The organism is Taibaiella soli (assembly GCF_003236175.1).
Classification (GTDB): Bacteria; Bacteroidota; Bacteroidia; order Chitinophagales; family Chitinophagaceae; genus QKTW01.
Window position 1 is genome coordinate 1 of record NZ_QKTW01000026.1, and the last position, 57,671, is coordinate 57,671.

The window sequence follows — 57,671 nt, forward strand, 5'->3', positions numbered from 1 at the left end:
ATATAGTACACAGACTGGCACGGAGCAAAACAGGTTGGCAAATACCGCCAGGGACAACCAGTTTTTACCAAATAGAGCAAAGCGTCAATGATGGATCTTAAACAATATTTGCCTTTGGTTTTGGCTGGTAAAAAACTTGATATAACTTGCCATTCGGAATCAGTTAAACTAGAAGGAAAACACATTTGCAAGATGGTGTTTGATTAAACCTCTTAGTTACAACACTGATTCCTTTTTTTATGCTTTTCTTTTTAAACACCCTCTCAGCGGAGGCGAAATGGTACTGCTCGCCTTCTTAGGCTCATTCCTGAGTTTTAGGCGTTGAGCTTTCCATGGTTAATTAACAACACAGTTTTAAGCTTTCAGCTTTTTTTGACTTTTGACTTTTGACCTTTTAATTTTGCAAGACCACACACAAGACCACACGTATGAATTTGACCCTGCTATTGTTTATTGCCTTCGTGGCACTGAGATTTTATTCCCTGTATATTTCAATCAGCAATGAGAAAAAGCTGAAAGCACTCGGCGCCGTTGAATATGGACGAAACAACTCAGCAATACTTACCATAGCGCATATCTTTTATTATGCATTAGGATTGTATGAAGGCATGAATGCAGATCTCGATTATTCCGACAAGCTATCCATTTCCGGGCTGATTGTTTATGCGTTCGGCATCTGCATGCTGTATTATGTGATCAATGCGATTCGCCATGTGTGGACCGTAAAGCTGTACGTAGCCGACATTCAATACCACGCCATCAATAAATCATTACTGTTCCGCTTTGTAAGACATCCCAATTATATCCTGAATATTCTGCCCGAACTAGTTGGCTACGCGTTGTTTTTCCATGCATGGACTACACTTTGTGTTGGTTTGCCTTTATACCTCATTCCGCTGATCATTCGCATTGTGCAGGAAGAACGGGTAATGAAAAAGCATTTTGTGGACTATTCCCGTTAGTTTTGCCGCATGTTTGTAAAAAAGACAATGGATGAGCTGGAGCGGAAGAGCGTAGCGGAAATGAAAGCAGGCGAAAAACATCCTGTAATACTGATCCTCGATGATGTGCGCAGTATGCATAATGTTGGTTCAACGTTCCGCACAGGCGATGCATTTGCAGTAGAAAGCATTTTCCTCTGCGGGTACACGCCACAGCCGCCACACCGCGATATTCATAAAACTGCATTAGGCGCAACAGAAACAGTCCATTGGCAACATTTTACCAATACTATTGATGCGGTGAACGAAGCACGGAGTAAAGGTTACAAAGTATATGCCATCGAACAGGCGCACAACAGTATTGCACTACAGGATTTTTCGTGGAATACCGCAGAACCGGTAGCTTTTGTATTTGGCAACGAAGTAAGCGGTGTACAAGAAGCAGTGATGGAACTTGCTGACGGTTGTATAGAAATTCCACAATGGGGCGCTAAACATTCCCTGAATATTTCAGTGACCGTAGGCGTAGTACTTTGGGAACTGATGCGACGCCATTGATGATTTGATATTTGCGATTTCTGATTGACAGACACCCACACGATACAATTATCAGTCACATTAATCAGAAATTACAAATAATAATGAGTAAATCCATCACAAATCAGAAATCAAAAATCAGAAATAATGAAAAGTTTTGCGAGTGATAATTATGCCGGCGTTCTGCCTGAAGTAATGCAAGCATTACAGACTGCGAACAATGGCCATGCGCGTTCTTATGGTGCCGATGAAATCACAGAACGCGTTACGGCGCAATTACGTGAACTACTCGGGACTGATGTTGAAGTATTGTTTGTATTTAACGGTACCGGTGCCAACGTTTTAAGTCTGAGTGCCGCTACACAATCATTCAATGCTGTGCTTTGCGGCGATATCTCCCATATTTACAACGACGAATCTTCCGCACCGGAGACCTTTACTGGATGCCGGTTCTTCGCTTTACCCACGAATAAAGAAGGGAAACTCGAACCGCAAACCGTAGCAAACAAAGTGCAACGCAAAGGCGATGTGCATTATGCGCAGATCAAAATGCTTTCAGTAACGCAGTCCACCGAATATGGCACTGTATATTCTATTGACGAATTGAAAGCGTTATCTGCTGTCTGTAAAGAGAAAGACCTTTATTTCCATATTGACGGATCCCGTTTTTTCAATGCAGCAGCCAGTTTAAATTGTTCACTGAAAGAACTGACGACTGATGTTGGTGTTGATATTCTTTCTTTAGGGGGAACAAAACTGGGTATGATGTTTGGCGAAGCTGTAATTGTTTTCAATAAAAAACTGGCAGAAAATATTCGTTTCCAACAAAAACAAGTGATGCAACTCGCTTCTAAAACACGCTTCATTGCTGCGCAATTTGAAGCATTGTTGCACAACGAACTTTGGAGAAAGACGGCTACTCATGCAAATGAAATGGCGCAACTGCTCTATCGTTCACTGCAAGAAATTCCGGATGTAAAGGTTACGATGCCGGTACATGCCAATGTTGTTTTCGCAGAATTGCCAATCAGTTGGAACGAACCACTTCAAGAAAGATTCCCCTTCTACATCTGGCTAGAAGCCACAAACGAAGCTCGTCTCATGTGCGCCTGGGACACAACGAAAGAAGACATTGAGGAATTTGTGGAAGCAATGCAGGAAATGGGACGGGAGTTTTAACCTCACTCGCGTCGCTGCGAGGCACGAAGCAGTCTGCACTGTGTTATAGCCAAACAATACGTGCAGGTTGCTTTGTCACTCCTAACGTCGCTCCGCGCAATGACGCGATAATTAGCACTCATTACGCGGGATCCTTCCTGCCGTCGCGATGACCATATTATTTTATAAACCGGGGGCAAGTAATGAGCGTTACGTTTGTTTGTCATGTCGACGCAAGGAGACATCCCGCGAAATTTGGACGTACGTTAAATAGGTTTCACAGTACAATTAGCCTCTGCCAGCACTCTCGCCGCCAACTCATTCCCCTGCGTCATAAACACCGCTTCAGTAAAACGTACCATATCGTTGCACAGCGACACATAACCACCTACGTCTTGTTGCGTATCTATTACAGTCAATAGCCAGTCTTGCAACAACATCCGTACCTCAGCCAATGTATACTGATGAAAGAAACGATCAATAACCGTCTGCGGATCGGCGATCTCCTGTACCGTGAGCTGTAGCGGCCAGCCTACCCAATGCGGCGCGTTCGTACTGTCTTTGGCAAGCGGTAGTTGTTGCTCTTGTTTCATACTATAAGATTGATCACACAAAACAAGTCTTCACCGTCCGCCTAATCTATACAGTCAACGCATCTTTTATGCTGCTGCGTTGGCTAAGTCTTTGGTATATTATGCATAGCACTGTATAATACATACTAATAGGTATAGGCCACCTAACTGAAAAAAACTACATTTGGAACAATGTGGGCAATGGTGAATGGTCAATCTCGTGTGATTGTACAAATAAATGAGTACCCTCTGCGGGTCATTGCGAGGAATGCCCTAACAGCAAAGCTGTGGGAATGACGTGGCAACCTGATTTCGCGGCGGGAAAACAACACAAATAACTAAAACACTTCCTCCCGCTTTGTCATGCTGAGCGGAGACGAAGCATAAACACAACTATATTATGAAACATATTCACGAAGGCCGCAACATAAAACGCTTCCGCGAAATGCTGGGCATAAAACAGGAAGCACTCGCTTTTGAGCTCGGCGACGACTGGACACAAAAGAAAGTATCACTGCTGGAACAAAAGGAAACCGTAGAACCTGCCGTGCTGCAACAAGTGTCTGCAGTATTAAAGATTCCAGTGGAGGCTTTTAAGAATTTTGATGAGGAGCAGGCGGTTACTTTTATATCCAGTACACTTAATGATACACAGGGCATCATAAATTATTCTCCAACTTTTAATAACGATCCGATTGAAAAGATCATGCAATTGCACGAAGAGAAGATTGCGCTGTATGAAAGAATGCTGAAGGAGAAGGATGAAATGATGGCGAGATTGGAGAAGATGATTGCGCATTAAATCGTAATTATGGAAAAAGAACTTTATTCATGGAGAAACCTCGCAAATTCCAATACTCATAGAGGTATAATAAAAGATTGGAAGGGACTACTTGACAATACGAAACTAAAAGAAAAAGATTACCATTCTTTCCTATCAGCGGCTCCGTATTTTTTCTTCTGTCCTCTAGAAGCTCACCTCGTAATTTCCAAACTAAAGTTAGGTTCGGAATATGAAACAGACTTTATTGTTGTCAAGGAGGGCTACAGTAGCGGAACAATTTATGAATTCGTCGAAATAGAAAGTCCCCATACGAAACTTTTTGACTCAAAAGGAAAGCCTTCTTCTAAACTTAACGCAGCATTGCAACAAATCATGGATTGGAAGCGATTTCTAAAAAGCGATAAGACTTTTTTTAAGAAATTCTTGCCAACAGTAAATACAAGAATTGACAGCAATAGCAAAATTGAATTTAAAATTGTCATTGGTCGCAGAAGTGACAATCAAGAGGAAATGGAAAAACGCGAACAATACTGTGATGAGAACAACATAGAAATAATGTCTTTTGACAGACTATCCGATATTGCAAACCGGAATTTATTTCCCGATGAACCAACTATTTATTCTGGGCAAATGCACTTCTTAGAAGACCTCCAAAAAAAGAATGAGTTAGCTAATCCATTTTTTGAGTGCGTCTCCGATTCGACTTGGAAATCTATTTGTAAGAAAGGACACGCACGTCATTTCTATACAAACTTTCTCGATGACATTTTAGCACATAGAACCTACAATAAATATTTTGATCAATTTAAAAAGGAGTTTATCCGCACGTAAGTCAGGAAAAAATTACTGACTCATGCATTCAATCTCTCAACTAATACTCCTTTTTCTCTTAATTCGTCTTCCGCGAAATCAGATTACCACTTCGTCGTTCCTCCTCATCGCAATGACCCGCAAGGTTGTCTGCACACGTTGTTTGCGATGACCGTAGGGTTGTACACTCGCGCTGAGTAACACATCTTGTAGGTCATCACGAGGAGCCACCTTACAGTGAAACTGTGGGGGCGACGTGGTGATCTGATTTCGCTAAGAGAAAATTATTACATCGTGCGATCTTCATTATTCATTTATCTCTTCCCACAAATCTTGCCAATTCGGATTTCGTTTCTTTATTAAATCAATTTTAAACGCACGATGTCGGTCCTTCAAACGCTTTTCCCCTGCAATCGCATCGCCAATTGAATCGAAACGGTAGTAATAGACAAGCTTTACACAATTGTATTTTGCAGTGAAGCAATTAGGATAATACTTAGTACGGTGCTGCCACACTCGTTGAGAAAGGTTTGACGTAACACCGATGTATAATACACTATTGGCAAGTGTGGTCATAACGTAGACAAAGCCTGCTTTTTGCATAAATCCTAAATGACAAACCGCGTGCCAATTTAATTCAGCGCGAAATCAGATCGCCACATCCTCGTACCTCGTCATCGCGATGACCCGCGGGAATAATACACATGTTGTAGTAAGTTCAAAACTAACGTTACGTCACAATACAGATAAATAACAAAACCCGCGATCACGTCGCGGGTTTCCCTTTTAACCAATTAACCTAATTAACCAATTAACTCACTTAACCTTCCTATACTCCACTCCATCCAATTTCTTTGCAATCTCTTTGCCGGGACGGAAATGAAGTTTGTTGCCTTTGATGGCGGTTGCAATTACTTCCTCTTCGGTAGCCATACCTTCACTTTGGAGCGTGAGCGAAAAGCTGCCGAAATCGCCGAGGCGTACAATGTTGCCTTTGCCTAACTCTTCAGGAATAATGTGCAAGAGGTTTTCTAATACTGCCAATACATCGGCGCTGCTTACGGTGCTACGGGCGGCAATTTCTGTAGACAATTCACGCAGACTGATATCACCGGAGCTTTGAACGCTGACATACCATTTCTTCGGGTCGTTTGGCTTTTGCGGATTGGGGCGTTGCACCACTGAAAATTTTACGGACATAATTTATCTGTTTTATTGCAGGATGTAATGCAATTTTCAGGCCAGTTTTCGCCGCAGATGCCGGTTTTATGAAGAAAGGAACTAACGATACGCCAATCAGCCACTTTATGTCTTTACGTATAATTGGCGCAGTCGTCTTAAGGAGTGCTCCAACTAGTACGTACTAGTTGATAAAATAGTACGTACTAGTTGCGTAAATAGTGCGTATTAGTTGGGTAAATAGTACGCACTATTTTCGCGGGTATTCAGAAGCAGCCACCGAGGCTGATTGCAAAGCGCATTGTTTTGAATAAAATATAGTGATGATTACACTCATTAATCGGGGTCTCTCCTATCGTGCCAATGGCACATTTAAAATTGAGTTCAATTTCAAGGCTCTTAGTTTGGCAGCACAGTAGCAATGAAGCTCAATCGGGCGACCGTCTAAGCCATGGAGTGATCTGGCTTAGACTGCCCTTTTTTGCCTACTTTTTTTGGCATAAAAAAAGTAGGAGAAGAATGATTCGAAGCTTGCTAGAACTACTATCATCTAATCAAGGAGTATTGTCTTTTGATTATGGGCACCATATAATTAGTCGAGATGACCATGTTATTATAATCTTGTGAGGCATGATGACCTACTGTTATACAACCTCGTTTTCGGGTCATCACGAGGAGCCATCTAACAGTGAAACTGCGGGGGCGACGTGGTGATCTGATTTCGCGCTGAGATATCCATTATATTGTTCTGCACATTAAACGCAACACTACGCGAAATCAGATTGCCACTTCGTCGTGCCTCCTCATCGCAATGACACGCGCCGGATATCTGCACGTGGGGCTGTGATGAACATACCTTAAATACACTCACATTAAACAACACAATTTTCGGGTCATCACGAGGAACCACCTAACAGTGAAACTGTGGGGGTGACGTGGTGATCTGATTTCGCGCATAACCAATTAACTTAATTAACCCTTCCCCCGTACTTATGCTTATAGTGCGCCAGCAACATGAGTATCTCTACATTGGAATGTGTGAGATGATAAGGATACAATATCAGCGCCTTTCGGCCTGGTTCTACAAATTGAACCATAATACTCCGGCCTTTACCAGCCTTCGCGCCGGCAGTCCAATCGTATACCGATTGCCAGGCTATTATTCCTTGTTCAGTAATAATGCCTTCCGGCGTAAACGTATATAGCGGCAATCCTTTCCCGCGCTTGGGAATAAAGTACCTAACCAGCGCAACTAGCGCAAAAAAGAGAACAGGCAATAACCAACGATTGATATGTGGCCTGATAAGCAGCAATGCTACCATAAATATTGCAGTACTTATCGCGAGCGCGCTGCTCTGCGTTGATCCCGCGTTTCTGATCTCGGCGGTCAGACCATTATCCGCCAGAAACTGATCGGTATCGTACTGAGGATAATACAAATCATCCAACACTTTATCCGATTCATCTACCGATAAATTATCGATGAAACGCAAGCGTTCACAGAGGTCAAAAAAGACGCCAGGATAATCGACCCTTGCTAATACAAATTGAATGATCTTCCTCTTGAATAAAATGGTTCCGGCAAGAATAGCCATCCCTGCAATTGCAAAAATCAAATAGGTAAAGTCTCCGAAACTGAAGAAATAGTAATAGGCACTTACCAGAAGAATGATGACCCCTATAATCTGGAATGTCTCTATAAAGCGGAGGGCTGGCTTGATGCGCATAAACTAACAACAACTTGGCCCGAAGATAAACGGTTTTTGAAGCGCCGCATCCAGATGGCACATTTTTTATTGCAGTATCCTTTATGAAAGTACTAAAGACAATCATGGGGCTATTGCTATTAGTAAGCATTTCTGCCTGCCGGCGAACAATTGAACGAGCGGAACCGCTGAAGTATCTAAATATTACCAGCGATCATCACACCAATCTGCTTGGCCAGACGGTGATTGAAGGAAGTATATCGAATACTGCTACTTCAACTACCTATAAAGATGTGGATGTGCAGATCTCCTACATAAGTGAAACCGATGCAGTAATTGGCACGGAAGATCAAATCTTCTATGTCTATGTTCCGCCCAGAAAGCCTTTCGCGTTTAAAATAAAAACAGATGCGCCAGCCCAAACTGCAACTGTTAAACTCAAAATTGTAACCGCAAAAACTGAATAGTCTTGAGCATTAAAAAAGGCAGACCATCCGGTCTGCCTTTCCTATATTCTTTTCAACACGTTATTAGTCGTGCAGCATTTTATGAACAGATACTTCTTTTGAAGTAGTGATCTGCAGCATATAATAACCTGGCGCAAGACTCAGATGGCTCAGATCGATATCGAAACTGTTGCCACCAGCGTTCATGTGCTGTTGACCTTTATAAAGTGTTTTACCAGAGATATCCGTCAGACTGATCTGTGCATTGTCAGCCGCCTGATAATTGTAGCCTACGTGAATCACATTCGTAAACGGATTGTTTTTCACCTGAATGCTGTTATTTCCTTTTACCAGATTGTTCACTGCCAATGGACCATTATCAGTCAGGAAGTAACGGCCAAAGCCAGTGAAGTTACCTCTGAAACCAGTGAACGTCTGACCTTGTACCAAACTTGTTGGCATTACGAAATCTGTATTGGATGCAGTGATCGCAGTATCTGATGCAGCCGATGTTCTTACCAGCCACAGAGATGCAGGATTCATGCCATTCAGTTCCGTATTCAGGAAGAAGAAAGTTCCTTTATAACCAGCGCCTGTGCCAGTAGTTGGCGTTACGCTGAATTCTTTTACAGAACGGTTAATAGATGTACCGGCAACATTTACCGTAGTAAAACCGTTGCCCGCCACTGTTACAGCCGCCGCGGTACAACCCAGGTCTGCAGAAGTGCTATCCACACCAGCAATCAGTTCTGCATCTGCTGTTGAATAGAAATATACATGTTGTCCTGTATGCACATCCCAGCTGCGATCGCTGTTTGCAGTAGCTTCAACAGGAGACGGTGGTACAGTCTGTACAAAACGGAACAATGGACGTGCCGTAGAATATTTACCAGTTGAGTAAGGCAGACTACAAGCACCTGAACCAAAAGTAGCAGAGTTGAACGCTGTAACCGTAGCAGCAGTCGCTACCGCCGCTACCTGATCATTATTAGATCCGGAAGTTGTGTTATTGAAACAAATTTCAACACCTACGTTGCTTACGCCATCCCAGGTAAAATTGTTTGTAAAGCTGATTGTATTCCATCCTGTAACTGTAGAAAACGAACCGCTATAAACCGTAGTGAACGCACCAGGAATAAAACCAGACTGCATATCGTTCGGGTTTTGCGTAGTGTTCTTCATTTTAACAGTATAGCTGCTGAATGGAATCGTAGAATTTTTCTGTGTTACGTTAAATGCTGCGGATACTACCGGAACACCTGGACGCATACCTGCTGCCTGCATTTCTGCCACTGTAATGACATACTGCGTACGTGCTGTTTTTGCAGCGCTGGCGAACGGTGAAGTCAGATTGCTGGTAGCAGCACCACCTAAACCTACTGTGTGTGTTTCGTCACCGCCAACTTCCGGAGCATGGTCATCATTTACAATGATTACACTGTCACGTTTTACAACACCAGCGCTCAGGTTGCTACCGTTTGCAGTGATGGTAAAGCCCAGTACCAAACTTTTGCTTGTATCTACAGAGCCATTATCATAAACAGTCAGCTGTGCATTTTGCGTGATTGGTGAACTCGGGCCGAAAGTGAATGTGTTATTGCTCAGCACGTAGTCAACACCATTTACCGCATTACCCGGGTTTACTACAGAAACGGTAACATTAGCGGTACCACCTGCAATTGCCGGACCTTCTATTTTCAGCGGAATATTTACAATTTTGCTCGATGGACAAGCAGTGCTGTTATTATTTTCATTGATCTCCGTTACAGGATTACCAAAAGAAAGCTGTGGCGTACAAGGCACAAAATTGCTACCTACACCGACAGCATACCATGCGCGTGTTACAGATTCTTCTTCTGGTGAACAAGTGCCGTACAGATATTGTGCAGCCGCAATAGTCATACTTCTGAAGTCTGCATACTGAGCGTTTGACTGCAATACAGACTCCGCTGTATAAACGATATCAGCAGCTTTCGTTATACCGATAGCATTTACAAAAAATGAATTATTGAGGTCATTAATACCGTTGCCACCTTGCGAGATCAGATAGAACCAATGGTTTCCTATACCACTGTTAGTATGCACACCGCAATTATCATAAGTACCGCAATTATTTACGTTTACCCAGTTGGCACCGCCGTAAGTATCCGGCTGACCATGTTGCTTGGGGTTAGCCATGCTTCTCATCGGTGTAGCGCCAATCTCCTCACCGATCTCCCAGGTTTCTTTTGCCTGCGCATCATTTTCATGAGGGTTAGACCAGTTCTCAATTACCGCACCCCAGATGTCGCTGAGTGATTCATTCATAGCACCTGATTCTGCATAATAATCGAGATTGGCGGTGTATTGACAAATACCGTGGCCCATTTCATGTGCACATACATCCATGCTGGTAAGCGGCGAAAAGCCCCCGTTAGCAACACCTGAACCATCGCCGTAACTCATCATAGCGCCATTCCAGAAGGCATTATCATAAAGAGTATCATAGTTAACGCCACTGATGATTTCCATACCCATACCGTCGATGCTGTAACGGTTCTGAACATTATACCAGTAATCGAAAACTTTAGTAGCGCCCCAATGTGCATCTATTGCTTGGTCTGCCGGTGTCCAGCTGGTTGTAGTGTTAGCTGGCAGCATCAGATTATTAGGATCATTACTATTGCCATAGGTTGCGGTAATGATACCGTCACCTCTGCTCACATCATACAATATGTAGTCACCGCTGCCTGCATCAAGCTCTGTCTGGAAACCTACGGTGCCGCTATAAAGTGATGCGCCGGTGGCTGCAGTATGTTTGAGCAATGCATCCTGAAAAATTACTTTACCTGTTTGTGCATCTACATAAACCAGATTTCTGCTTAATGGTTGTTTTGCATAAATATTAAAACAATAAGCGAGGTGCAACTGGCCGTCACGGCTGCCGCCAGTTCCTCTCCCTTCAATCCATACCAGTGTACCTTTCGGGAAATAGCTGGTATCGCTTGTTTTAGCTATTTTCTGGAGAAATTTCTCTGCTCTTGCATCCTGCCACATGTACTTCTGCGCGCCGGTAAAATCCAGTGCTGCATTAAGTGCAGTTGCTTCATTGATAGCTGGTGTTACAGATGTTGCCTGTGTTGGCTTGTACACGTTTGCCGTCAATAAATTAATCACACCGTTCTTCGCAGCAATCACCACTGAAGCCTTGTCTACCTTGATCCCCTGGTACCATTGCGCATAACGCTGGATAACGATTCCTGAGGGTGGCTTTTGAGTGCTGATCAACTGGAGCGTAGTCGATTGGCCCAGGTCCAGATATTGGTTAAAAACCTGCTGTGCCTGATCCAGTTTGTACGTGGCTGGTGCTGAGAAATAAATTGTCTTTGGAAGGTGGGTGGTCTCGTTGCGTTCAATACGTACGGCATTACTGTTATTGTCGCCGGCAATGTTTTGCGCATGAAGAGAAGAGCCTACACAAACGGAAAGGGAAAAGGAAACCGCTAGTAACCGGTTCCGTAGGGTAAATTTTTGCATACGGGTTTGTTTGATATTTTACGGGTAATAAAAACTGACCGCAAACATACAGAATAATGTATATTATTTATATCCCTCTTTTAGAGGCGAATAAAGTCCGTCACCAGGTATGCAATTAATTTCCCTGTAGAACTAACTGATCTGCCATCTCTTAAAAGAGTGGCTCCTTCCGGAATATGCAAATACACCGGATTGTAATTTTTTGACCTGAATATATACTGCCTTGCTTGCAATGTAGAAATGCCACAGGGTGTAATTGCGCTTGAGAGCACGTTTTCGATACAGTCGAGATCCAATTCAATTCCCGCAGGCTTTCCTTTTACAAATTCGAATCCTTCGATCAGTGCTTCTGTATAAGTTTGCTGCTCCCGCAAGAAAATATCTTCATAAAAAGAATAATGGAGATCCGGTGACTGTTTTATTTCGCCAAGAACTGCCTCGCTGTTATAATTCTGATGGAGCCCCACCATCGCATATTTTTCCAGGTAACCTTCTGCTTTCGCATAACGAAAGCCATTTCCGCTATGGCGGCCTTCCTGCACTCTGTAGTCGGAATGTGCGTCAAGGTTAATTGCGTTTACGCTTTGGCCGAGTGCCAATGAACTACCTTTTAATAAGGCATAAGCATTGTTGTGACCTCCACCAATTGCGATGGGAATTTTTCCTGCGGCAACTATCTTTTGAATGACCGGGTATACCAGTTCGTCTATATTTTCCACAATGACGCGCAGCTTAGCCACGTCCATGCGTTCCGCCGCCGACAACCAATTCGCGAAATCAAACCAGCCCAGCAGCAAAACATTTTCGCCATTCAGCTCATTTGTATTCTGTACATTCAGTATTGCCTTCAGTGCGGCTTCCCAGCCTGTATGCGCACCACCCACACCGAGATTCGCACGTACACCTATATCTTCGGGAATGCCAACCAATACATATTTCGCGTTGCTATCACGAATACTTTCTTCCCAATTTTGAACATTTGCCAGCTGTATGCGCTCACCGAATTTTGTTTCGCCGGCACGTTTACTGATTAGATCATCTATCTTTTCCTGCGTTGCAATTACCAGTTTGCCCATGTTATTGATTTTTTGCCCAGATCAATAATTGTTCTTGTAAAATGCTCAGCGGCAAACAACCATTTTTCAGCACTTCATCGTGGAATGAAGCAATTTTAAAACGGCTGCCCAATTTCTCTTCATATTTTTTGCGCTCGGCACTGATCGTCACCTGACCAATTTTATAAGACAAAGCCTGACCAGGGATTGCCATGTAACGTTCAATTTCGGTCGTTGCTTCTTCTACGGAAATGCGCTCGTGCGCCACCATAAAAGCAACCGCTTCTTCACGCGTCATACCTTTATAATGTATGCCTACATCCACTACCAGACGAATCGCACGATGGATGGCATCGCTCAGATGACCAAAGTATTGATATGGATTCTGAAACAGACCGAGTTCTTTACCTAATGTTTCGGAATAAAGTGCCCAGCCTTCCCCGTAAGCACCATACCATAAGAAACGTCTGAACTGAGGCAGGTTTTTATTTTCCTGTTGAATGGAAATCTGATAATGATGGCCCGGAATGGCTTCGTGTAAAAACAAAGTTTCCATTCCTACTGCGTTAAATTTCGTTGCATCCAGAATAGGTACATAAAATATACCCGGACGGCTGCCGTCTTCTGAAGGCGGATTGTATTCAGCACTCGCAGAAGCTGCACGGAATGCTTCCGTCTGACGAATAGTAAATGGAGATTTCGGCGTATGATTAAACAGTCTTTTCAACTGCGGATCTTCTTGCTTTTTGATCGCCCAGAAACTATCCAATACTTCTTTTGGTGTTTTAAAAGGGAAAAACTGCGGATCTTTATTCAGGTAATCGAAGAACGCCTTCAGATCACCTTTATATGCAACCGCATCTTTCACTTCATTCATTTCATGTTCCAAACGGCCCACCTCACTCATCCCCAGATTATAAATACTATCTGGCGTTAAGCTGGTCGTCGTCCAGTATTTGATACAGTTTTGATAATATTCTTTACCACGCGGCAATGCGCCGATCCCATCAGTAGTCCGTGCTGCCGGCAAATATTCCTGTTCAAAGAAATTGTACAGCTTTTGATAAGAAGGTTTCACCGTATTAGTGATCATGTCTGCATAAGCTGTAGTCAGGCGATCTTTATCTTCCTTGCTAAAACTATCCGGCATCAGCTTAATTGATCCGTAGAAAATACTTTCCCTGGGATCGTCGCCAGTCATCGGTTTCAGCTGTGGCAGTATTTTTACGACTAATGATTTTGGTAAAACCCATCCTTCTTTAATGCCCTTACGCATATTCACGATCGCCGTATCTGTCCAGGCCGGCAATACAGAAACACGTTTCAGGAAATTATCGTAATCCGTTACTGTTTTAAATGGTTGATTTCCCTGACCGGAAGCCAGTGTTGGCAGATCAAGCGTAAACGACCAGAATTGGTTGATCGGTAAATAATGCGTTGGGAAATTCAGCTGCTGCAAATTCATTTCCATCTCATAGCCGAATAAACGGTAGCTGATCTGATCATCGGCGCTCAACTGGCTGCTGTCAATATCATCCAGTTGATTCAGGTAGTTATGGCAAAAACGTCTCAGACTATCCCGGAAGGTTTCGGAAATAGTAATCGTCATTTTATCATTATAGCGGTTATCGCCATTGGCAGTTGCCTCGAGCGGAAAAAGCTGCATCCGTTCTTCCCAATACTGATCCAGCATTTTATGAAAAGTGTTTTTCATTTGTGATTCGCCGGCGCCGGTATGGTCATTTTTGCAAGAATAAAGCCCTGCCGCGGCGCAAAAGATCAGTAACAGTTTCTTCATAGTATCCAATTCGGGAATGAAGATATTTTACACAACCACAGAAAACAAGCATTTAGCAAAAACTGTTATTCAAAAAAGAGAAAATATCGATTTTGTTGATCGTTTTATTCGCCAAATGCGCAAAACCTTGATTATTTTTGCAGTTCTAAATTCAATCAAAAAATGTATCCAAGCGAAATAGTAGCTCCAATGAAGGCTGAATTGACCAGCAAGGGCTTTGAAGAATTACTGACTCCGGAACAAGTAGACGAGGCGATGAAAAAATCTGGCACTACGCTGCTGATGATCAACTCTGTGTGTGGTTGCTCTGCAGGTACTGCACGTCCAGGTGTAATACTGGCGGTACAGCATGCCACTAAAAAACCTGACCACCTCACTACCAGCTTCGCAGGTTTTGACGTTGCAGCAGTACAACAAGCGCGCACTTATCTGATGCCTTACCCGCCATCCAGCCCGGCTATCGCGCTGCTGAAAGACGGTCAGGTAGTACACATGATCGAGCGTCACATGATCGAAGGTCGTCCGGCACAAATGATCGCCGCTAACCTGATGGAAGCGTTCGAACAATACTGCTAATTGTTTCGTTAATTAGTTAAATAGTTAAAGGGTTAAACCGGCATTGTCTGTTTAACCCTTTTTCGTGCCCATATCTTTGTCGTATACCTTTAAGCCGGTAATTGACTAAAGATCTAATCGGCATTGCAGGAGTAAGTGCATTTTCCACATTAACCATTTAACCGTTTACTCATTTGACGATTTAACCGACCATCTAATTAACCAATTAACAATTTGCCTAAATGCGTACATTTGCGCCGTCATGCTCTCAAAAGAACTAATGCTCAAGGCTTACCGGTTGATGATGACCGCAAAAGCTATGGCCGACATCTATGATGCCAACCGCCAGATTTGTAAATATGTACACAGCACCTCCCGCGGACATGAAGCTATCCAACTAGCTACTGCTTTCCTGTTGCAACCTGATGACTATGTAAGTCCGTATTACCGCGACGAAAGTATCATGCTCGGTATGGGCTATCGTCCGTATGAACTGATGCTGCAACTGCTCGCAAAAGCAGATGATCCGTTTACCGGAGGCCGCGCTTATTATAACCACCCGAATATCCGCAGAGATAATTTTCCTAAAATTATTCACCAGAGCAGCGCCACCGGCATGCAGGTAATTCCTACCACTGGTGTGGCTCAGGGGATTCAATACATCGAAACACAGAAATTAAAAGAATATAAAGTGCCACCTGTAGTTGTTTGTTCGCTTGGCGACGGCAGCGTTACCGAAGGTGAAGTGAGTGAAGCATTCCAGTTTGCTGCTTTGCACCAGCTTCCGGTTATTTACCTCGTTCAGGATAATGACTGGGGTATTTCCGTAAGCAGCGACGAAGCGCGCACAATGGACGCGTACGATTATGCGGGCGGTTTCAAAGGTCTGGAAAGAGTACGGTGTAATGGCAGCGATTTTGCCGATGCGTACAAAACCATGGCTACTACAATTGATTGGGTACGTACCGAACGTAAACCAATTCTCGTACACGCTAAAGTGCCATTACTCGGGCACCATACATCAGGTGTGCGCAAAGAATGGTACCGTACTGCTGAAGACCTCGAAAAACATTATAAAGACGATCCGGCGCCAAAACTCCGCAAAGTGCTACTGGGTAAGGGCGTGAGCGCAGAGCAACTGGATAAAATCGAAGCGGAAGAAAAAGAATTTGCACAACGTGAGTTTGAAAGCGCTGTAGCTGCTGCCGACCCAGATCCTGCAACTGTAGCGGATCATGTGTTTGCACCAAATCCGGTAACGGAAGAAAAAGGAACGCGTGTACCAGCCGGTCGCGAAAAAGTGGTGATGGTGGATGCGGCATTGCATGCGGTGGAAGAAATTCTGCAAGATTATCCGGAAGCCTTGTTCTACGGTCAGGATGTAGGCAAACGCCTTGGTGGTGTATTCCGCGAAGCTGCTACCCTCGCCGATAAATTCGGTGATGATCGCGTATTCAACACAGCCATTCAGGAAGCATATATCATCGGTTCAACTGTTGGTATGAGCGCGGTAGGCCTGAAGCCAATCGTTGAAGTTCAGTTTGCCGATTATATTTATCCGGGCATCAACCAGCTGGTAACAGAAATCAGTAAGTCATCTTATCTGAGCTGTGGTAAATACCCGGTGTCTTGTATTATTCGTGTGCCGATCGGCGCTTATGGCGGCGGCGGTCCATACCACAGCGGAAGCGTGGAAAGCACGCTAGCCACTATTAAAGGTATCAAGATTGCGTATCCAAGTAATGCTGCCGATATGAAAGGTCTGATGAAAGCTGCTTTCCTCGATCCGAATCCGGTGGTAATGCTAGAACATAAAGGTCTTTACTGGAGCAAGGTTCCGGGTACGGACGAAGCTAAAACCATTGAACCGGATCGCGACTATGTATTGCCGTTCGGTAAAGGAGCGGTTGTTGTAGAAGCAAGTCGGGAAGCGATGGATAACGGCGAATCCATCTGTATCATCACTTATGGCATGGGCGTTTATTGGGCGAAAAACGCTGCGAAACAATTCCAGGGCCAGGTAGAAGTAATCGATCTGCGCACTATTTATCCTTGTGATGAAGAGCTGGTTTTTGCGACAGTGAAAAAACACGGCAAATGTCTCGTGCTGACAGAGGAACAATTACGTAACTCATTTGCAGAAGCATTGGCCGGCCGTATCGCTCAGGTTTGCTTCAAAAACCTGGATGCGCCAGTACAAACAATCGGTGCAATGGATTTACCGGCGGTGCCAATGAACATGGCGCTGGAAGCTGCAATGCTGCCGAATGCGGATAAAGTGGCGGATAAGATTAAATTTTTGCTGGCTTACTAGAGATCAATGGTCAATCGTGAATGGTGAATGATCGTAATAAATAACATATTATAGAGACGTTGCAATGCAACGTCTCTTTTTTATACAAGGAATATCAACAACACGGGTGGTTGCGTCAGCATTAAAGCCGTGCAGACTGGTTCACGCAAATGTCGACAGTCAGAGACTGTCAAGTTGCTTTGACACAGGAGCGCTTCGCTAACTCCTGCGCTAGTTCGAAATAAAAATAGCCCCCACGATACCGTGGAGGCTATTTCTTGTAAGCTCGAAGCTAAAACTATGCTTTTACAATCCAGTCATGCGTATCCGCTTTGCGGCCATAACGGATTTCAGACAGTTCAGACTTCAACCAGTTAGTGATTTCGGCATTTTCAGGGGCCGGCAATTTCATGTGCGTATCGTGGAAGGTTAGTTCGGCGATTGGTGCAATGGAAGCTGCAGTACCAGTACCGAACGCTTCGGTAAATTTGCCTGCTTTATACGCTTCTTCCAATTCGTCGAGACTAATAGGACGTTCTTCAACGGTGATTCCTTTTTCGCGCAGCAAAGTGATCACACTGTCACGTGTCACACCTTCAAGAATAGTTCCTGCAGCGAGATCTGGCGTTAATACTTTACCGTCAACTACGAAGAAAACGTTCATGGTACCGATTTCCTGAACATATTTATGTTCGAAACCATCAGTCCAGAGGATCTGATCATAGCCCATTTCACGGATCTTCATGGTTGGGTACATGCTCATACCGTAGTTACCGGCAGCTTTTGTGAAGCCGATACCACCAGGGAAAGCGCGTACATATTGTTCCTGAACGAAGATAGAAACCGGTTTGCTGTAATAAGGACCTGCAGGGCTCGTGATGATGATGAACATGAATTTCTCAGCAGGTTTTACGCCGATAAATTCATCAACAGCAATCATAAACGGACGGATGTACAGGGAAGTACCTTCACCACCCGGAACCCATTCTTTGTCCAGTTCAACCAGTTGGCGCATACCGCCGATAAAAATATCTTCAGGAACATCTGGCATACCCATACGCTCAGCAGAGCGGTTCATACGCTTCCAGTTGTCGTAAGGACGGAAGATGATTGGGTCGCCATCCGGATTTTGATATGCTTTTACACCTTCAAAAATAGCTTGACCATAGTGCATGAATGTAGTAGCAGGACTCAGGCTGAGATTCTCGAAAGGAACAATTTCTGGCTGTTTCCAGGCTCCGTTTTCATAATAAGCAACCAGCATGTGATCTGCGTAAAGTTTACCAAACTGAATATTGTCATGGTTCAATTCACTGATCCGGCTCTTGGTAACTTTGTTCACACGAATGTCTAAAGTGGAAACACTCATAAAACGATAAATTTGAAAATCGAAAAGGATTAAATTCGCGGCAAAGAAACGAAAAATTCCCCGGATGCTATAGTCCATTCGTTTTTCTAATATCTAACAGCTATGAGTGAACAACCAGACATAATAAATACAGATATAATATCAGAAACTACTAATGCGTACTGGGAAGATATTAGCCCGCTGGTAAATGGACGGGCACCAAAAGATACTTTAGTACTGACAACACCGTACGATCCCGGTAGCCCAACGGAAAGCCAAATGTTAAAAATAATGCAGGCTTGCCAATTACAATCTGATCAATTCAATATCTTATCACTTTCTGAAAATCAACTTGTTGCGTGGCACCAATTAAGAGATTACTTAAAACCAAAGAATGTGATTCTGTTTGGAATTACGGCGGAACAACTGGGGATCGCTATTCATTTTATGCCGCATCAGGTAAACCGGTTTAATGATTGCAGCTGGATTCCGACTTTAACGATTGAGCAGTTAGAGATGTACCCGGACATCAAAAAACACTTCTGGAACTACGGTTTGAAACCCGTATTTATAGATAAGATTTACGGATAGATATTTTTAAAAATAAGTGAGTATTTACTCACTCAATGCTATTCTATAGCATTTATTTGTTATTTCAGTCAGTTTTTTAACGCACATACACTGTTTTTTGAGTACAGCACAATCCATTTTAAAGAAATATTGGGGTTATGATCATTTCCGTCCGATGCAGGCGGAGATTATAGAAAGTGTGCTCAATAGGCAGGATACACTTGCATTACTGCCGACCGGAAGTGGCAAATCGATTTGTTATCAGATTCCGCCTTTGGCCAAACCTGGCCTCACGCTGGTGGTTTCACCGCTTATTGCTTTAATGCAGGATCAGGTACGAAGATTAAAGAAGCAGGGAATCATGGCTGCGGCCATTCATGCAGGTATGAACTTTGCGCAGGTGAAACAGACGCTGGATAACATGCTGCACGGTCCGTTTAAAATGTTATTCGTTTCACCGGAACGGTTGCAAACAGATCTTTTCCAGGAATATCTGCCTGAGTTGGATATTAATTTAATCGCGGTGGATGAAGCCCACTGTATTTCCCAATGGGGTCACGACTTCCGTCCGGATTATCTGAAAATCGCTTCTGTCAGAGAAGTATTTCCAGATGTGCCGGTTCTGGCGCTCACAGCCTCGGCAACTCCGGAAGTACAGGAAGATATTGCCCTGCAATTAAAATTAAACCGTCCCGCTATTTTCCGTCAGAGTTTCGAACGTACCAATATTTTTTACGAAGTAAAGTATAGTGAAAACAAAACCGGCGATATGCTGGCTGCGTTGCAAATGTTTCCCGGAACGGCCATCATTTATTGCAGAAGCCGGAAACAAACGGAAAACCTTACGAAGACTTTACAGCAGCAACAGTTCAAAGCACTCGCCTATCATGCAGGTCTGCCACGTGACCGTCGTGAAGCTGCACAAGAGGCCTGGATGAATAATGAAGCGACTATTATGGTGGCAACAACCGCATTCGGGATGGGCATTGATAAATCTGACGTACGGCTGGTCATTCACTATGATGCGCCTGAACATCTCGAAGCCTGGTATCAGGAAGCGGGGCGCGCAGGTCGTGACGGAAAGCCTTCAAAAGCCATTACTTTATATAATTATGCTGATGGCAAGCGGCTAAAAATGAGCATTGACACGCAGTTTCCTCCAGAGACCTTTCTGCGGAAAGTGTACCAATCTGTTGCAGAATATTTGCAAATAGCCACGGGAACAGAACCCGATCAGTACTACCCTTTTGATCTGGCAGATTTTGCTGCAAAATTTAAACTAGAGGCATTACCCGCGAGCTATGCCCTAAAACTACTGGGCCAGGACGGCCTTTGGACGATGTCTGATTCGGTACGCAATCCGGCCACCATCCAGTTTACTGCTGAACGAGCCGAAATAGACAACCTCTACCGGCATTATCCCGATCTTGGCTATATCGCTATCAGTTTATTACGACAGTACAATGGGATCTTCCAGCATCCGGTTACGATCCGCCTCGCTGCGATTGCCAATCAATTAAAAATGCCGCAGGCAAAAATTGAGCAGGCAATTATTCAATTGCACCGAATGGGCATGTTGGAATATCGCCAGCCAAAAGAAGGTCCCCAATTGTTTTTTCACCATTATAGAGTTGATAGCCGCCATTTGCTCATCAATCATGAGCGCATTCGTAGACTGCGGGAAAGACATGAAGCCCGGACTAAAGTAATGATTCAATTTCTGGAACAACAGACCATTTGTCGTGACCGGATTTTGCTGAGTTATTTTGGAGAACAGCCGGGAAAGGACTGTGGGCATTGTGATGTTTGTCAGTCGAAAGAGAAAAAAGATCCCATAATCTTAAGCGCAAAATTGTTATTAAACTATTTGCAAAACATCGAGAAGACCACCATTGCCCAATTGCAACAGCATTTTCACCAACCCGCGCTGATCGATCTGCTTCGTGAACTTTCAGACAACGGCAACATAGACATTAACGACAATGAAATTTGCCTGCGCAAATAAAATATATTCATGCAGTTGCCCGTTATCACTACCATATTACTGCATAAATTTTACTTTTGATTCCCAATGAAACAACCAATCCGTTTTGCGCTTATTGGCTATGGCAATATTGGCCGTCGTCATGCGGAGCATATTCATAATAATCCAGACACCGTTCTCGTAGCCGTTTGCGACGTTCGGGCGGAAGTAAAGGAACTGCTGAACGACGATATTTCTTTTTATACAACGTTGGAAGAAATGCTGGCGAATACACAGGCTGATGTGCTTTGTGTCTGCACGCCCAACTATCTGCACGAACCACATACCATTGCAGGATTAAAAGCAGGATTGCATACCGTAGTGGAAAAACCGATGGCGCTAAGTGTCGCCGAGTGCGACCGGATGATCGCAGCTTCAAAGGAAGCGGACCGAATTATTTTCGCCGTAAAACAGAACCGTTACAATCCGCCTGTGCAAGCCGTAAAACAATTGCTAAACCGTAAAGAACTCGGCAATGTATATATGGTACAGGTAAATTGCTTCTGGAATCGTGGCGATGCGTATTATTCAAATAGTGACTGGCGCGGCCGCAAGGCAAAAGACGGTGGCTGTCTGTTTACGCAGTTCAGTCATTTCGTGGATATTCTTTTTTATCTGAATGGCACGATTGCCGAAGCAAAAGGAACCTTGCACAACTACGCACATCAGCACAATACAGAGTTTGAAGACACAGGCAGCTTTATCATGAAAGCTGATAACGGTTCTATCGTGAATTTCAATTTTACGACCTGCTCTTTTGAAAAAAACATGGAGGGCGCTTTTACGTTTTTCGCAGAAAAAGGAACGGTAAAAATCGGTGGTCAATACTTAAACACGATCGAATACCAGTGCCTGGAAAATGCCACTCTTCCGGAAATCAATATTACCGCCAAAGCCAATGACTACGGCCTTTATCAGGGTTCAATGAGTAATCACGACAAGCTGATTCAAAATGTGGTCAACGTATTACATCACAACGAAGCCATTATGACCAGCGCGGAAGAAGGTCGCGAAGTGGTACGGATGATTGAACAGATGTATGCTTCGGCTGCACTGTAGTCGTTAAAAAATTAGAAGGTTAACGAGTTAAATAGTCGTTACGTAAAATCATAAAAGACCTCGCGTTTTGCGAGGTCTTTTACTTTATGTTTGTGAGGCATCAACTAATTAACCCCTTAACAAATTAACCAGTTAACTAAAAAATTAACTCCCGATTTTGATAGAACAACCAATAGAACGGGTTGACTGTGGGTTAATTGCTTTGTTGGCAACCATATTGGTCATTGCATCTTTCAGATACATCTTAGTTGATTTACCCGGGTCTGCAGGGCTATCTTCCATTGCACCTTTGTAAACGAGTCTACCTGTCCCATCAAAAAGAAACACCTCAGGCGTATGACTGGCACCAAATGCTGTTACCACCGGACCTTCATCCACTACATAAGGAACGTTGTAGCCTTGCTGTTCGCTGTATTTGGTCATTGCTTCATAAGAATCCTGGTCACCACGTTGTGTTGCATTTGAGTTAATGACGATCATACCAATACCCTCTTTTCGTGCCAACTCCATCATTTCTTTGGTACGCGGCTGGCTTTTGATCACATAAGGACAGGTGTTGCATGAAAACATCACCAGCAAACCTTTTTTGGTTTTTACTTCATTGAGCGTATATCTTTTCTTATCAGTCGCGAGCATGCTCAGATCACCGGCAGGCAACTGCGAACCGATTTCAATGCTTTGTTTGGCTTCCTGTGCAGCAGCAGGTTTGGTGCCTGCAGATTTTTGCGCATAAACAAAACCTGCACCGCTCAGCATCACGGCAGCAATCAGTATGGATATTCTTTTCATTATTTTGGTTTTAGCGTTTCTCAATTTACATCAATTGACGAATTGGTTGGACCGTTAATTTGTTAATAGTTTAAAAAAGTCTCGTAATGAATTTATTCGACGCGAAATCAGTTCCGACGTCGTACCGCAGTTCGGCAAAGTCTCTGACTTTGTCGCGGTGGCATCCGATCTCCTGATCGGAGAAAATATCATAGCAGTCGGGAGACCGTATCTGCCCGAACGAAAAAAAACACATCCTACGCGGGATGCTTCCGTCGTCAGCATGACAAACGCGAGCAAACACATTGCCTATTAATGAGTCAGTTTCCCGCAAAAAGGCGTAAGGAGCAAAGAGGCAAAACACGAGCAAGCACATTCCTCACATTTCACACATTCACCACATTTCTTATTAATGAGTCTCCAGGCTGATATTTTCGTCACCTTCTTTATAAGGCAGATAAGTAATGATAAACTGGAACATTTCGTCCGTGGCTTTCATACTGCCATTACGATCGCGAACGAGCTGCGGTGGATTGAACGGGTTGTTGTGATTCTCTGTGGTATTATCATAAACGCCTTCCGCCACAATCGTTGAACCGGCAGGAATCTTCACCATCTTCTTAAACGTATAAAAATACTGCCAGTTAAAATCCCAACGCGGGATATCGATCAGACGAATCGTATCACCTTTTGGCGTTAGCGCGTATCCTTTAAAGCTTTTACCCAGCAAGTGCATATGCGGGTTGATCGTGATGATCGAAATGTCTTGCGGCACGGTATATCGGCTATATACTTTCTTGACAGTGTTTGGCTGGATAATCAAATCCGGCTCTACGGGAGAAACGCCCAGCGTACCTAGCTGAAACTCCTGCACTGGTCTGTCTGGCGGCGTTCTGGAAAAAAAGATATTGATATGCGAGCTATCCGTTACATCTTTCTTTGTAAAACCATAATGCAGATCGTTGAGCAGAAAAGCACCTTTACGCGGCAGACGGTAACCGCCGATACCTTCCGGGTACTTTAATGCAAACACACCCGGCAGATAATTTACGACCGACTTTTGCAAAACCGGCCAGCTGCCATCATCATTCTGCAATTGCAATTTGGCGAAACCCATTTGAATCGTTGAATCTTCCACCATATCGGTAATCTGCTCACCCGCGAATACGTCTTTCTTTTTGTCGAATTCGTATTTGATCATGTCACCGTTTACATGGTGCACCACATCATGCGGACCCGCCACAAATTCAATAACGCTGGCGAAAGTATCTCTCGGCAATTCAAAAGGAACCTTTACCAAAAGGAAATGATCACTCGTATTTGCCTTAATTAAGTACGGTTTCAGCGGCAAAATAAGATCAGGGGTACCGATCATAGATCCACCGGCCGGATATTGCGGAAGCGCCGGCATTTTATCCTGCGGCCCTTCGGCCATTCCCTGCTTCACCCAATTCTCAATAAGGGAAATATCATAATCGCTCATTACCCGCTGACCAATAAACTCGGTATAATGCGGATCTGCCGGCCACGGTGGCATCAATCTGTTTTTGGTTACATAAGCCAATGAAGGACCATACTCCTTTGCCTCCGCATAAGTAACCAGATCAAAATGTCCATTACCGCCGGGACGGTGACAGATGGTACAGTTCTGGTATAAAACCGGAGCAATATGCTCCGTAAATGTTACTTTTTCCGGTAATTTTTTTTCCGTTTCCGCCGGTTTATTATTGCAGGATGCCTGCCAGACCAAACTTGTAAAAGCAAATGCAATCCTACTCAACTTTACGTGGCACTTCATTTTCTGTACGCGAAATTTTACCCAACAATATACTCACGTTCAGTTCGTAGCCCAAAAGAATCACCAGTGTATTGAGCCACAGCCACACCATGAATGCGATCAGTGAGCCAATGGAACCGTAAACCTTGTTGTAATTGAGAATATTATTGACAAGAAAAAAGAAAACGGTGGTGGTGAGCACCGATAATACTGTAGCAAACACCGATCCGGCAGAGAAAAACTTAAACCGGTGCGATAACGACGGACCATAAGTATAAATAATGGATACCGCCGAAAATATAATCACGACAAATATGAAAAAGCTCAACAGCTTTACCGCTATAATGCTGCCAAATATCTTCAACACTTCTGCATTCAGCAATTCACTCTGCAAAATGAGTACTGCCAACGATGTAATCGCCACACAAATCAGCAGCACGGTAAGCTTAATGGCCGTCCATCTGCGTTGCAGGCCTGTCCGTTTTTTATATACAGAATGACTGCGATCAAAATTGCGCATCAGCCCCATCATTCCGTTAGACGAGAAGAACAGGGTGAGCAAGATACCGAAAGAGAGTACGTCGCGATGCTGGGTATTCATGAAATCAATCACCACACCGCTGATATTATCATACATGCTCTGATTTGGCGCCACGGTACGGATCGTTTGTAATATAGTCTGCTGCACGTCTTTCAAAGGCAGATATGGCACCAGTGAAAAAAGAAACAGTGTGGTTGGCGGAATCGCCATCAGGAAGTTATAAGTCACCGCAGCCACCCGCACATTCAGGTGCGAATCGCGCAGCGAATTAAAAAAGAACTTTCCGATCTGAAACAACGAAAATCCTTCAAATCCCGGCAAAAAGATTTTGTCCGCAGTACGATAAATAAATCGCAGCGGTGCGGACAAAAAGATAAGCCGTTCAAATTTGGTCATAGTGCTGGTTACTAAATATACACCTTTACAGGTTCTGAAGAATAAAATCTGTCATACGGCGATACAGATGAAAACGTGTATTACCGCCCGAAATGCCATGATTACGGTTTGGATAATATTCGCTGTCGTATTCTTTGTTGAATTTGATCATTTCATTGACCAGCATCACCGAATTCTGGAAATGTACGTTATCATCACCCGTACCATGCACCAAAAGGAATTTACCTTTCAACTTTGACGCCATTTTTTCCGGTGCGTTTTCATCATAACCGGCAGCGTTTTCCTGCGGACGACGCATATAACGCTCTGTGTAAATATTATCGTAGTAACGCCAGTTAGTAACCGGTGCTACCGCAATCGCCATTTTAAAAACATCGGCGCCTTTAAAAATACAAGTGCTTGCCATGAAGCCACCATAGCTCCAACCCCAGATACCAATGCGCGATTGTTCTACATAAGGCAGCGTGCCGAGGTATTTTGCAACAGCAATCTGATCATCGCTTTCGTATTTGCCGAGCTGCAGATAAGTTTTCTTGCGGAAATTCTCGCCGCGGAAACCAGTACCCGTGCCATCCGCACAAACAATGATATAACCTTTTTCAGCCAGCATCTGATACCAGAAATAGTCAGAAACCGGGAATTTATCAGTTACTTGTTGCGAACCAGGACCACTGTATTGGAACATCAATACCGGATATTTCTTAGTGCTGTCAAAATCAGGTGGTGTAATCATCCAGGCATTCAGGTTTACCCCGCTGTCACCTTTTACGGTTGTCAGACGAAGTTTTCCTAAAGCGAATTCATCCATTGTTGCTTTCAGCACTTTGTTGTCTTCCAGCGTACGAACGATTTTGCCATCGGCATCACGGAGTGAAAATACCGCCGGGCTATTGATCGTTGAATATTTATCAAGGAAGTAGCGGTCGCCATTACAAGGAGTAATTACATGAAAACCGTTTTCTTCCGTCAGGCATTTCTTATGTTCACCATTCGCGTCTACCACATACAGTTTGCGCTCCATTGGCGAACCTTCCGCAGCAGTATAATAGATCAGGTTTCTTTTTTTGTCAATGCTTACAATACTTTCTACATCAAATTTGCCATCGGTAAGTGATACCAGATTCTGAGCTTTCCAATCCCAGCGGTAAAGATGATTGTATCCGCTCTGGCCGCTGCTGAAAATGCAGGAAACATTGTCAGAAAGGAATTCGATATTGTCGTTGATCTCGATATAGCGATCGTTTCTCTCCAGATAAGCGATAGTCGAAGTGCCTGATTTAGCATCAGCCATCAGATATTCCAATTGGTTCTGCAGACGGTTCATGCGCAGAATGCACAGTTTAGAGTCGTCTTTGGTCCATTTGATACGCGGAATATATTGATCAGTTTCGGTACCCACATCCGCTTGTGTCGTTTGCTTTTTCGCGAGATCATAGATTTTGATCTGCACGACTGAATTAGGCTCGCCTGCTTTCGGATATTTATACTGATATGGCGTCGGATACAAGCTGTCATAGACAGTCATGGTGTATTGCGGCACATTGCTTTCATCAAAACGATAATAGGCGATATAATTGCCTTTTTCGCTCCATTGATAAGCACGTGTAAACTGGAATTCTTCTTCATAAACCCAGTCACAGTTACCATTGATGATTTTATTGCGCTCGCCGTCGGTCGTAATCGCAGTTACCTGACCACTTTTCGTATCGCGGTAGTACAGGTTATTATTTTTTACGAAACCGACTTTCGATCCGTCCGGTGAAAACGTAGCATGCAATACAGGCTCCGCATCGAGCAACTGTAAACTGCCTGATTTTATGTCGTAGATATATACTTTATGCAGAATAGAACGACGGTAAATGTTTTTGGCTTCGGTCAGCAGCAACATTTTTGTTTCGTCAGCACTGAAAGAATATTCATCCACAGCGATTTTCTCTCCATTGACTTTATTCACGGCATTATCGAAAAGCGTCTTTTGCTTCTTTCCTTTCTGTAAATCGTAAATATTGATCTGTTGCGAACCATCATTATCAATCTGCGTATACCGTTTGCCATCGTTCATGGCATTGAAACCCGGAACTGATTTTGATTTGAAAGTCGGCAAACTCCAGACATTTTCTAAAGTGATCTGTTTTTTGCCCGACTGAGCATTTGCTGTGCCAAGAAGACCCAGCGACATAAACAAAAATAGATATCGCATATGCAAGTTGTAAAATAAAGCGGCTCAAAAGTAGCAGTAACAGACGAAAAGTCAAACGCTAATGAGGAATGGACGATGGTGAATTTATGTGGGAGATCCTGATTGTGAGTGTAAATGGCCAGTTGTAGGGTCATCAAGTCAGGGGGCGATGCAGTCGCCGACTGGCGCTCATTGACATCAGTCTCACCGTGTAACTAATATTTTTTGATACAAACACCATCGCTCCGGTCCGGCCTGAGTTGCGTCGCACTTTTCATCGCCTTTGCTACTATAAATACACCCTTTTTGAAACATATAGCGCCCGAAAAGGAGCAAAACAAGGTGAAATTGCTGCTAAAAGAGGGAATATTCCCTCTAAAAGAGGAAAATTGGTGTAAAAAGAGGAAACATCGCCGCTCGGAGCAGAAACATTGCCACACAAAGAGGGAACATTGCCGCTAAAAGAGAGAACGTCGCCTCTTTTAGAACCAATATTGCTGCTTTTTATGAGATCGCGTAATCACTCTTGCATAGGGATAACAATGCGCGAGTGTATAATTCCAATGTCACGTCGACCAAAGGAGACGTCCCGCGAAATGTAAGTACACATTACGCGGGATCCCTCTTGCATCGGGATGACAGTGGAATTATACACTCGCGTTTGTCACCCTGACGAAGGAAGGGTCCCACGAAATGTGGGTACTCATTACGCAGGATCCCTCTTGCATCGGCAAATAAAAAAACCGCCCTGAAAATCAGGACGGCTTGTATAATTCGTTTCAGAGAAGAAAGCTCTCAATAATCAATAGTTGTAGAAACTATCTTAAAGTACTCCTCTTTCAGATGAGTCAGAGGAAATTTTAATAATCAATCGTTGCCTGAATACCGCGGTCGATCAAAGCTTCTGCCTGCGGGCGGAGAAATTCGAAACTACCCTTTTTCACACCGTATTTACCACGATGATGAATAATCATTGCACATTGTTCTGCCTGTTCTGGTGAGTGTTCGCAAACATTTACTAATGATTCGATTACCCAGTCAAAGGTATTTACTTCGTCATTCCACACAATGAGATTATGCAACTCATCTTCCAACACATCAAGTTCGGTTTCCTCTTGTGTTTGCCATTTCACAGCAGACTGAACGTTCCAACCGGCATTCATGAGATAATAATTTAGATATTCGGGGCAAAGATACGGGTTAATGCGATAACGCGGCAATTCCACGATTTGGTAATTCAATTTGGCGATCCGGAATTTGCTACTCAAGTTATCATCCACTTAATTGTATTTCACCCAAAATTATTGCTGTTTGATATGTTAGCGAAGCGCATTCGAGCGACGGATAAAAAGGATCTCCGATCCGTTCTCGTTTATCCCTCGTCGTATAAATAAGACATGTCAGACGACTTTAAGTCGTCTGACATGTCTTAAGAAACAGACGTCCTCGTTTATTGCGAGGACGTCTGCGAATGATCAACTATTAGCAGTCTGTGAAATCAGTATCAATTTCACTTTTTGACTTTTGACTTCGGGATTTACAGGGGCTGGATATAAAATTTAGTTTGCCTGGTCGTGTTTATCATTGTTGTTTGTTTTTTTGTTGGCATCCATCATTTCCATCATTTTCAAACCGAGCAGGCCACCGATCGGGCTTTCAGTACCACCATTACCATTGATCAGAATTTCAGGAATCACTTTAATATTGTTTCTACCAATTTCTTCTGTGATTTTATAACGGGTAAAGTTGTCGTCACCCATCGCTTTAACCTGCAGTTCGTAAGCTTCTGCTGTAGATTTACCAATCGCCAGGATTTTTTCCGCTTCAGCGTTACCGGTTTTGGCAATTTTTTCTGCTTCTGCAGATGCGTTCAGTCTGGTAGATTCAGCTTGTGCACCGGCACGAAGTTTGGTAGCTTCTGATTCCGCGTCTGCGCGCATTTTTGTAGCCTGGGCTTCGGCGTTTACCTGTAGTTTCAGACTGGTCGCGTCACCTTCTGCTTTTTTCACAGCCGCATCAGCGGTACGTTGCGCGATCTCTACGCTCTGTTGTGCTTTTACGATTTCCTTTTGCATGTCTGCAATCGCTGTTTCTTTTTCTACACCCTGACGTTGTTCCTGAGCTATTTTTTGCGTCTGATAAGTTTTCTGTTGTTCTTCGGCAATCTTACGGTCTGTCAGCGTTTTCATCAATGCTTCCGGTGGCACGATGTCACCAATCAGCGTATCTACTGCATTTACGTTATACTCATCCAGCACCAGTTTGATATGTTGTTTTGCCGCATCCTGTCTTTCTTTACGTGAAGTTAGGAAGTTGATCACATCGCTGTCCTGAGCAGAGTTACGGAAGTAGTTACCAATCGTTGGTTCCAATACCTGCGAAACCAGATTATTCATGCTACCGAAACGTGCGATCACTTTTGGTGCTTCATTGGCCGGCACGTGAATGATCTGTGCCACGTCGAGATTGAACGGGAACCCATCTTTTGAACGAACAGTGATGGTACAGAGATTTTTATCGAGTGCATGCGCTTCGCTGCGTGCATTGGCCCAGTTGAGCACCAGGTTGGTAGTCGGCACCAGTTCTACTTTCATCGTATAAATATTGATCGGGTATTTACCTGGTCCCAGCGGATCATTCCACACACCACGGAATCCCTTACGGACGATGTTACCATGTTTAAAGTTCTCACCTGTCACGTCCTGACCATCATCACCGATATAACTGATCACCACACCCACATGACCGATCGGCACTTCCGTCATCACACGTTCTTCAATTTGCACTGCCCATGGGTTGATATAATAAGAACCGGCAAGAATCACCTGTGGTTGCAAACCACGCGTACCACCCGCATTCAGGAACGCATCGATATCCTGGAAGTTGTTGTGGCCGGCCACGTCTTTACCTGCGATCTGACCTTGCGGAATCGGATCACCATCAAGTGTAGTCACAATGCCGACCCGGCTTTCGTTGATCTTTACCTGATCAGTGATTGCAATATCAAACAGAAAATTATTGATACGGTAAGAACCGGCTGTGATAAAAGCAGTCTGACGACCGCGCTGACCACCATTATTCAGGAATTTTTCAGCATCCTGGAAGTTATCGCAATCTACTTTACGGGCAAGGATACGGCCGGTTGGAATTTCGTTACCGTCTTTTGCCAGCACCAGACCGATTTTACCTTCCGGAATGATGGTAAATGGAATCATATCGATGCTGTATTTCCAGATCCACATGTTCCAGTAAAGGCCCGGAGCAAGTGTTTTAGCCTGAAAACCTGCTTCACCTTTTGTAGCGATGATACGTCCGTCAGGAAGCGAGCGGTCCGCACCATAAAGCACGAATTTTTTAGTAACCAGCCCGATTCTGTTTTCGGGCACCACGACCATACCAAAGAAGACACGGAGTACCACTTTGAAGAAAATTGCAAATACTGCAATGAGGGCAAGCACCCACCAATAGTGGGCTAAAAAGTCTGTAAATGACATACAATTGTTTTTTGTTTTTGGATTGATTGTGAAATAAAAGAATAGACGATATCGTTACCGCTGGCCAGCAGTTTAATTTATAAAGGGTTTGGATATCCTGACTTTATATGTTGATTGAAAACGCTAAACGCGTACGCACGGCGGATGCACCATTTTTTTATGGTTCACCATGTTTTCCGGTAAGTAAAAAGGGAGCTTTGTTACGGCTGTAACCTTTGTGTCCTGAAGGAAAAAAGAGAAATAGAATTTCGGTGTTGTTGAAAGCGTATTGTCGCTCATATATTGCCTCTGCGAGACATTTGATTTGTAGACGTAAAATTAACATCGCTTTTGGAATTGCAATAGCGCATCAAAAAATATGATAATTGAAAAGATGCCTGTTTTCAGCCTGCGAAACATACTGCTGGCCTGTAATAGCCACCTTTTCCGTTAATTCTGCTCCATAGATGTTTTATATAATTCGCTTATCGACATAAAAAAGCGCCACAACACAATGCTATGGCGCTTTTATGAACTTATCGAACTATTGTTTTATCCATTTGGTGTGATAAAATTGCCCGGTTTCTTTATGGTAAGTTTGGAGGTAATAGACTCCTGCTGGGAGCATCGCCGGAATGGACAAATGTACTTCATCGTTATTTCCGGAGACTCTTACATCGGTAAATACGGTTTGTCCCAAAGCATTTTTAAGCAGCAACTGCCAGCTACCTGCAACAGGCAGTTTCATTTTTATTTCACTTGTGCCCGGATTTGGATAAACCTGTAATTGACCAGTAGTGCTGTGCAACATTACTGTCACTACTTTACTATAATCTTTCGTCCCATTTTTATTATCGGCTCGCAAACGATAGTAATATCGTTTACCGGGTTGCACTGCATTATCGTTGTAACCGTATGTAGTGGGGAAACCGTGTGGTTTTACATTTTCCAGCACAATAAATTTACTTGCATCTTCACTTCTCTCCAGCACAAAATCACTCAATGTTGTTTCGCTGGCAGTTTGCCAACCCACAAGTACGGAAGCCTCATTTTGAGAAGGAGCAGCTGTAAGCGATTGTAACACCAGCGGCAGTGGCGCTATTGATTGAATAGACACACCGAAGTCTTCCCCTTGTCCGTAATCCAGTGCAGCGCAGGAGGTGGGTACCGATGACTGGTAATAATCTGCCAGCACGCGCATCCTCAGCGGAACATCGGTTGTGGCAGTTGCGGGAACTGTGAATGTCGCATTGTGTGTTTCCGGAACTGTAGAACCTGCATGGTCCATCACCATTTCAGCAGCACTAAATTGTCCGTCATTATTGAAATCGATGTACGCAACCACATTTTGCACGTAATCATTAGTGGTGACCGTAAGCGTGTTGACACTGTTGGCATTTAATGTAGCACGGTACATACAACTGTTATCGATATAACCCACGTTGCCGTCACGTTTGTAGCCCCGAGAAATATAACTCATGTTTGCAAGCGTTACATTAGCTGGCCCTATATCAGTGATATTAGGCGGTGGTGGCGTCGGATTACAGCTCGCTGCTGTTACCGGGACCGGTGGAGCGATAGAAGTGGGTGACCGCAGCTGTGCTACACGTAGCGTTTTCAGCTGTAACAAAGCGCGATCACGCTGCCCCGGTGTAAATTGATTCCGACAATTGCCATAACTCATAATGTTGTATTGCACACTTTGATAATTGACGCCGGTACAAGGATTCACATTATTATTAGAAGGACAAGATGAGCCAAACGAACGCATACAAGGTTCTGTGTCGCAAACAGCGTCATTATCTGTGGTACAATCATCATTTGCCGGGCAATTGGTTCCGCCGCTCCCCTCGAAAGTGTGAAACAACCCGAGTGCATGTCCCATTTCATGCGGCAAAGTAGTGGAGCCAGGCGCTACTACTCTGGCGAGCATAAAAGAGCCGTCTACCTCAGTCGATGCACCGGCGAAATAGGCATAGCCTGCAATATAACTGCCGCTATAACCATCGGCTCCATCTATTTTATTAACTACGTAAATGTTATAGTACATATTAGGGTCCCATCTGCTCCATCCGAGAACTACTGATTCATCCACTCCTGTTGTGCCACTAAGATTTAATCCGTTGGCAACATAGGCCGCATTATTGCTGGCGTCAAAATGAACTATTCCATTGGTAGAGTCACAGGTTGCAGTTCGCTTCGCCAGAGTAAAACGTATCGGAATATAAGTGCCTCCATTGCTAGGCCCAGGATAAGCGAAATAGGTTGTGGCATAAACTTCGTTGAGATAATCGATCCAGGCTGTAATCTGCGCATCAGACGGATTGTCCTGAGATCCGGGAGCACCGCCAGTGTGAATCACGTGTACTACGATCGGGATTTCGTAGACGGTGTCACTATTTACATCTATCACATAGCGCGAATTTTGTTTCAGACGATTCAATTCCGCCCATTGGCGCTCAAAATTTTCGACATACTTCCTGTAAGCCGTGTCTGTGACCTTCATCCTGCTCTGAACATCGTCGAAGCCACAAATCTCTTGCGCCCTCAGATTAAATGTTGAGAGGACTAAAAGAAACACAATTAATAATTTTTGGACCATATTTTTGGTTTTATATGAAATCGAGAAGATCAAAAACCGTTCCAAATATTCGCAAACGATTAACAATCAACCAGTACGTATATCGTTTTTAAAATTTCAGCATTAATAAGAAAAGAACTGGCCTATAATCTAAATAGAAGCAAAAAAAACAGGTTAACACGCAAAAAAACAAATGCATCACATTTCAAACTATACATACCCCAAAAGCTCACCGATGCTTTTTTAGCATAGTTTCCCGTTTGTATTCCCCTTTGTCAATTGTGAAAGTTATCTTTGCCCCTGATTTTTCCGCTTTATTATTACTCGAATGACTGACAATAACCGTTACAATTTACGTGGCGTTTCTGCCCAGAAAGAAGATGTACACCGTGCTATCCAAAAATTGGACAAAGGGCTTTATCCAAATGCATTCTGCAAAATCTACCCTGACTTCTGGGGCAATGATGAAGCATATTGCAACCTGATGCATGCCGACGGCGCCGGTACTAAATCTTCACTCGCATATCTCTACTGGAAAGAAACGGGAGACCTGAGCGTGTGGAAAGGCATCGCCATCGATTCTATTGTAATGAACATCGACGACCTGTTGTGTGTTGGCGCTACCGGTCCTTTCACTTATTCATCTACCATTGGTCGTAACAAAAATCTGATTCCGGGTGAAGTGATCTCTGAGATCATCAACGGTACGCAATCTTATTTCGACAAGTTGAAAGAATACGGTATCGATGTAATGTTGATGGGCGGCGAAACTGCCGATGTTGGCGATCTGGTGCGTACTGTGATTGTGGATGGTACGATGGCTTGCCGCATGCGTCGCGATAAACTGGTCACTACCGAGAAAATGGTTCCGGGCGATGTAGTGGTATCTCTGGCCAGCTACGGACAAGCAACTTACGAAGAAGAATATAACAGCGGTATGGGCAGCAATGGTCTTACCAGCGCACGCCATGAACTGCTGAAAAAAGAATACAAAACAAAATATCCGGAAAGTGTAGATCCGAACCTGCCGGATGAAGTAGTTTATAATGGTACTTACGGATTGCAAGACGCAACTGAAACACCGCTGAATGTTGGTAAGATGATTCTTTCCCCTACCCGTACTTATGCGCCGGTTGTGCTGAAAGTATTGCAACAGCATTTTGATAAGATTCACGGCATTATTCACTGTAGCGGCGGCGGTCAAAGCAAAGTACTGCATTATCTGCCACAGCCATTACGTGTCGTAAAAGACAATCTGTTGCCGGTTCCGCCATTGTTTACGATGATTCAGAAATCTGCAGGAACAGACTGGCGCGAAATGTATCAGGTATTCAATATGGGTCAGCGCCTTGAAATTTATACTGATAAAGAAACTGCAGCCAGCATCGTGGAAATATCCAAGTCATTTGGTATTGATGCGGTTATCTCTGGTCACGTAGAAGCAGCAGAACAAAAAGAAGTGGTGATCGAAAGCCCATATGGCCGTTTTATTTACCATTAGTTGATTTGTTCTCAGTAATAGGTTGTAAGTAAAAAGTTATACGTAGTTCGTGATACGTTTTACGTGGAGCACCTTAAAACCTAAAACTTAGACTTAAAACGTCAATTATATTTTTTATTTATCGCTTTATAGGGGTAGTTGTTTTATTTTGCGTCTTCCATATATAAATTACCGATTACATGGATTTCGCAACTAAAACAACTACCCTTTTTAAGACGCCTTTTGTAAAGAAAGCCTTCTTATCTGCCCTTACCGTTCTTTCGCTTAATGCAGCTTTCGCCCAAGACACGCTCTATAAGCGTAACGGCGAAATGCAGCAGGTAAAAGTCACCGAAGTCAACAGCCGCACTATTTCTTTCAAAAAAGCGGAAAACCTCAACGGCCCGACTTATGTTGTGGACCGTGCTGACGTAGAAAAAATCAAATACGAAAGTGGTTCCATCGAATATTTCAATGAAGCCCCTGCAGCTCGCGGCCCTCATGCACGCGCGCCACGCGCTCTTCCGATGCATGATCACAATCAGAAACAATACGGCAAAAACATCCTTTCATTTGCTCCGGTTCAGATGACTAATACTAGTGTTACTGGCCTTGGCGTGCACTTCGAGCATATGTTCGATAAAAAAGGAATGTTTGCTTTGTATATCCCGCTGGTATGGTCAATCAACACGAACGACAATTCTTACTACAACGGATATGGCTACCAAAACCAAAGCTACAGCATGTTCTGGACTTATCCGGGATTAAAGATTTACCCGGCCGGCAGTAATCACAAGGTATGCTACGGAGTAGGACCTTCTATCGCCATCGGCGCCGGTACCCGTCCATATACCACTGTCAACTACGATCCTAATACCGGTAATTCCTATTCGGTAACAACAAACAAAGATGTTTTCCAGATGGGTATTATGGTCAATAACTCGCTGAACATTCAGCCGACGCCACATTTGTATCTGGGCGTGGAAATGGGCCTTGGCATTCCGTATATCCACAATAACGACGATAATAATTACAACGGAAACAATTATAACTATTCAGATGTTCCGTTGGTTCAGTTTAATTTCAAAATCGGCTACCGCTTTTAGGTAAAGTCAAAAGTCAAAAATCAAAAGTCAAAACCAAAAACTGGTGGCGATAATACTAATAAGAAATGCCCTACAGACGTGGGGCATTTCTTATTTTGAACATTAACCTCTGATATTTGGTGTTTCAGACAATTGAACATTCACCATTAATTATTCGCCATCAATAACTTACCTCCAAAATAGTTCATTTTCATTTTTTAGGTGTAATTTTGCGCCCTCATGTCACAAAACAAAACGGTAGCATTTCATACACTGGGCTGTAAGCTGAATTATTCCGAAACATCCACACTAAGCCGCATGCTGGAAGCAGACGGTTTTCAGAAGCTGGATTTTGAGGATCAGGCAGACGTGTATGTTATCAATACTTGTTCTGTGACTGAAAATGCAGATAAAGAATGCCGTCAGCTGGTTCGTCGCATTCAGCGCCGTGCTCCGGCCTCTCTGGTAGTGATTACCGGTTGCTACGCGCAACTGAAACCACAGGAAATTGCTTCTATTGAAGGTGTGGATCTGGTTTTGGGCGCTGCCGAAAAATTCAATCTTTCCAAACATCTGCAGGATCTGACAAAAGGCGACAGTGCTAAAGTTTGCTCTTGCGATATTGAAGAAGTAAATGGCTTTAATGCTGCTTATTCTCATGCCGACCGTACGCGTACTTTTCTGAAAGTACAGGATGGCTGTGATTATGGCTGTACGTTCTGTACTATTCCACTGGCACGTGGTCATAGCCGCAGCGATAGTATTGAAGGTGTGCTGGAAAAAGTAAAAGAACTGCAGGATCAAAATGTAAGAGAAATTGTACTAACGGGTGTAAACCTCGGTGATTTCGGGAAAGGCAATGCAGGCGGTCGTTTGCGTGAAGAGAATTTCTATGACCTGGTGCAGGAGCTGGACAAGGTGGAAGGTATTGACCGTTACCGGATCTCTTCCATTGAGCCAAATCTGCTAAGTGAAGACATCATACGTTTTGTAGCCCAGTCTAAAAAATTCATGCCGCATTTCCATATTCCACTGCAAAGCGGCAGTAATAAAATATTAGGCGCCATGCGTCGCCGTTATCGCCGTGAACTCTATACAGAGCGCGTTGCGATGATTAAAGAAGTGATGCCGCATTGTTGTATCGGTGTAGACGTGATCGTTGGTTTCCCTTCTGAAACTGACGAGGATTTCAAAGAAACATTTGACTTCCTGCATAATCTCGATGTTTCTTATCTGCACGTGTTCACGTACTCTGAACGTCCGAATACGATGGCTCTGGATATTAAACCAGTTGTGCCAATTGAAAAACGTCATGAACGGAATAAGGTCTTGCGTAATCTTTCTTATCAGAAAATGCAATACTTCACCGCACAACATGCCGGTGAAACGCGGAAAGTGCTTTGGGAAAGCGCTGAAAAGAATGGCTTGATGGAAGGTTACACAGATAATTATATTCGCGTGCAAACCTCATTCAGAGAAGAGTGGGTCAATAATATTACGGACTGGAAGATTTCTTAAGCTGAAAGCCTAAAGCGCAAAGCTAAAAGCTGCTCATATAATTTGAAAAGGTGCGAAGTTTCGCACCTTTTGTTTTAGTTTCCCGCAAAGATGCTTAAGTAGCAAAGACGCGGAAGATTATGCTCGCAGCAACGTATTAATCTAAACGGTCGGCGTTCCTTTTCCTTCAGCAATCAGTTTTTTAAGACTGCTCGTGATGTACGGCCCCCAGGCGTTGGAACATGCATCATAGCATTCTACCTCCGGATTTAAGCCTTCATGTGTGAAGCGTAACTCCGTTTGATTACCTTTTGGGGTGATATCGAAATGGATTTTGGTATTGGTCCATTCCTGCTGGTCTTTAATGAAATTGAGTTTGCAGTCCGTGACAAGCCACGTTACTTTCTTGCCTGGTTGCATATCTATTAGTTTCTGATTGGAATAATGTACCTCGCCGAAGCGCACAGAAAATTCATCGTTTAGTTTATCGAAATTACCTTCCGCGTTTTCGGTCCACCAGCCACGCACGTTGTTGACTGCTTGAAATACTTCTTCGGGAGATTGATCAACGATAATGCTCGCCGTGAAATTGTTTTTCATTTTAGTTTTAAGTTTTAGGTGCTAAGTTTTAAGTTCCAAGTTGTCATTATAAGTTTTAAGTTCTACGCTATAAGTTATCGATCTCAGTGCTAAACTGTAGCTACGCGCCGTGGCGTCGTTGCGAGAACCACTCCCTGGTGAAGCTAGTTTTCTTTCGGATTCGGTGCACCTTGTCCTTTCGTAATTAAATCACGCAAACTACCAGTGATGTATCCAGTCCAGGCGTTGCTGCAGATATCATAGCATTCCTGCCCGGGTACAAGGCCCTGGTGTGTGAGTCGCATTTCCGTTTTGCCGTCTTTTTCCGAAATATCAAAAATCACATTTGAGTTAACCCATTCCGTTTGATCATTAGTAAAATTGAAATGGTTTTCCAGCACATTCCATACTACCCTTTTGTCTGGAACTATTTCAGTAATTTTCATTGTTACGGCATGTACATCTTTATAGTGATAACGCCAGGTTTCGCCCAGCTTGTCTGTATTGCCATTTATTTCCTGCGACCACCAACCACGCACATTATTGATTGCGTTAAATACTTTTTCAGGAGCATCATCTACTGTAATTGCCACTGAGAAATCCTGTGTTTTCATATTTTCCGATGATTTTGCGTTAATAATATTTTCAATACAAAGCTACCAAGCCTTGCAGTCAAATGCTGGGTGCAAAATGGACTTTCTCACGGGGCGATCTGGACATATTTTTTGTCGAACTTTGTACCAAAGCTTTTTCCTATGAAGCGGGTTACAATCATTGTTCCGGAATGTCAGGTCAATCTGAACAGCGTTGGTGGTGCGTATGATATCTTGAGGATTGCCAATGATATCTGGCAGAAACAGGGACATCCCGCCAAACTGAACATTGATATTGCGGCGTTTTCGCCGGAGATAAAATCGCACAATAATTATCTGGCGATCCTGCCGAAGGATATCCGGGAAATCGAGCGTACGGATTTAATTCTGATACCTGCATTACTGGGCGAATATGAAAATGCCATCCAGAACAATCAAAAGCTGATCGACTGGATAGCTGCGCAATACAGATTGGGTGCGGAGATAGCCAGCATGTGTTCTGGTGCTTTCCTTTTGGCAGCAACCGGATTGCTGAACGGAAGGAATTGCTCAACGCACTGGAGCCGGGTGGATGATTTCCATAAGATGTACCCTGAAGTGCATATTACTCAGGATAAAATCATCACGGAAGACAACGGCATTTATACCAATGGTGGTGCTTATTCTTTTTTGAACCTGATCATTTATCTCGTCGAAAAACTATTTGACCGGAACATAGCAATCTTTTGTTCGAAATACTTTCAGATAGATATCGAACGCGCTACGCAATCTCCTTTTGCGATTTTCAGGATGCAAAAAAAACATGGCGATCAGATCGTTGATCAGGCACAAACTTACATCGAGCAGCACCTCGATGCTAAAATATCTTTTGAAAAACTCGCTGCAGATCTGGCGATCAGCCGTCGCAATTTTGATCGCAGGTTTGTAAAGGCAACCGGCAATACGCCGATGGAATATTTGCAACGGGTAAAAATCGAAGCTGCGAAGAAGGAACTGGAAAACGGCCGCAAATCGGTATTTGAAGTAATGAACGATGTTGGCTACGCAGATGATAAGGCATTTCGTGAAGTGTTTAAAAAGATTACCGGGCTTTCCCCGTTAGATTACAGAAATAAATACAACAGCGGTCGGAGCGTTGGGTAATTAGGTTATAAAATCCTTCTTTCGACGCTTATTAAAGGGGCGGCAGCATATTGATAATTTGCCTTAACACCCCGTCAAATAAAGAGCCAATCATTTGTTCAGATAAATGACCGGTTTACGCAATATTACATTCCCATTACTGTCCCGAATAATGATGAAATAAGTCCCGCTTGCGTACTCATGAATATCTATACGTTTTTGCAGATCACTTGTAAAAGAAGATTGATAAATTTGTTTGCCATCGGATGAAAATACCTCCAGCAGATAATTTGCATTTACATCAATACTGCCATGTACCTCTGTTATAAAAATGCCTGTATTGCTAGGATTGGGATAAACAATTGCGGTTGTTGCCGACGAAAGGTCTGACGTTTGTTCTTCTGAATTGACAGATCGGCTGGTTGTAGTTGTGGATGACTCTGGGACTACAGAATAAACAGAAAATTCCGTGTTGCTTGCTGCAGTGTATGAAAACCCGCTTTCCAGGTTGCTCTGAGTCGCCAAACAATAAGTTGTCAGATTCTGAGATGCTGCTGTAGCCTGGTATTCAAAATTCATCATTAGGGCGTTGGCTCTTACTAATTTTTCATTAGGATTTTGAGTGGTATATGCGGCATTGGACACACCATCTAATCCTGATAAATTATTTGCGGAGGCACTTAACTGAAAGGCATTCCAGTTAGTAGTATTATCCAGATCCTGCGGATCGAGATAAGGATCAGTGACACTGAATGTCGAAGTGCCAGATTGCTGTGCATACGTTCTGATCTGGTTGGCGAAAGCACTTAGTCGAACGTAACCGGCCTGCGTATCATATTCCAAATCGCGATCCTCACCCACTATTTCATTTTCCGGAATCCACCCTGATGTCTCTTCCGCCATCTCGCCATAATCAATCAATAAAGCCATAACGGCATCACTGCCTGATGTGGTATTACGAGTAAACAGTGGTCCTCCAGAACTTCCTGGTCCAGTATTATTGTTATTTTCAGAACTCAGATCAATAATAGTAGAACCACCGCTTTCGTAGTGGAGACTATCCGCTATTCGCATACACATACCATGCGGGTGTCCTAAAGTATAATAATATTGACTGGCAGATGGTACATAATTTAAATCATAGCCCAGTGTACTAACTGTTTTTACCGGAAAAAACCGTGGATCGACCGTTAAAATTGCATAATCGCCCCCGTCGTCCGGGTTTTGATATGCAACTAAATGCCCTACCGCTATAGTACTCACGCCGGAAATAGTTTTTGAGTAACCATTATCGTCTCTTCCAAAATAGTTGAGGATGACCTCTATAGGAATCACGTCGCCTACATGGGGGTCGGGTTTCAAAGCAGGAATTATATGCCCGGCAGTTAAAAGACATATATAGCCATCGCTACGATTGGTATGAATCAAAAAAGCGGTTGCCGTTGCTCCATCATCTGATAGACCCATATCTTCAATAGCAAGCACCCCTTTGGCAGATTTAGTTGCATTGGGAGGCATTCCTTGCCCATTTCTATTTAGATACTTAAAATATTTCACATAAGAACCTTCAGGTAAATTACTTAATTCAGCCGGACCATCCTGAGCAATTGCCGGGCTTAAATAGCAAAATATTAAAAAAGAGAAGAGAAACGTAACGTGTTTATTCATAAAAGAACTTATTCTATGTAGTAAGGATTTTAATTTTATGACATGCCCTGGCAACATACAGCAGCATGCATTTTCGTTTATTCATTGGTAAAAAGCTACTGGCAGCTTATCGCTAAAACAGCCAGTAGCAAGATTTTTTCCAAGATGGAACGAAGCTATTTCTTACCCGTGAGCTGATGCTGCAATTTGCTGATCTGCTCTTGTTGCACTGCAAGCTGTTTTTGTTGTTGAATAGAATATAAAGTGAGCTCTTCAATTTTCTGCATTTGTATTTTCAGCATTTCTGAAACATCAATACCATTCTCAACAACATCTTTGGCTGACGGCACATCTGGTAAATGCTTGTTGGCGGCCACGTAATCTGCTACTTCGTCGAGCGATTTTAACGTGTAATCTTCGTTAAACACGAAATCACTCCATTGACTCAGATCTTTACAAGTAATGCCGGATGAAACAATACGACCACGAACACCGAGCGTGTAGTTGAGACCGGAGTATGGAATGACCGCATCAGATGAAGGAAACGGAAGATCGGAACCGATCAGCACCTGATTTTGAAAAACCTGCATAGTAGCTTTCTCATTTACTTCCATGATAATAGGCATATTCGGTTGGAGCGTTTCAATATTCAAAAAAGGATATTTTTGATTATTTGCATCGGGTCCCCATGTTTGTATGCCCATACGTCCTGTATAAACAGAAGAAGTATTACTGCCAGAGTTAGTAACTCGTAAAGAAGAGGCAAGCCAGGATTGCTGTCCATCGAATGTAATCGGGTTTCCGGCAGCTGTTCTGGTACCTGTCTGCACTACCTCAAGTTTGTAAGAAGGACTGTTTGTACCAATACCTACATTTCCATTGCCAAGTAAACTCATTACGTTCAGAGAAGGTTCTGCGGTGGGCGCATCTACTCCTTGCTTCCACAAATAGAAATCGATTGAATTTCCTGTGGTGTAGCCCGCCTCATGCCTGGTTTTTATTGCATGCCGATAGGTGTTGGTATTATTCCAACCAAACATGATCTGACTTTTGGCGTATGAACTACTACTATTGCCATTTCTGATCAAGGCACTTCCTCCCAGTATATCCAATGCCTGCGTTGGTACATTCACGCCAAGACCAACATTCCCGCTTGCCGCAATTGTGAAAGCCGAAATATTACTATTGCTGCGGTTGACTATCTGAAATGAAGAAGGCGCGTCACTTGCACTGCTTGTCGACACCAACCGGTAGTCTTGGCCACCAGTACCGGTATTGGCCACCGAAATATTGAAATCATTTGCATTACCCGCAAAACGTGCCCCTGATGAAGGATAATTGGCTCCGCTCAAGACTTCCAGCTTCGAACCCGGACTAACAGTACCAATTCCTACATTACCACCAGCCATCACATTGAGGATATCATCATTGGTATGAAAACCCAACGTGAGCCTGTTATTATCTGAGCTATTCCCTGCATAAACAAACCGCAGTTTACCCGTATTCTTTATAGTATTACCCTGCCCTATTTGTAAGGCAATACCATTACCTGCAGTAATACCAGCCTGATAAATTTCCTGACCGACAAAAAAAGATGAAGAGGCGTCTCTGGGATCTAGTTTAAGCGTACCGTGAGCGGTAATCAGCGGCGCATCGTTGTCTGCAACTTCCCACTGTACTGCGCCAACACCCCTATCACCATTTGCCAGGCTACTTCCGAACAAGAATTTTCCGTTTGACTGAACAACCATCCTTGTAATGTGATTTGTAGTTAGTCCTATACCGTAGTATTGTGTATCACGACCTCCTGCTGACGTCGGTCTTCGATTGTGTATTGCCTCGCCATTACCCGACCCGTCAGCCAGTATGAAGCGGAACATTCCACCGTACATTTCATTACCCCATGACTGGGCATTTACCTGAATAATGGATGCCAATATCCCACAAACTGTCAGCGCACTATATCGTTTTATTGATTTCATAATTTTTCCCTTTATTGCTCTAGTGATTATTTAATTTACTTTCAAGTTGCTCTACTCTTTCCATCAGCTCATTTTTCTCTGCATGTTGCTCTATCAAATGGAGCGTCAGTTCTTCAATTTTTCTCAGCAGTAAAAAATTAAACTGCATTACATTGATATAACCTTGCTGACCGTAGTCTTTTTCTGATTTAAATTCAGGCAGATGTTTGTGCGATTTGATATACTCGTTTAGTTTATCGAGAGACATCAAGGAATAATCTTGATCAAAGACATAATCCGGAACTGTATTGCCATAATGATTGGTATCACTGCAGTACTCTCCGTATTTATTTCCGGATGCTCTGTCATATACAAATCCCATGCTATCTATTAAAACAACTCCGTGCGGGGTAATAGTAAGCCCCAAGGTATCAGCAGGTCCACTGCCGCCCACAAGTTTGAATCCATTCAAATTCTGATTACCATTCCAGGATATGGTAGGTGCGGCGGCCGGTCCATACACTGTCACTTCTGCGACATTGCCCCATCCTCCACTCGGAGACAAATAGCGTATGTATCTAGCCTGTGTTGGTCCTACGGGTTGAATGTCTTTTGCATAATAATCTAAAAAGGAGTCCACCATGTTTACCCCACTGCCTGGCAAAGTGAATAAAGTAGTGTAGTTCGTAAAGTTTGCATCATTACTTATCTGAAACATTCCTCCTCTCATTCTGTCGTAAACGCCATTTCTTGGACGAAACCTGATCGCATAAATTGATTTTACAGATCCAAGATCCAGTCCCGCCCAAACGCCATCAGCTGTCGGACCATCAAAAAAGGTATTGACGTCGCCGTCAAATACCTTGGATACGTCGTTGCCTAAATTCGCATAACTGCCCGCTGTACCAATTATGGTTCCGGAAAGAACCGGTAACCCGCTTATACTGGAAGCTGCTTTGTTGTACCCCCACAACTGACTTCTGGCAGGCGTGGTACCACACATAGCTGCGACAAAAAGCAGACTCAAACTGCCAGCAAATCTTTTTTTCCGATGTAACAACGTGGTGTCTTTTTTGTTTTTCTTCATTTCTGTAACCATTTTGAGATTTTTATACGCATTGGTACACGAAAATTGGAGGCATGGCACTGAATGTATCAATACCTGCATCAAAGAAATTTTCGGTGCTTTTTTGAATTAAATAATAAAATGGCCGACGATATAACAGGAGCGTTACATCAAAAAGATATTACACATAAACATTTCAAAAAGTGAGCAGACATGTATGACGGGGGAACATGCCAATATACTAAGACAATAAAAAACAGGGCGGTTACTTTCGTCGTTGGCGGTATAAAAGGTAATAGTGCAAAGCTAAACGAATGTTTTTGAACTTAACAAAACCGCAACACTCCATCGAGTGGGATATTAATCGTCTATTCTTTGAAAAGCCTAGAAAGAGCGCAAAAGGCCAGAAAAAAACCTTTTTTGATAAAAAATAATTTAAAGAAACTACGAATCACAACTGGACAAAAATCGAATCAGTATTAAATAGAAAACGAGAATTGACAGTAGAAATTTGACAATAGGCAATTGATTCATTTTTTAAGTGTGCTGTATTCCCAGATGAAGGCAGGTTGAAATAAAAGGGAAATGGGTAGTGGAATTGGCATGCCGCTCATCCGATCCAGGTTATTGCACTTCTTAAACATTTTCCTGAATACATCCGAACCAAACCAGATTAGATAATTAAACTATGCCCAATAGAAAAACGGCTCTCAAAAATTTGAGAGCCGTTTTTTTCTGTTGTTTGTTTTTTAGTTCTTCTGGAGTTTGTCTTTGAGTAAGATTTGTCCTGAAGAAGCATCGGTAACAATGATCATGTACAAACCACTTGCGATATCACCCAGCTGGATATCTTTCGCATGTGCCTGTTGCGTTACTGTCTGACCTGTGAGGTCGGTAATCACAACGTTTACGTCAACCGGAGCATCGATCACAACGCGATCGTGTGCCGGATTTGGATAAACCTTGATTTTATCGCGACCAGGGACTACTGCTACGCCAAGATTATTGATGAAGAATACATCAGAATAATTGGTACAGCCGTCAACAGTTGTAACACGTACCGTGTAAGCACCATTCTGCGTTACGTTGCAGCTTTGGTTCGTTGCACCCGGAATTATATTGCTGTTGAAGTACCATTGGTAACTAGCAAATGCACCTGTAGACACCGTGTTGTTCGCAAATGTAACCGTTGGATTAGGTAATGGATTTACAACGACCAGTACCGGTGGATTCGACACATCACTACAACCAAATGAATTGGTCACATGAACAGCGTAGCTACCGTTTGAATCAGCCACAAAATAATTATCTGTAGCACCAGAAACCGGAGCACCATTCAGTTGCCATTGGTAAGTAACACCTGTTGCAGAAATACCATTCAGTACCACAGCACCACCTTCACAGAACGTAATCGGTGTCGTGTAGGAAATGTTACTGTTTGGTTTCGGATTAATGGTAACTGTTGTTGGCGTAGATGTATTAGTACATCCAGTTGTACCATCGGTTGTTGTTACCGTATACAAGCCTGAAGTGGCAGCACCGAATCCGTTGGTTGTAACACCAGTAGCAGTAGCATTTCGTTTCCAAGCATAAGACAAGTTGTTACCTGTGTTTGCGGCCATCCAGATTGTATCACCATCACAACCAGAAGCTGAAGGACTCAGCAGCGTGATTGTTGCAGGTGGTGCCGGATTTGCCACCACGTTAAATGCAGTTGACGTAATGTTACAAGTGGTTGTCGGATTGGTTACCGTAACCGTATAGCTACCAGAGCCAGTCACATTGTAACAAGTTGTCGTTGCACCCGTGATATTGTTGGTATTCAGTTTCCATTGATAAGCAGAGCCACCTGTCGCAGTTGCACAGAGATTTGTGCTGCCGCCCTGACAGATTGTAAGACCGTTGGAAGCCGTTACGTTTACGGTTGGCAATGGATTTACTGTTACCACGCTTGCAGCTGATGTGTTAGCACAACCAGTGGCTGGATTAGTTGCCACTACTGTGTAGCTGCCGCTTGCGTTTGCAGTGTAAGCATTTGCAGTTGCAGCCGGAACGATTGCATTACCGTTTTGTTTCCATACATAGTTCAAACCTGTTGCCGGATTAGCACTGAGTGCCACGCTTCCGCCTGCACAGAACGTGAGCGCACCGCCTGCTGTAATAGCAATAGTTGGCAGTGGGTTTACCGTAACCGCTGTTACAGCCGAGGTGTTTTTACAACCTGTTGCTGTGCTTGTTACAGTAACTGTGTAATTACCGCTGGCATTTGCCGTGTAAGCAGCAGCTGTTGCAGCCGGAGTAATTGCAGTACCGTTGTTCTTCCATACATATGTCAAACCTGTTGTCGGGCTTCCATTGAGTACCACAGAACCACCCTGACAGAATGTTGTTGTCGTTGCAGGCGTTACTGTAATGGCTGGCAATGCATTCATGTTAAGCACAGTGGCAGCAGAGAAGCCAGGACATGTCGGGCTGGTAAATACAGTCAATGTGTAAGAACCCGGAGCATATGCTTTGTACGTTGAGTTTGTAGCATTGCTGATCGGATTACCACCGAGGTACCATTGGTAAGTAATACCACCTACCTGAGGACCTGTAAGCAATACACTGTCTCCAGAACAGAAAGAAAGTATGCCAGCCGGCGTAATTGTAGAAATCGGCGCACCATTCATTACTGTAATCGCATTTGTTGTGTCAGAACAGCTGTTAGCTGTATTCGTTACAACGGCAGAATAGTTACCACTCAGCGTTGCAGTATAAGACATATTCGTCTGACCGCCGATAACCGTCGTGCCATTCAGCCATTTGAAAGTAAGTGTTGACAAAGTATCACCGCTGAGTACTACGCTTCCACCTGCGCAGAAAGTAGTTGTACCAGAAGGAGTGATGATCAGTGGCAATTGTTTCACAGTCAGTTTTGCGATGTTAGAAGTTACATTACCACATGGGGCAACACCCATTACGACCACAGTATAGTTACCGCTGTCATTAGGAACAATTGCCGGGATAGTGTAAGCTGTATCAGTTGCACCATTGATGTTGATACCGTTTTTCTGCCATTGATAAGTAATACCTGTACCTGTAGCAGAAGATGTAAATGTTACAGCGCTACCGTTACAGATGCTTTGTGCTACTGGTTGCAGGTTAATCGTTGCAGGATTGTTGAACGTAAGTGCTACAGGTGTTGTTGTAGCACCAGTCACACTTGGACAAGAGCTTCCTACAATTACGGAATAGTTAGCAGCATCGGTTGCAACAGTATTAGCAATGGTATAAGTAGCATTTGTAGCCCCCGCGATATTCACGCCAGCTTTCTGCCATTGGAAAGTAGCACCAGAAGTAGATGTAAGCCCTACGGTAAATGTAGCCGGGCTGCCGAGACAAACCAATTGTGCGACCGGAGGTGTGGTGATATTAATCGGAGCACAAGCTTCACCGGCTATAAAGTCTGTAGGACCTGTAATGCTCATACCTGTACCGGAAATAGAGGTAGCCAGTGGACTAGAAACCGTCGGGTAAGTCCAGGTAGTGCCATCAAATTTACCCACTTTAAAATTAGCCGGTGTAGCACCAGCATCCACATCAGCAGCGTTCCAGTTGAGCGTTGCAGTGATCAGATTAGCACCGAATGTGAGACCGCCAACCGGAGTAACCGAGAAATAACGGTTTACATCGCGTGATGGGTTGATCGTACCAAGGTTAATTGCCGGATGATCCGGAACTTTTGCAATGGCACTGATTGCACCTGCAGTCGTGATAGCACCCGTACCACCAGAAATACCCAGCGGGCTGTAGAAAAGTGAATCACCAATAGGATAAGTATGGGATAACGAACCAGCAGTTGCTGCTTTTTGATAAGCACCTACTACCCATCCGACAGTCTGGCTGGTACCTGTGGTAGATGCACCTGCGAGTTCGCTGAGCGTGCTGCCGTTCAGATACAATCGTGTCGGACCGGTCATTCCGTAGTAACCAACAGATGATGCATCAAATTTGAAAGTACCCGTAAAATTAACCGGAGTACCCATATTGAACGTAACACCGTTCGGGTTGTTGACAATTACGTTTTTAAATTGACCCGTACCAAGATAGTTAGTAATAATACCCGTACCGTTTACAGTTACCACGGTAGCGCGTTTAGAAGGCCTTACAGCAGCGGCATAGTCAGAAAAATTAATAGAATCTGCTGTTAATTTACCTCCGGCGTTTACCGTAAGGTTTCCATTGACATACATATGGCAGCCGACGGTTTTGTTAATACGAACATCAGCGCCATTGTTAAGTGTCATGTTACCATTCACAACCAGGCCGGGAGCATTAGCCGCAAAAGTTACAAAACGATTGGCTGCTGCTGCACCATTAAAGATGATATTACCAAAGGCAAATTTCGAACCGGAAGAACATTTCAGGAACATACCCTGGGCGTTGTTCGTACTCGTATCTGTAGACGCGCCATCGCCAATCACGAATGTATGCAGAATCGTATCGCTGAAACCACCGGCATTGTAGTTAAATGCATAGCTGTTCGCAACAGAACTTACGTGCGGATCGACTATTGTAAAGGTACCGCCAAGGAAATTCATGTTAGCAGTATTGAACTGTACGATAGAAGTACCGCCAGCCACACTGTTCGTTGGATTACCGCCGGCATTACCATCTACACGGATATCACCGCCGTTCTGATTAATAGTGCCACCGTTTACAAAGTTACCATTCACGTTAAGGTTACCACCGTTTACAGTCAATGTACCGATGTTGTTGAACAACTTGTTACCGCCGCCTGTCGGGCCAACTTGCGCATTACCTGAAAGAACATTGAAGTTACCACCCGCATTGTTGGTAACACCAGATACGCCAGAGTTGCCATTCACTACGAGCGTACCACCATTTACGTTGACATTACCATTGTTAGCAACAGCGCTATCGATTGTTACAGTGTTACTGTTAATCTGCAAAGTACCTGTACCCCAGATAGTGAGTGATTTCGCAACGTTAGCTGTAGGATCTGCAGTTACAGTTACACTTGGGTTGATGTACGCATCATTTCCGATACCAGGAGCAACACCCATATCCCAGGTAGAACCAGTACTCCAGTTACCTGAGTTGATTGCGGTGTAAGTACCCACCATGTTGGTATCTGCAGCACCGATGTAATACGGATTTGCAAGACCGATATCTGTCAAAGCAAGACCGTTGCGTATAGCAGCAGGGTTAATGCTTGCTACGTGCGTACCGGCAACAGTGCTCGCCTGCATTACGCGAAGATTCGTAGTCGTTGCCGGAGTTGCAGTAAACATACCGCTACCATTGATTTTCATACCAATTGTATTGGTACCGAAATTCACGTTAGCATCTGGTACAACAACCCATGAAGAGTTGGTGCGTTTGTTGATCGTGTAGGTGCCGTCCGCAACGGAAAGACCTGTTGTCAGACCGTTAGCATTGTTGTAACCAACTGCGATCGAACCACCGGCAGTCAACGCTGCGGTAGCAAAGTATAAAGATACGTTACGGTTCACACCACCACCGGTTGCAATCGGATAATAACCGATACCAGTACCGGCGATCGTTGGCGCGCCTGTTGTGCCATACCAACGAACTACCCGACCGTTTGGCAGCAAGCGGATGAAGCCAGCACTCCAGCTCAATGTACCATTGCTTGTTGCCGAAGTACCGATAGTCATTGTGCCAGGGCCGATATTGAAATCGCCACCAGCCATCGTCAATGTTGTCGGAATTATTGTATTGAATGGTACTACTACCATGTTACCAGTACCACAGTTCAGTGTTACACTGGCAGGATAAGCTGTAGCAGGCCATACAGTTGCTGTAGCGGCAATATTACCCGGCTGATCATACGTCAACAAAGTGTTGCTGGCGGCATAGGCAATTGCCAGCGTAGTATTGATAGGATTAGGGGCTGTTGTCGAAATACGGATACCACCGTAGGCATTTACATTAAATGAACCGGCAAAACTACCGTTGCCTGTCAGACTGATACCAACCGGATTGGAAATACGGTAAGTAAGACCGCCCGCTGGTGAAGCATTAAAGCTTGCGCTTTGTGCAGCCGTACCGTTGAAATTGATGGTTGTTGGAGCAGTAGTACTACCAGTAGCCGCAGTAGCGCCGAAAGTACCCGCAGTCTGATTGATGTTGCCACCAATATTTACAGCCTGAGCAGAAGTAGCAGTACCACCGTCTAAATCAATAACACCACCTGTCTGTGTAAAATTTCCTGTATGATTCCATGTATAAGCACCAGTAGTAGCCAATTGGAAGGTACCACCAGAAATCGTCATGCTGTTTGTATTCAGCGTAACGTTGCCGGATGTGTTCCAGCTCACTTTACCGCCTGTCTGGTTAATGTTATTGATGTTACATGTGTATGTGGTTGTAGCACCCATCTGCACCATACCTGTACCTGTCGAAATAATATTCAGGTTGTTCGTCACATTCAGAGCCTGGCCACTCCAGGAATCCGTAACTGTGAGACCAGCAAGGTTAATGGTAAAGTTGTAGAACGTTTGTGCGAGACCAGTTGCACCAGGGTTACCAGTATAAGTAGTATAACCGGCAATCACACAATTAGAACCTGTATTCCAGGTAGCCAAAGGAATCATGCCTGGTTGCGTCGTATACTTGTTGATGAACGTACCAAAAACCTGCAGGTTGGCTGCTGTTGCGCCAGTAATAGACGCTGCTGTGCTGGTACCGCCAATGGCCAATGTACCCGAAGCTGTAACAGTATCAATGCTGTTCGTAAAGTTAACAGCGTTGTTACCAGATGTACTCGCCATTTCAAGCGTGCCCGCAATCCAGCCTGTGCCGCCAGTACCTGAGAAGTTTGTAATGGAAGAAGCCCCCATTGCGGTCAGCGAAGAAGCTGAATCAATCTGGAGTTCTTTTGTTGTAGCTACGTTATCTGAGGCGAGCGTAATTGTAGTTGCTGCTGTATTCGTGTAAACAACTTTGGTTTGGTTAGTCACCAGCAAACGACGGATCGTTTGTGTTGTCGGGTGATTGTTTACGGTATCCTGCAAACCATCAGTAAACTGCAGGATATCTGTTACATCCGGAGCGATACGTGTCGGAGTCCAGTTTGCAGCTACCTGCCAGTCTTTACTACCAGTTACGTTACCCTTCCAGGTATATGTAGTTACCGGAGCAGTTGTAGCATTCGCATTCAGCGCAGCGAGTGTATCATACAAAGGACCGCCAGAACATTGGTCATTGAACGCAAAAACAGAATACGTGTATTGAGTAGACGCAGCAACTGTAGCATCATTAAATGTCAGAGCAGTACCAACAGAAATAATATTTGCATTCCCTAAAGCACCGCCTGCAGTGTATGTAGTCTGCGCCACAGGCATTACTGTTGGCGCTGCGGTACCGGGTGTTCTTAAAACGATATATTTATTCGCCGCCGGACTTGCTGCCGTAAAAGAACCTGAGATAAAAGTAGTCCCTGCAGTCAGATTCAACGCAGTTGCCTGTGCTGTCGGTGCTGCACAAGGCGGTAAAGCTACGACCGTAAATGTATAATCCTCGGCCTCACCCGAACCAGAAAACGTACAAGGGGCGCCGGCAACATTCGAGCTTAAATAATCTGCCATAATCCGCAGACGAGTATTACCTACCAGGGCTGTAGCCGGGACTGATGCTGTTCCGGAAATCGTAGACGGGTAAGAACTGGTAGCAAAAATAGTTTCTCCTGCATCCAGGAATGAACCATTCTGATTCCAGTCAACCATTATTTTAAAACCAGCACCACTGGTGGTACTGAATACGCTAGAAAAGTTAAACGGAATGGTCTGCATGGCGACAATGGTATCGGTACCGATATAATTACTGTATCCGACATTCGTTGTACCGCCAGTACTCGTTTTATTGAGATTTTTTATCGCATTGGTAATGGTAAAGTTAGAAATGTAATAACTCGCAGAAGGAGCCACTGGCACACAATAACAAGTATTTGCGGCGCTCATGCCTATTGCAATAGATGTTGTGGTATCTGAACTGTTACCGTTGCCACAAACAACATAAGCTCTGTAAGAGGTGGCCACTGTCTGGTTGCCGGTGTAAGTAACATTGGTAGCATTCGCAATGTTGCTCCAAGTACTGCCACCATTAGTGGAATTTTGCCATTGGTAAATAATACCCGCGCCTACTGATGCAGTTGGCAATGACAGTGTAAAGTTTACGTTCGGACAGGTTGTTGTGCCGGAAGTAGATGCGACCGTACCTGCCAGTACAGAACCAGTACAAACAGTATTGCGCGTTACACCAAAAACATAAAATACATTCTGAACGTTCGTGTATCTTTTAGTAAAGCTTACACTTCGAATTGTCTTGGAATAATTTGCCGCAGCAATCGGAATCACCATCTGATACAACATAGGCCCTTGTGAAGTGCCCTGGTTATCCCATGTATTGTTACCGCTATTATAACGACAACCGATTGCTTTTGCCGGCGTAAAGCCAGATGTAGTAAACCAGTTAGGGACTGCTTTCGCAATTGGCGCTTGTACGGTGCCATCGTTAAAATTTACGGTAAAGTAAATACTGTCGCCGCTTGTGTATTGCACATTGCTGTACAAAAAATCGAGCTCACCTGCTGTAACAGCATTCGTTCCTGTTGGAAAAATCAATGAATCCGTTGCGGGCTGTCCCGATACATTCGTAATAATCCGTAGCGCGTTATTACCGGAATAAGATTGCAACGTCCAGTTCAGGCCGGGCGTAATTGCACTCGGCAAATTGAGGCTCGGTGGCATGGCGCCGCCTGGAGTTGTTGCCGGACTGATACCATTGCCAGGAGCAAAAGTACTATCGTTCAGCCAGTAATTTCCTCCGTCAAAACCATTTGGAAGGCCTGAAGTGGTAGCAAGTGCGGTGCCGGAGCCGTTACAAACGGCGTCGACATTAAATCCGGTAACTGCGACTGGTATATAGCCGGCTTTCGACATCAGCGAATAAAAAACTAAGCAGCATAACAGAAACATCCGTTGTCCGGATCTTCGAAACGCAGCTCGCCGCCTGGGCGACTGAAGGGTAATGCTTCGGATCATGTAATGGTTATTTAATTGTAATTGAAAACTTCTTTAACAGGCAATTGACAAACCATAAATCTATTTTCTTATATGCTTAGTTTTATTCGTATACCATTGAATCGAGACTCGAAAAATCTTTAATTGTGATTCAAACTTTATTGAGGTGACATAAAAAAGCTGCCCCCAGTCTTACAGAAAAGACAAAGGGGCAGCAAAAAAAATGGTTCTATAAACAAGTAAATCAGCGACTTATTCTGATTTGAAAATCTTCTCAACCGCGATCGGGTGATTGTCGGTATCAAGGATTGTCATCATGTAGACACCTGCGGCCATATCGCCAAGGTCAACACGCTTCACATTTTTTACATTTATCAGTTGTTTTCCGGAAAGATCGCTGATGATCACATTCACGTTCACGGGCGCTTCGATATTTACGATACTGGTAGTTGGATTCGGATAAATATGGATGGCGGTATTGTTGACAATACTTCTTACACCTACATCCGTCACATTGATCGTATTCGATTTATTCGAACAGCCGTTTGCATCGGTTACAACTACGTAATAGTTGCCAATCTGCGTGGCCGTGTAAGACGCTGTGTTCGCACCACTAATTGCGGTTCCGTTGAAATACCATTGATAAGCATTGAATGTTCCTGTAACGGTCATTGTCTGCTGATTTAATGTAATGGCCGGTGTCGGTAATGCATTTACGACGAGCGAATGCACCGCTGAGCTGTCTTTACAGTTTTGCGGCGAGGTCACAGATATGGTATAAGCACCCGCAGTTGTGGTACTGTATGTTGCATTGGTAGCACCGGAGATTGCATTACCATTAAGTTTCCACACGTAGCTATTTCCGGATGATACTGATAATGTTGCTGTATCACCTGCACAAATTGCAAACGGACCGGATACTGCTGCTGACGGATGCGTATAATAGCTGAATGCTATAACACTGGAAGTCTCCATACAACCATAAACATTCAAAACGTAAACGCGATAATTGCCACTACTCAAAGTAGTATAACTAGTGCTGGTTGCGCCGGCAATATCGGAGCCATTATTCTGCCATTGATAAGCATTAACGTTTGTCGAGCTGGCAGTAAAGTGCGCTGTATCACCAGCACAAAGACCGGTTGGCCCGGTTGTAGTTACTGAAGGAAGCGGCAAAGCGGTCAGCACGATGTTGCCCGAGCTAACGGTACATCCTGTTTGTGTGCTTGTAACTGAAATGGTATAAGTGCCCGCAGCCGTTGCCGCATATTGATTACTGGTCGCGCCGGATATCGGACTTCCGTTAAAATTCCATTGATAGGTCTGAGTAGCCGGTGTTCCGTTAGTCAAAGACAGGTTTCGCGGAACATTCGGACAAAACTGACTGGTGCCTGGCAATGGATTGGTAATAATATTAATGCCGTTTACTACGATTGGAATGATATTGGAACTTGCCGTACATCCTGAACCCGCAGAAGCTACCACGGTGTAGTTACCCGCCAGTTTCACGTACACTGAATTGCCCGTTGCACCTGTGATTGCCGTGCTGCCAAAACGCCATTGGTAAGTAAGACCAGCAACAGGTGTCAGACTCAGCAAAGTGCTATCGCCCGAACAAATGGTTGTTGGACCACTAGTAATTACTGGCGCCGAAGGCGCTGCAACCTGAGTCAGGACAATATTTCCCGACGTTGCCGTACAACCGGTTTGTGAATTGGAAACAGCAACTGCATAAGTACCGGCATTCCCGGCTGAATAGTTATAGCTGGTACCACCGTTAATCGGGTTGCCGTTAAAACTCCATTGATAGTTCAGATTGCTGCCGGTCGGTGCTGTAAGAATCGTTGTTCCGTTCTGGCAGAATGTAGCAGCACCAGCCGCTGGCGTAGTCACTACATTTGGCAGCTGATTGATCGCGACTGTAATTGGAGTAGAAGTAGAGAAACAAGTAGCACTCGAATAAACACGCAGACTGTAATTATCCGATGTTGTAGCAGTGTAAGACGTGTTCGTTGCACCGGAAATAGCGACACCATTTTCCAGCCATTGGTAAGTCACGCCGGTTGCCGGTGTAGTGTTTAGCGTTACGGTATTACCGGCACATACACTGGCCGGACCCGCAGCTGAAATGCTTGCCGCCGGACCGCTACCAACTGTTACAACCTGCACCGTTGAAGTGCGGTTACAACCAGAAACGCTGTTGCTTACCGCTACCGAATAATTACCTGTTGCATTTGCAGTATAAGAAGCATTTGTTTCACCAGAGATACTCGCACCGTTGTTCATCCATTGGTAAGTTTGATTGCTGGCTGTTAGCACACTCAGCACCACATTACTGCCGGTGCAGAAAGACAGGGAACCAGAAGGCGTCACCGTTACATCCAGTGGATTTACAGAAACCGCTTTAGCAACTGAGGTACCGAAACAGTTTGATGCGTTATAGACATTTACAGTATAGCTTCCTGTTGTTTTCGCTGCATATTGCAAACTGGTAGCTCCGCTGATTGGTGTATTATTTTGCAACCATTGATAAGTATAACCCAACCCTGCATTGGCATCGAGCATTGCGGAGTCGCCCTGGCAGATAGTCGTGTTATTTGCCAGAATTGTAGCTGCAGGCGGCAATGTATTACTCACAGAAATAGCTGCTGTTGCGCTACAACCAAAACTGTTGGTTGCCTTAAATGTATAGGCACCTGCTGCAGATGCCGTATAAGTGGCATTGGTTGCACCACCAATCGGTGTAGTACCATTCAGCCATTGGTAGGTATAATTGCTGCCAGTAGAACCATTAATAGTTACATTGGTGCCGCCACAAAAACTAGCTGTAGTTGCTGGTGTAGTTGTTGCGGTTGGTTTTGGATTTACGTTTACGGTACTAACTGTACCCGGAATCGAATTACAGCCACCATTAAACACATTCGTTACGCCGTAAGTAGACAAGGTTGACGGACCAGCCCAAACCACGCTATTTGTGTCAGAAACAGCAACCGGCATAGTCATCAGTGAATCTTTAAACAAACCAGTTGTCGGCACCCAGTTTACATTAAATGCCTGGCGCCCCATCAGCTGCATATCAGGGCGCGAGTTGGACGTTGTGCCCTGGAAGCTGCCAGACGGGAAAAAGCTTGGAATGGAACAGTTATTCGAGGCTCTTACCGATATTACAGAAACGAACGGAGTCAATGTCTGATACACCTGTCCGTTATTACCCACGGCGCTGGTTGTCGTACAACTTGAAGTCGTATTGCATGTGGTACAATTCAGAAAGCTCACATCTACGGCAACGTTCGAAACACCATCCCAATAAAATGGTGCCTGGAAATTAATAGTTGTCCAGCCGGTTGTGGCCGGCGGACGATAAGTTGCATTATACACAGGCGTGAAACCTGTTGTAACTAAGTTAGCTGCCGGAAACGCACTTACGGTAGTATTGGCCAGCTGAATGGAGAAATTGTTCAAATTGGAATCTGCTGCAGGATAAGGTGCATACATATTGAACGCTATGGAAGTCATATTACCTGCG

39 protein-coding genes (1 of these 39 running past the window's edge) are annotated in these 57,671 nt (G+C 44.0%); 16 read left to right on the forward strand and 23 right to left on the reverse strand.

Annotated features, from left to right (window positions below; genetic code table 11):
- Window positions 1-185, reverse strand: a 185-nt coding sequence (locus tag DN068_RS22545; protein WP_133254089.1) for a transposase, incomplete at its 3' end; no start/stop codon positions are given.
- Window positions 186-428: 243 nt separating this feature from the next.
- Between DN068_RS22545 and DN068_RS19385 the strand changes: the two genes are divergently transcribed.
- The 3 genes from DN068_RS19385 to DN068_RS19395 all read left to right on the forward strand — a co-directional run bounded on the left by DN068_RS19385 (window position 429) and on the right by DN068_RS19395 (window position 2,657).
- Window positions 429-962 (forward strand): isoprenylcysteine carboxylmethyltransferase family protein, encoded by a 534-nt coding sequence (locus DN068_RS19385; protein ID WP_111000608.1) that lies wholly within the window; start codon window positions 429-431, stop codon window positions 960-962.
- A 9-nt stretch (window positions 963-971) separates the two neighbouring features.
- Window positions 972-1,499 (forward strand): RNA methyltransferase, encoded by a 528-nt coding sequence (locus tag DN068_RS19390; protein ID WP_243630330.1) that lies wholly within the window; start codon window positions 972-974, stop codon window positions 1,497-1,499.
- 126 nt (window positions 1,500-1,625) lie between these two features.
- Window positions 1,626-2,657: a threonine aldolase family protein gene (locus DN068_RS19395; RefSeq protein ID WP_111000609.1), complete on the forward strand. Its 1,032-nt coding sequence runs from the start codon at window positions 1,626-1,628 to the stop codon at window positions 2,655-2,657.
- A 245-nt stretch (window positions 2,658-2,902) separates the two neighbouring features.
- Here the strand turns inward: DN068_RS19395 and DN068_RS19400 are convergent, their stop codons facing one another.
- On the reverse strand, window positions 2,903-3,229 hold the full coding sequence (locus tag DN068_RS19400; RefSeq protein WP_111000610.1) for a hypothetical protein: 327 nt from the start codon (window positions 3,227-3,229) through the stop codon (window positions 2,903-2,905).
- 379 nt (window positions 3,230-3,608) lie between these two features.
- Here DN068_RS19400 and DN068_RS19405 point away from each other — a divergent pair, with 379 nt between their 5' ends.
- Window positions 3,609-4,010: a helix-turn-helix domain-containing protein gene (locus DN068_RS19405; RefSeq protein ID WP_111000611.1), complete on the forward strand. Its 402-nt coding sequence runs from the start codon at window positions 3,609-3,611 to the stop codon at window positions 4,008-4,010.
- A 9-nt stretch (window positions 4,011-4,019) separates the two neighbouring features.
- Entirely contained in the window at window positions 4,020-4,823 is an 804-nt protein-coding gene (locus tag DN068_RS19410; protein WP_111000612.1) for a Shedu anti-phage system protein SduA domain-containing protein, read from the forward strand.
- A 285-nt stretch (window positions 4,824-5,108) separates the two neighbouring features.
- Here DN068_RS19410 and DN068_RS19415 read toward each other — a convergent pair whose 3' ends face one another.
- The 3 genes from DN068_RS19415 to DN068_RS19425 form a co-directional block, all read right to left on the reverse strand.
- Window positions 5,109-5,405 carry a GIY-YIG nuclease family protein gene (locus tag DN068_RS19415; RefSeq protein WP_111000613.1) on the reverse strand — a complete coding sequence of 99 codons (297 nt, stop codon included), beginning with the start codon at window positions 5,403-5,405 and terminating at the stop codon, window positions 5,109-5,111.
- A gap of 213 nt (window positions 5,406-5,618) precedes the next feature.
- Complete coding sequence (locus tag DN068_RS19420; RefSeq protein ID WP_111000614.1) at window positions 5,619-6,002, reverse strand: HU family DNA-binding protein; 384 nt, start codon at window positions 6,000-6,002, stop codon at window positions 5,619-5,621.
- Between the two features lie 947 nt (window positions 6,003-6,949).
- On the reverse strand, window positions 6,950-7,708 hold the full coding sequence (locus tag DN068_RS19425; RefSeq protein WP_111000615.1) for a hypothetical protein: 759 nt from the start codon (window positions 7,706-7,708) through the stop codon (window positions 6,950-6,952).
- Window positions 7,709-7,791: 83 nt separating this feature from the next.
- On the opposite strand from DN068_RS19425, the gene DN068_RS19430 reads away from it, so the two are divergent.
- Window positions 7,792-8,154: a hypothetical protein gene (locus DN068_RS19430; RefSeq protein ID WP_123985418.1), complete on the forward strand. Its 363-nt coding sequence runs from the start codon at window positions 7,792-7,794 to the stop codon at window positions 8,152-8,154.
- Window positions 8,155-8,217: 63 nt separating this feature from the next.
- Here the strand turns inward: DN068_RS19430 and DN068_RS19435 are convergent, their stop codons facing one another.
- The 3 genes from DN068_RS19435 to DN068_RS19445 all read right to left on the reverse strand — a co-directional run bounded on the left by DN068_RS19435 (window position 8,218) and on the right by DN068_RS19445 (window position 14,502).
- Complete coding sequence (locus DN068_RS19435) at window positions 8,218-11,649, reverse strand: M4 family metallopeptidase (RefSeq protein ID WP_111000617.1); 3,432 nt, start codon at window positions 11,647-11,649, stop codon at window positions 8,218-8,220.
- 80 nt (window positions 11,650-11,729) lie between these two features.
- Complete coding sequence (locus DN068_RS19440) at window positions 11,730-12,725, reverse strand: formimidoylglutamase (RefSeq protein ID WP_111000618.1); 996 nt, start codon at window positions 12,723-12,725, stop codon at window positions 11,730-11,732.
- A gap of 1 nt (window position 12,726) precedes the next feature.
- Window positions 12,727-14,502: a DUF885 domain-containing protein gene (locus tag DN068_RS19445; protein ID WP_111000699.1), complete on the reverse strand. Its 1,776-nt coding sequence runs from the start codon at window positions 14,500-14,502 to the stop codon at window positions 12,727-12,729.
- A 16-nt stretch (window positions 14,503-14,518) separates the two neighbouring features.
- Between DN068_RS19445 and DN068_RS22180 the strand changes: the two genes are divergently transcribed.
- The 3 genes from DN068_RS22180 to DN068_RS19455 all read left to right on the forward strand — a co-directional run bounded on the left by DN068_RS22180 (window position 14,519) and on the right by DN068_RS19455 (window position 17,371).
- Window positions 14,519-14,683 carry a hypothetical protein gene (locus DN068_RS22180; RefSeq protein WP_165836466.1) on the forward strand — a complete coding sequence of 55 codons (165 nt, stop codon included), beginning with the start codon at window positions 14,519-14,521 and terminating at the stop codon, window positions 14,681-14,683.
- Window positions 14,684-14,691: 8 nt separating this feature from the next.
- The gene (locus DN068_RS19450) at window positions 14,692-15,078 is read left to right on the forward strand and encodes a BrxA/BrxB family bacilliredoxin (RefSeq protein ID WP_317047157.1); all 387 of its coding nucleotides are present in this window, start codon (window positions 14,692-14,694) and stop codon (window positions 15,076-15,078) included.
- Window positions 15,079-15,319: 241 nt separating this feature from the next.
- Entirely contained in the window at window positions 15,320-17,371 is a 2,052-nt protein-coding gene (locus tag DN068_RS19455; RefSeq protein WP_111000620.1) for an alpha-ketoacid dehydrogenase subunit alpha/beta, read from the forward strand.
- 277 nt (window positions 17,372-17,648) lie between these two features.
- Here DN068_RS19455 and DN068_RS19460 read toward each other — a convergent pair whose 3' ends face one another.
- Window positions 17,649-18,719, reverse strand: a complete 1,071-nt coding sequence (locus DN068_RS19460) for a branched-chain amino acid aminotransferase (RefSeq protein WP_111000621.1) — start codon at window positions 18,717-18,719, stop codon at window positions 17,649-17,651.
- Window positions 18,720-18,821: 102 nt separating this feature from the next.
- On the opposite strand from DN068_RS19460, the gene DN068_RS19465 reads away from it, so the two are divergent.
- The 3 genes from DN068_RS19465 to DN068_RS19475 all read left to right on the forward strand — a co-directional run bounded on the left by DN068_RS19465 (window position 18,822) and on the right by DN068_RS19475 (window position 22,350).
- Complete coding sequence (locus DN068_RS19465) at window positions 18,822-19,289, forward strand: hypothetical protein (protein ID WP_111000622.1); 468 nt, start codon at window positions 18,822-18,824, stop codon at window positions 19,287-19,289.
- 97 nt (window positions 19,290-19,386) lie between these two features.
- Window positions 19,387-21,273, forward strand: coding sequence for a RecQ family ATP-dependent DNA helicase (locus DN068_RS19470; protein ID WP_111000623.1), 1,887 nt, complete (start codon window positions 19,387-19,389; stop codon window positions 21,271-21,273).
- Window positions 21,274-21,339: 66 nt separating this feature from the next.
- Window positions 21,340-22,350 (forward strand): Gfo/Idh/MocA family protein, encoded by a 1,011-nt coding sequence (locus DN068_RS19475; protein ID WP_111000624.1) that lies wholly within the window; start codon window positions 21,340-21,342, stop codon window positions 22,348-22,350.
- A gap of 144 nt (window positions 22,351-22,494) precedes the next feature.
- Here DN068_RS19475 and DN068_RS19480 read toward each other — a convergent pair whose 3' ends face one another.
- The 7 genes from DN068_RS19480 to DN068_RS19510 all read right to left on the reverse strand — a co-directional run bounded on the left by DN068_RS19480 (window position 22,495) and on the right by DN068_RS19510 (window position 34,086).
- The gene (locus DN068_RS19480; RefSeq protein WP_111000625.1) at window positions 22,495-23,139 is read right to left on the reverse strand and encodes a thioredoxin family protein; all 645 of its coding nucleotides are present in this window, start codon (window positions 23,137-23,139) and stop codon (window positions 22,495-22,497) included.
- A gap of 388 nt (window positions 23,140-23,527) precedes the next feature.
- Complete coding sequence (locus DN068_RS19485) at window positions 23,528-24,916, reverse strand: monooxygenase (protein WP_111000626.1); 1,389 nt, start codon at window positions 24,914-24,916, stop codon at window positions 23,528-23,530.
- Entirely contained in the window at window positions 24,891-25,832 is a 942-nt protein-coding gene (locus DN068_RS19490) for a YihY/virulence factor BrkB family protein (protein ID WP_111000627.1), read from the reverse strand. The genes DN068_RS19485 and DN068_RS19490 overlap by 26 nt, the downstream gene beginning before the upstream one ends.
- A gap of 25 nt (window positions 25,833-25,857) precedes the next feature.
- Entirely contained in the window at window positions 25,858-28,032 is a 2,175-nt protein-coding gene (locus DN068_RS19495) for a S9 family peptidase (RefSeq protein ID WP_111000628.1), read from the reverse strand.
- A gap of 839 nt (window positions 28,033-28,871) precedes the next feature.
- Complete coding sequence (locus DN068_RS19500) at window positions 28,872-29,252, reverse strand: ATP-dependent Clp protease adaptor ClpS (protein WP_243630333.1); 381 nt, start codon at window positions 29,250-29,252, stop codon at window positions 28,872-28,874.
- Window positions 29,253-29,570: 318 nt separating this feature from the next.
- A complete protein-coding gene (locus DN068_RS19505; protein WP_111000630.1) occupies window positions 29,571-31,505 on the reverse strand; it encodes an SPFH domain-containing protein in 1,935 nt (644 codons plus the stop codon).
- A gap of 523 nt (window positions 31,506-32,028) precedes the next feature.
- Window positions 32,029-34,086, reverse strand: a complete 2,058-nt coding sequence (locus DN068_RS19510) for a zinc-dependent metalloprotease (protein WP_111000631.1) — start codon at window positions 34,084-34,086, stop codon at window positions 32,029-32,031.
- Between the two features lie 307 nt (window positions 34,087-34,393).
- On the opposite strand from DN068_RS19510, the gene DN068_RS19515 reads away from it, so the two are divergent.
- The 3 genes from DN068_RS19515 to mtaB all read left to right on the forward strand — a co-directional run bounded on the left by DN068_RS19515 (window position 34,394) and on the right by mtaB (window position 38,148).
- A complete protein-coding gene (locus tag DN068_RS19515; RefSeq protein ID WP_111000632.1) occupies window positions 34,394-35,566 on the forward strand; it encodes an AIR synthase related protein in 1,173 nt (390 codons plus the stop codon).
- A 179-nt stretch (window positions 35,567-35,745) separates the two neighbouring features.
- On the forward strand, window positions 35,746-36,651 hold the full coding sequence (locus DN068_RS19520; RefSeq protein ID WP_111000633.1) for a hypothetical protein: 906 nt from the start codon (window positions 35,746-35,748) through the stop codon (window positions 36,649-36,651).
- Window positions 36,652-36,870: 219 nt separating this feature from the next.
- The gene (mtaB, locus tag DN068_RS19525; RefSeq protein WP_111000634.1) at window positions 36,871-38,148 is read left to right on the forward strand and encodes a tRNA (N(6)-L-threonylcarbamoyladenosine(37)-C(2))-methylthiotransferase MtaB; all 1,278 of its coding nucleotides are present in this window, start codon (window positions 36,871-36,873) and stop codon (window positions 38,146-38,148) included.
- Window positions 38,149-38,289: 141 nt separating this feature from the next.
- Here the strand turns inward: mtaB and DN068_RS19530 are convergent, their stop codons facing one another.
- A complete protein-coding gene (locus tag DN068_RS19530; RefSeq protein ID WP_111000635.1) occupies window positions 38,290-38,727 on the reverse strand; it encodes an SRPBCC family protein in 438 nt (145 codons plus the stop codon).
- Between the two features lie 143 nt (window positions 38,728-38,870).
- On the reverse strand, window positions 38,871-39,320 hold the full coding sequence (locus tag DN068_RS19535; RefSeq protein WP_111000636.1) for an SRPBCC family protein: 450 nt from the start codon (window positions 39,318-39,320) through the stop codon (window positions 38,871-38,873).
- A gap of 141 nt (window positions 39,321-39,461) precedes the next feature.
- Here DN068_RS19535 and DN068_RS19540 point away from each other — a divergent pair, with 141 nt between their 5' ends.
- Window positions 39,462-40,442, forward strand: coding sequence for a GlxA family transcriptional regulator (locus DN068_RS19540; RefSeq protein WP_111000637.1), 981 nt, complete (start codon window positions 39,462-39,464; stop codon window positions 40,440-40,442).
- A gap of 90 nt (window positions 40,443-40,532) precedes the next feature.
- Here the strand turns inward: DN068_RS19540 and DN068_RS19545 are convergent, their stop codons facing one another.
- The 5 genes from DN068_RS19545 to DN068_RS19565 all read right to left on the reverse strand — a co-directional run.
- Entirely contained in the window at window positions 40,533-42,089 is a 1,557-nt protein-coding gene (locus DN068_RS19545) for a T9SS type A sorting domain-containing protein (protein ID WP_165836467.1), read from the reverse strand.
- A 155-nt stretch (window positions 42,090-42,244) separates the two neighbouring features.
- Window positions 42,245-44,050 carry a hypothetical protein gene (locus DN068_RS19550; RefSeq protein WP_123985419.1) on the reverse strand — a complete coding sequence of 602 codons (1,806 nt, stop codon included), beginning with the start codon at window positions 44,048-44,050 and terminating at the stop codon, window positions 42,245-42,247.
- Window positions 44,051-44,069: 19 nt separating this feature from the next.
- On the reverse strand, window positions 44,070-45,116 hold the full coding sequence (locus DN068_RS19555) for a discoidin domain-containing protein (protein WP_165836468.1): 1,047 nt from the start codon (window positions 45,114-45,116) through the stop codon (window positions 44,070-44,072).
- Between the two features lie 728 nt (window positions 45,117-45,844).
- A complete protein-coding gene (locus DN068_RS19560) occupies window positions 45,845-54,064 on the reverse strand; it encodes a GEVED domain-containing protein (RefSeq protein WP_111000641.1) in 8,220 nt (2,739 codons plus the stop codon).
- A gap of 333 nt (window positions 54,065-54,397) precedes the next feature.
- A protein-coding gene (locus DN068_RS19565) for an Ig-like domain-containing protein (RefSeq protein WP_111000642.1) crosses the window boundary here: on the reverse strand, window positions 54,398-57,671 show its 3' portion. It continues 3,209 nt past the right edge of the window; the window shows 3,274 of its 6,483 coding nt (coding positions 3,210-6,483); its start codon lies beyond the right edge, outside the window; it ends in the stop codon at window positions 54,398-54,400.

Bases quoted from the DNA above. Each gene is read 5' to 3' on its own strand.
- DN068_RS19405 (WP_111000611.1), top strand. From the start codon at position 3,609: ATGAAACATATTCACGAAGGCCGCAACATAAAACGCTTCCGCGAAATG.
- DN068_RS19510 (WP_111000631.1), bottom strand. From the start codon at position 34,086: ATGGTCCAAAAATTATTAATTGTGTTTCTTTTAGTCCTCTCAACATTT.
- DN068_RS19480 (WP_111000625.1), bottom strand. From the start codon at position 23,139: ATGAAAAGAATATCCATACTGATTGCTGCCGTGATGCTGAGCGGTGCA.
- DN068_RS19430 (WP_123985418.1), top strand. From the start codon at position 7,792: ATGAAAGTACTAAAGACAATCATGGGGCTATTGCTATTAGTAAGCATT.
- DN068_RS19395 (WP_111000609.1), top strand. From the start codon at position 1,626: ATGAAAAGTTTTGCGAGTGATAATTATGCCGGCGTTCTGCCTGAAGTA.
- DN068_RS19460 (WP_111000621.1), bottom strand. From the start codon at position 18,719: ATGAGTGTTTCCACTTTAGACATTCGTGTGAACAAAGTTACCAAGAGC.
- DN068_RS19520 (WP_111000633.1), top strand. From the start codon at position 35,746: ATGGATTTCGCAACTAAAACAACTACCCTTTTTAAGACGCCTTTTGTA.
- DN068_RS19475 (WP_111000624.1), top strand. From the start codon at position 21,340: ATGAAACAACCAATCCGTTTTGCGCTTATTGGCTATGGCAATATTGGC.
- DN068_RS19530 (WP_111000635.1), bottom strand. From the start codon at position 38,727: ATGAAAAACAATTTCACGGCGAGCATTATCGTTGATCAATCTCCCGAA.
- DN068_RS19425 (WP_111000615.1), bottom strand. From the start codon at position 7,708: ATGCGCATCAAGCCAGCCCTCCGCTTTATAGAGACATTCCAGATTATA.
- DN068_RS19545 (WP_165836467.1), bottom strand. From the start codon at position 42,089: ATGAATAAACACGTTACGTTTCTCTTCTCTTTTTTAATATTTTGCTAT.
- DN068_RS19465 (WP_111000622.1), top strand. From the start codon at position 18,822: ATGAGTGAACAACCAGACATAATAAATACAGATATAATATCAGAAACT.
- DN068_RS19555 (WP_165836468.1), bottom strand. From the start codon at position 45,116: ATGAAGAAAAACAAAAAAGACACCACGTTGTTACATCGGAAAAAAAGA.
- DN068_RS19560 (WP_111000641.1), bottom strand. From the start codon at position 54,064: ATGTCGAAAGCCGGCTATATACCAGTCGCAGTTACCGGATTTAATGTC.
- DN068_RS19455 (WP_111000620.1), top strand. From the start codon at position 15,320: ATGCTCTCAAAAGAACTAATGCTCAAGGCTTACCGGTTGATGATGACC.
- DN068_RS19485 (WP_111000626.1), bottom strand. From the start codon at position 24,916: ATGAAGTGCCACGTAAAGTTGAGTAGGATTGCATTTGCTTTTACAAGT.
- DN068_RS19410 (WP_111000612.1), top strand. From the start codon at position 4,020: ATGGAAAAAGAACTTTATTCATGGAGAAACCTCGCAAATTCCAATACT.
- DN068_RS19420 (WP_111000614.1), bottom strand. From the start codon at position 6,002: ATGTCCGTAAAATTTTCAGTGGTGCAACGCCCCAATCCGCAAAAGCCA.
- DN068_RS19550 (WP_123985419.1), bottom strand. From the start codon at position 44,050: ATGAAATCAATAAAACGATATAGTGCGCTGACAGTTTGTGGGATATTG.
- DN068_RS19535 (WP_111000636.1), bottom strand. From the start codon at position 39,320: ATGAAAACACAGGATTTCTCAGTGGCAATTACAGTAGATGATGCTCCT.
- DN068_RS19505 (WP_111000630.1), bottom strand. From the start codon at position 31,505: ATGTCATTTACAGACTTTTTAGCCCACTATTGGTGGGTGCTTGCCCTC.
- DN068_RS19415 (WP_111000613.1), bottom strand. From the start codon at position 5,405: ATGCAAAAAGCAGGCTTTGTCTACGTTATGACCACACTTGCCAATAGT.
- DN068_RS19390 (WP_243630330.1), top strand. From the start codon at position 972: ATGTTTGTAAAAAAGACAATGGATGAGCTGGAGCGGAAGAGCGTAGCG.
- DN068_RS19445 (WP_111000699.1), bottom strand. From the start codon at position 14,502: ATGAAGAAACTGTTACTGATCTTTTGCGCCGCGGCAGGGCTTTATTCT.
- DN068_RS19385 (WP_111000608.1), top strand. From the start codon at position 429: ATGAATTTGACCCTGCTATTGTTTATTGCCTTCGTGGCACTGAGATTT.
- DN068_RS19435 (WP_111000617.1), bottom strand. From the start codon at position 11,649: ATGCAAAAATTTACCCTACGGAACCGGTTACTAGCGGTTTCCTTTTCC.
- DN068_RS19400 (WP_111000610.1), bottom strand. From the start codon at position 3,229: ATGAAACAAGAGCAACAACTACCGCTTGCCAAAGACAGTACGAACGCG.
- DN068_RS19440 (WP_111000618.1), bottom strand. From the start codon at position 12,725: ATGGGCAAACTGGTAATTGCAACGCAGGAAAAGATAGATGATCTAATC.
- DN068_RS19495 (WP_111000628.1), bottom strand. From the start codon at position 28,032: ATGCGATATCTATTTTTGTTTATGTCGCTGGGTCTTCTTGGCACAGCA.
- DN068_RS22180 (WP_165836466.1), top strand. From the start codon at position 14,519: ATGAAGATATTTTACACAACCACAGAAAACAAGCATTTAGCAAAAACT.
- DN068_RS19540 (WP_111000637.1), top strand. From the start codon at position 39,462: ATGAAGCGGGTTACAATCATTGTTCCGGAATGTCAGGTCAATCTGAAC.
- mtaB (WP_111000634.1), top strand. From the start codon at position 36,871: ATGTCACAAAACAAAACGGTAGCATTTCATACACTGGGCTGTAAGCTG.
- DN068_RS19450 (WP_317047157.1), top strand. From the start codon at position 14,692: ATGAAGGCTGAATTGACCAGCAAGGGCTTTGAAGAATTACTGACTCCG.
- DN068_RS19490 (WP_111000627.1), bottom strand. From the start codon at position 25,832: ATGACCAAATTTGAACGGCTTATCTTTTTGTCCGCACCGCTGCGATTT.
- DN068_RS19515 (WP_111000632.1), top strand. From the start codon at position 34,394: ATGACTGACAATAACCGTTACAATTTACGTGGCGTTTCTGCCCAGAAA.